This window comes from Streptococcus sp. oral taxon 431 (genome assembly GCF_023110115.1).
Lineage (GTDB): Bacteria > Bacillota > Bacilli > Lactobacillales > Streptococcaceae > Streptococcus.
Genome location: NZ_JALDVP010000005.1, coordinates 57672 through 115342, shown reverse-complemented (window position 1 = coordinate 115342; position 57671 = coordinate 57672). Strand labels below are relative to the sequence as shown.

Annotated in this window: 58 protein-coding genes, 3 pseudogenes and 1 riboswitch (2 of these 62 cut by a window edge); of the genes and pseudogenes, 45 read left to right on the top strand and 16 right to left on the bottom strand. The window is 41.1% G+C overall.

Annotated elements, in window-relative coordinates:
- The 4 genes from M1F91_RS07350 to M1F91_RS07335 all read right to left on the bottom strand — a co-directional run.
- Positions 1-683 carry the 5' portion of a DUF1189 domain-containing protein gene (locus tag M1F91_RS07350; RefSeq protein ID WP_247913178.1) on the bottom strand. Its footprint begins 118 nt before the window's first position, so 683 of the gene's 801 nt are visible here — the first part of the coding sequence; the start codon lies at positions 681-683; the stop codon falls past the left edge of the window.
- A gap of 205 nt (positions 684-888) precedes the next feature.
- On the bottom strand, positions 889-1731 hold the full coding sequence (locus M1F91_RS07345) for a sugar ABC transporter permease (protein WP_214262598.1): 843 nt from the start codon (positions 1729-1731) through the stop codon (positions 889-891).
- Between the two features lies 1 nt (position 1732).
- Positions 1733-3025, bottom strand: coding sequence for a sugar ABC transporter permease (locus M1F91_RS07340; RefSeq protein ID WP_214262599.1), 1293 nt, complete (start codon positions 3023-3025; stop codon positions 1733-1735).
- A 125-nt stretch (positions 3026-3150) separates the two neighbouring features.
- Entirely contained in the window at positions 3151-4419 is a 1269-nt protein-coding gene (locus M1F91_RS07335; RefSeq protein WP_247913177.1) for an extracellular solute-binding protein, read from the bottom strand.
- A 416-nt stretch (positions 4420-4835) separates the two neighbouring features.
- On the opposite strand from M1F91_RS07335, the gene malQ reads away from it, so the two are divergent.
- The 8 genes from malQ (at position 4836) to M1F91_RS07295 (ending at position 13075) form a co-directional block, all read left to right on the top strand.
- Positions 4836-6353 (top strand): 4-alpha-glucanotransferase, encoded by a 1518-nt coding sequence (gene malQ, locus M1F91_RS07330; protein ID WP_247913176.1) that lies wholly within the window; start codon positions 4836-4838, stop codon positions 6351-6353.
- A 23-nt stretch (positions 6354-6376) separates the two neighbouring features.
- Positions 6377-8635, top strand: a complete 2259-nt coding sequence (gene glgP, locus M1F91_RS07325; protein ID WP_247913175.1) for a glycogen/starch/alpha-glucan family phosphorylase — start codon at positions 6377-6379, stop codon at positions 8633-8635.
- A gap of 179 nt (positions 8636-8814) precedes the next feature.
- Positions 8815-9498: a hypothetical protein gene (locus tag M1F91_RS07320; protein WP_247913174.1), complete on the top strand. Its 684-nt coding sequence runs from the start codon at positions 8815-8817 to the stop codon at positions 9496-9498.
- Between the two features lie 57 nt (positions 9499-9555).
- Entirely contained in the window at positions 9556-10224 is a 669-nt protein-coding gene (locus M1F91_RS07315) for an alpha/beta hydrolase (protein WP_247913173.1), read from the top strand.
- 67 nt (positions 10225-10291) lie between these two features.
- Positions 10292-11005, top strand: coding sequence for a hypothetical protein (locus tag M1F91_RS07310; protein ID WP_247913172.1), 714 nt, complete (start codon positions 10292-10294; stop codon positions 11003-11005).
- A 2-nt stretch (positions 11006-11007) separates the two neighbouring features.
- Positions 11008-12234, top strand: coding sequence for a hypothetical protein (locus M1F91_RS07305; RefSeq protein WP_247913171.1), 1227 nt, complete (start codon positions 11008-11010; stop codon positions 12232-12234).
- The gene (locus M1F91_RS07300) at positions 12227-12631 is read left to right on the top strand and encodes a hypothetical protein (protein ID WP_247913170.1); all 405 of its coding nucleotides are present in this window, start codon (positions 12227-12229) and stop codon (positions 12629-12631) included. The genes M1F91_RS07305 and M1F91_RS07300 overlap by 8 nt, the downstream gene beginning before the upstream one ends.
- A 9-nt stretch (positions 12632-12640) precedes the next feature.
- A complete protein-coding gene (locus M1F91_RS07295) occupies positions 12641-13075 on the top strand; it encodes a hypothetical protein (protein ID WP_247913169.1) in 435 nt (144 codons plus the stop codon).
- Between the two features lie 115 nt (positions 13076-13190).
- Here M1F91_RS07295 and M1F91_RS07290 read toward each other — a convergent pair whose 3' ends face one another.
- The gene (locus M1F91_RS07290; protein ID WP_247913168.1) at positions 13191-14039 is read right to left on the bottom strand and encodes a putative RNA methyltransferase; all 849 of its coding nucleotides are present in this window, start codon (positions 14037-14039) and stop codon (positions 13191-13193) included.
- Between the two features lie 53 nt (positions 14040-14092).
- Entirely contained in the window at positions 14093-15349 is a 1257-nt protein-coding gene (tyrS, locus tag M1F91_RS07285; protein WP_247913167.1) for a tyrosine--tRNA ligase, read from the bottom strand.
- 183 nt (positions 15350-15532) lie between these two features.
- Here tyrS and mutL point away from each other — a divergent pair, with 183 nt between their 5' ends.
- The 4 genes and pseudogenes from mutL to M1F91_RS07265 all read left to right on the top strand — a co-directional run bounded on the left by mutL (position 15533) and on the right by M1F91_RS07265 (position 19444).
- Entirely contained in the window at positions 15533-17482 is a 1950-nt protein-coding gene (gene mutL, locus M1F91_RS07280; protein ID WP_247913166.1) for a DNA mismatch repair endonuclease MutL, read from the top strand.
- A gap of 120 nt (positions 17483-17602) precedes the next feature.
- Positions 17603-18196: a Holliday junction branch migration protein RuvA gene (gene ruvA / locus M1F91_RS07275; RefSeq protein ID WP_247913165.1), complete on the top strand. Its 594-nt coding sequence runs from the start codon at positions 17603-17605 to the stop codon at positions 18194-18196.
- Between the two features lie 9 nt (positions 18197-18205).
- Positions 18206-18766, top strand: a complete 561-nt coding sequence (locus M1F91_RS07270) for a DNA-3-methyladenine glycosylase I (RefSeq protein WP_247913164.1) — start codon at positions 18206-18208, stop codon at positions 18764-18766.
- Position 18767: 1 nt separating this feature from the next.
- Positions 18768-19444: pseudogene (locus tag M1F91_RS07265) on the top strand (type II CAAX endopeptidase family protein).
- Positions 19445-19626: 182 nt separating this feature from the next.
- Here the strand turns inward: M1F91_RS07265 and M1F91_RS07260 are convergent.
- From M1F91_RS07260 to M1F91_RS07245, 4 genes are all read right to left on the bottom strand, one after another.
- A complete protein-coding gene (locus M1F91_RS07260; RefSeq protein ID WP_247913163.1) occupies positions 19627-20682 on the bottom strand; it encodes a S66 peptidase family protein in 1056 nt (351 codons plus the stop codon).
- Between the two features lie 149 nt (positions 20683-20831).
- On the bottom strand, positions 20832-21095 hold the full coding sequence (locus M1F91_RS07255; protein WP_004250486.1) for a SemiSWEET family transporter: 264 nt from the start codon (positions 21093-21095) through the stop codon (positions 20832-20834).
- A gap of 201 nt (positions 21096-21296) precedes the next feature.
- Positions 21297-21971 carry a DUF1129 domain-containing protein gene (locus tag M1F91_RS07250; protein WP_006146142.1) on the bottom strand — a complete coding sequence of 225 codons (675 nt, stop codon included), beginning with the start codon at positions 21969-21971 and terminating at the stop codon, positions 21297-21299.
- A gap of 12 nt (positions 21972-21983) precedes the next feature.
- Positions 21984-22928 (bottom strand): magnesium transporter CorA family protein, encoded by a 945-nt coding sequence (locus M1F91_RS07245; RefSeq protein WP_004250490.1) that lies wholly within the window; start codon positions 22926-22928, stop codon positions 21984-21986.
- 142 nt (positions 22929-23070) lie between these two features.
- Between M1F91_RS07245 and uvrA the strand changes: the two genes are divergently transcribed.
- From uvrA to M1F91_RS07195, 10 genes are all read left to right on the top strand, one after another.
- A complete protein-coding gene (uvrA, locus tag M1F91_RS07240; RefSeq protein ID WP_247913162.1) occupies positions 23071-25902 on the top strand; it encodes an excinuclease ABC subunit UvrA in 2832 nt (943 codons plus the stop codon).
- A complete protein-coding gene (locus M1F91_RS07235) occupies positions 25895-26956 on the top strand; it encodes a Xaa-Pro peptidase family protein (protein ID WP_247913161.1) in 1062 nt (353 codons plus the stop codon). The genes uvrA and M1F91_RS07235 overlap by 8 nt, the downstream gene beginning before the upstream one ends.
- A 53-nt stretch (positions 26957-27009) precedes the next feature.
- A riboswitch (M-box (ykoK) riboswitch) is annotated at positions 27010-27163 on the top strand.
- A 298-nt stretch (positions 27164-27461) separates the two neighbouring features.
- Positions 27462-30122 (top strand): magnesium-translocating P-type ATPase, encoded by a 2661-nt coding sequence (gene mgtA / locus M1F91_RS07230; RefSeq protein WP_247913160.1) that lies wholly within the window; start codon positions 27462-27464, stop codon positions 30120-30122.
- Between the two features lie 135 nt (positions 30123-30257).
- Positions 30258-30656, top strand: coding sequence for a transcriptional regulator Spx (spx, locus tag M1F91_RS07225; RefSeq protein WP_000591164.1), 399 nt, complete (start codon positions 30258-30260; stop codon positions 30654-30656).
- Positions 30657-30716: 60 nt separating this feature from the next.
- Positions 30717-31289 (top strand): SP0191 family lipoprotein, encoded by a 573-nt coding sequence (locus M1F91_RS07220; protein ID WP_247913159.1) that lies wholly within the window; start codon positions 30717-30719, stop codon positions 31287-31289.
- Between the two features lie 97 nt (positions 31290-31386).
- On the top strand, positions 31387-31653 hold the full coding sequence (locus tag M1F91_RS07215; protein ID WP_004250500.1) for an IreB family regulatory phosphoprotein: 267 nt from the start codon (positions 31387-31389) through the stop codon (positions 31651-31653).
- A 3-nt stretch (positions 31654-31656) separates the two neighbouring features.
- Positions 31657-32076, top strand: a complete 420-nt coding sequence (gene ruvX, locus M1F91_RS07210) for a Holliday junction resolvase RuvX (RefSeq protein ID WP_006152930.1) — start codon at positions 31657-31659, stop codon at positions 32074-32076.
- Positions 32077-32091: 15 nt separating this feature from the next.
- A complete protein-coding gene (locus tag M1F91_RS07205) occupies positions 32092-32397 on the top strand; it encodes a DUF1292 domain-containing protein (RefSeq protein WP_000017624.1) in 306 nt (101 codons plus the stop codon).
- A 259-nt stretch (positions 32398-32656) separates the two neighbouring features.
- Positions 32657-33907: a folylpolyglutamate synthase/dihydrofolate synthase family protein gene (locus tag M1F91_RS07200; RefSeq protein ID WP_247913158.1), complete on the top strand. Its 1251-nt coding sequence runs from the start codon at positions 32657-32659 to the stop codon at positions 33905-33907.
- 86 nt (positions 33908-33993) lie between these two features.
- Positions 33994-34419 (top strand): SP_0198 family lipoprotein, encoded by a 426-nt coding sequence (locus M1F91_RS07195; protein ID WP_247913157.1) that lies wholly within the window; start codon positions 33994-33996, stop codon positions 34417-34419.
- 134 nt (positions 34420-34553) lie between these two features.
- Here M1F91_RS07195 and M1F91_RS07190 read toward each other — a convergent pair whose 3' ends face one another.
- A complete protein-coding gene (locus tag M1F91_RS07190) occupies positions 34554-35366 on the bottom strand; it encodes a Cof-type HAD-IIB family hydrolase (protein WP_247913156.1) in 813 nt (270 codons plus the stop codon).
- A 196-nt stretch (positions 35367-35562) separates the two neighbouring features.
- Between M1F91_RS07190 and M1F91_RS07185 the strand changes: the two genes are divergently transcribed.
- The 6 genes from M1F91_RS07185 (at position 35563) to recA (ending at position 41626) form a co-directional block, all read left to right on the top strand.
- Complete coding sequence (locus M1F91_RS07185; protein WP_006152781.1) at positions 35563-36984, top strand: NCS2 family permease; 1422 nt, start codon at positions 35563-35565, stop codon at positions 36982-36984.
- An 89-nt stretch (positions 36985-37073) separates the two neighbouring features.
- Positions 37074-37517 (top strand): tRNA (adenosine(37)-N6)-threonylcarbamoyltransferase complex ATPase subunit type 1 TsaE, encoded by a 444-nt coding sequence (gene tsaE / locus M1F91_RS07180; protein ID WP_247913155.1) that lies wholly within the window; start codon positions 37074-37076, stop codon positions 37515-37517.
- Positions 37507-38028 (top strand): GNAT family protein, encoded by a 522-nt coding sequence (locus tag M1F91_RS07175; protein WP_074324467.1) that lies wholly within the window; start codon positions 37507-37509, stop codon positions 38026-38028. Before tsaE ends, M1F91_RS07175 begins: the two co-directional genes overlap by 11 nt.
- Positions 38029-38032: 4 nt before the next feature.
- Complete coding sequence (locus M1F91_RS07170; protein WP_223334105.1) at positions 38033-39091, top strand: LCP family protein; 1059 nt, start codon at positions 38033-38035, stop codon at positions 39089-39091.
- A 76-nt stretch (positions 39092-39167) separates the two neighbouring features.
- Positions 39168-40424 (top strand): competence/damage-inducible protein A, encoded by a 1257-nt coding sequence (locus M1F91_RS07165; RefSeq protein ID WP_247913154.1) that lies wholly within the window; start codon positions 39168-39170, stop codon positions 40422-40424.
- Between the two features lie 53 nt (positions 40425-40477).
- Positions 40478-41626 (top strand): recombinase RecA, encoded by a 1149-nt coding sequence (recA, locus tag M1F91_RS07160; protein ID WP_006149228.1) that lies wholly within the window; start codon positions 40478-40480, stop codon positions 41624-41626.
- A 44-nt stretch (positions 41627-41670) separates the two neighbouring features.
- Here the strand turns inward: recA and M1F91_RS07155 are convergent, their stop codons facing one another.
- Positions 41671-42225: a GNAT family N-acetyltransferase gene (locus M1F91_RS07155; RefSeq protein ID WP_247913153.1), complete on the bottom strand. Its 555-nt coding sequence runs from the start codon at positions 42223-42225 to the stop codon at positions 41671-41673.
- Between the two features lie 108 nt (positions 42226-42333).
- Between M1F91_RS07155 and M1F91_RS07150 the strand changes: the two genes are divergently transcribed.
- Complete coding sequence (locus M1F91_RS07150) at positions 42334-43704, top strand: MATE family efflux transporter (RefSeq protein ID WP_247913152.1); 1371 nt, start codon at positions 42334-42336, stop codon at positions 43702-43704.
- Between the two features lie 97 nt (positions 43705-43801).
- Positions 43802-44518: a YebC/PmpR family DNA-binding transcriptional regulator gene (locus M1F91_RS07145; protein ID WP_074324471.1), complete on the top strand. Its 717-nt coding sequence runs from the start codon at positions 43802-43804 to the stop codon at positions 44516-44518.
- 44 nt (positions 44519-44562) lie between these two features.
- Here M1F91_RS07145 and M1F91_RS07140 read toward each other — a convergent pair whose 3' ends face one another.
- On the bottom strand, positions 44563-45234 hold the full coding sequence (locus M1F91_RS07140; protein ID WP_247913151.1) for a CD20-like domain-containing protein: 672 nt from the start codon (positions 45232-45234) through the stop codon (positions 44563-44565).
- 182 nt (positions 45235-45416) lie between these two features.
- On the opposite strand from M1F91_RS07140, the pseudogene M1F91_RS07135 reads away from it, so the two are divergent.
- From M1F91_RS07135 to M1F91_RS07065, 15 genes and pseudogenes are all read left to right on the top strand, one after another.
- Positions 45417-45601 (top strand): annotated as a pseudogene (locus M1F91_RS07135) (ABC transporter ATP-binding protein); the annotation flags it as partial.
- Positions 45594-45743, top strand: a pseudogene (locus M1F91_RS07130) (ABC transporter ATP-binding protein); the annotation flags it as partial. The pseudogenes M1F91_RS07135 and M1F91_RS07130, both read left to right, overlap by 8 nt.
- Positions 45744-45855: 112 nt before the next feature.
- Complete coding sequence (locus M1F91_RS07125; protein ID WP_247913150.1) at positions 45856-46359, top strand: phosphatase PAP2 family protein; 504 nt, start codon at positions 45856-45858, stop codon at positions 46357-46359.
- A 118-nt stretch (positions 46360-46477) separates the two neighbouring features.
- Entirely contained in the window at positions 46478-46924 is a 447-nt protein-coding gene (locus tag M1F91_RS07120) for a LytTR family DNA-binding domain-containing protein (protein ID WP_004250544.1), read from the top strand.
- Positions 46925-46928: 4 nt separating this feature from the next.
- Positions 46929-47603, top strand: coding sequence for a hypothetical protein (locus M1F91_RS07115; protein ID WP_247913149.1), 675 nt, complete (start codon positions 46929-46931; stop codon positions 47601-47603).
- 106 nt (positions 47604-47709) lie between these two features.
- Positions 47710-47898, top strand: a complete 189-nt coding sequence (gene rpmB, locus M1F91_RS07110) for a 50S ribosomal protein L28 (protein WP_001140948.1) — start codon at positions 47710-47712, stop codon at positions 47896-47898.
- A gap of 152 nt (positions 47899-48050) precedes the next feature.
- Entirely contained in the window at positions 48051-48416 is a 366-nt protein-coding gene (locus tag M1F91_RS07105) for an Asp23/Gls24 family envelope stress response protein (protein ID WP_247913148.1), read from the top strand.
- Positions 48417-48418: 2 nt separating this feature from the next.
- A complete protein-coding gene (locus tag M1F91_RS07100; protein WP_247913147.1) occupies positions 48419-50083 on the top strand; it encodes a DAK2 domain-containing protein in 1665 nt (554 codons plus the stop codon).
- A 10-nt stretch (positions 50084-50093) separates the two neighbouring features.
- A complete protein-coding gene (locus tag M1F91_RS07095) occupies positions 50094-50639 on the top strand; it encodes an SP0191 family lipoprotein (RefSeq protein ID WP_247913146.1) in 546 nt (181 codons plus the stop codon).
- A 166-nt stretch (positions 50640-50805) separates the two neighbouring features.
- Entirely contained in the window at positions 50806-50997 is a 192-nt protein-coding gene (locus tag M1F91_RS07090; RefSeq protein WP_247913145.1) for a hypothetical protein, read from the top strand.
- Positions 50994-51188: a hypothetical protein gene (locus tag M1F91_RS07085; protein ID WP_004250555.1), complete on the top strand. Its 195-nt coding sequence runs from the start codon at positions 50994-50996 to the stop codon at positions 51186-51188. Before M1F91_RS07090 ends, M1F91_RS07085 begins: the two co-directional genes overlap by 4 nt.
- Complete coding sequence (locus tag M1F91_RS07080; RefSeq protein ID WP_247913144.1) at positions 51175-52059, top strand: ABC transporter ATP-binding protein; 885 nt, start codon at positions 51175-51177, stop codon at positions 52057-52059. Before M1F91_RS07085 ends, M1F91_RS07080 begins: the two co-directional genes overlap by 14 nt.
- Position 52060: 1 nt before the next feature.
- On the top strand, positions 52061-52798 hold the full coding sequence (locus M1F91_RS07075) for an ABC transporter permease (protein WP_247913143.1): 738 nt from the start codon (positions 52061-52063) through the stop codon (positions 52796-52798).
- Positions 52798-53895, top strand: coding sequence for a sensor histidine kinase (locus M1F91_RS07070; protein WP_247913142.1), 1098 nt, complete (start codon positions 52798-52800; stop codon positions 53893-53895). Before M1F91_RS07075 ends, M1F91_RS07070 begins: the two co-directional genes overlap by 1 nt.
- The gene (locus M1F91_RS07065) at positions 53896-54495 is read left to right on the top strand and encodes a response regulator transcription factor (protein ID WP_247913141.1); all 600 of its coding nucleotides are present in this window, start codon (positions 53896-53898) and stop codon (positions 54493-54495) included.
- 60 nt (positions 54496-54555) lie between these two features.
- Here the strand turns inward: M1F91_RS07065 and M1F91_RS07060 are convergent, their stop codons facing one another.
- The 3 genes from M1F91_RS07060 to M1F91_RS07050 form a co-directional block, all read right to left on the bottom strand.
- On the bottom strand, positions 54556-56130 hold the full coding sequence (locus M1F91_RS07060) for a hypothetical protein (protein WP_247913140.1): 1575 nt from the start codon (positions 56128-56130) through the stop codon (positions 54556-54558).
- Positions 56131-56200: 70 nt separating this feature from the next.
- The gene (locus tag M1F91_RS07055; RefSeq protein WP_247913139.1) at positions 56201-57421 is read right to left on the bottom strand and encodes a DNA cytosine methyltransferase; all 1221 of its coding nucleotides are present in this window, start codon (positions 57419-57421) and stop codon (positions 56201-56203) included.
- 23 nt (positions 57422-57444) lie between these two features.
- A protein-coding gene (locus M1F91_RS07050) for a DNA cytosine methyltransferase (protein WP_247913186.1) crosses the window boundary here: on the bottom strand, positions 57445-57671 show its final stretch. The gene runs 1006 nt beyond the window's last position; only the last 227 of its 1233 coding nucleotides appear in the window; its start codon lies beyond the right edge, outside the window; the stop codon is at positions 57445-57447.

Below are 57671 nucleotides of genomic sequence, written 5' to 3'. Positions count from 1 at the left end.
AGAATCATGGTCAGTAAAGTTGGTAATCCTAAACAGTTCAAAATAAAATGATAGCACTCTTTATAGGTCTTAAATGAGAAGAGACGAGATTTTTTCGTGAAGTAGAGCAGAAGGCTAGCACCTAAAGCTACAATGAAAAAATTAAGTCCAAAGAGAAAACTAGCACCTAAGACCAGGAAGAGGCTGATATAGACGCGGTTCTGTTGATACCAGTCTTTTGAAATAGCCTGAGTCAAGCTTTCCTTGCTTTGGAAACTATCAGTTGTAATAGCGTGATAGCGAATGCTGGTTAGTTCTTTTCCTTGCTTACTGATGACGAGTTGCTCAGGTTCAAAGTTAAGAAGTAATTCTTCAGGGAAACTTGAACTAGAAGTATCTCCAATTTGAACAGAAGCTTGATGAGGAGTTGCCCCCGTATAGCTTAGTTTTCCATCTACAATCTGAGCATTGGTAGCTAGATCCTGAACGACTTCGTCCGTAAATGGAGCATAGACATCATCGATGAACGTCTCTAAAGGATAGGTTTCCTGAGAACTGTTCTGGATAGCAATAGGCACCATGGATAAGCTAATCAAGAAAATACTGGTAAAAATCAGTTGAAACCAGTTTAGACCAAAACGTTGAGAGAGGGGCTTACGAAATCCCCAAATACTATTAAAATAAGAAAATGGATATGGTAACATAAATCTCTTTCTATAGGCATTTTTCTATACGAGTATTATATAGAGAAATGTTTTTTATTTCAAGCGGGGATAGTAGGATCCTTGGTAAAAGTGAATGTTTGTTATGATTCATCCACTAACTAACAAGGTAATCTCAGCAAGCTCTTGTTTCTCACCAGACAATCGATGTACAAGTTCAAAAATGAAAAAGGGTGGCGAGGGTATATTACCCCTTGTCGCCACCGCTTGTAAGTCCTGAAACGAAGTTCTTTTGCAAGAAGAAGAAAAGTGTACAGATTGGAAGAGCGATGAGGATAGCACCTGCTGAGAAGTAGGCGATCTTCAAGTTCTTCGCATTGTTAACGAAGGTTTGTAGACCAACGGCAACTGTAAAGTATTCTTTTTCACGAAGCAAGAAACTAGAGAGGATATAGTCTCCGAAAGGTCCCATGAAGGCCCAGAGTGCTTGTACTGCAACCATTGGGCGAACAAGAGGGAGAACGATTTGCCAGAAGCGGCGGAAGTGTCCTGCACCATCAAGTTTTGCAGACTCATCAAGAGACATTGGCACGGTGTCAAAGTAACCTTTCATCAACCAAGCATTCATCGGGATACCACCACCGACGTAGAGGAAGATGAGGAACCAGCTATGGTTGAGGGCGTTCAACATGAGGGCCATAACGAAGAAGGCAGTCAAAGCGGCCATTGTTGGAACCATTTGGATGATCAAGAAGAAGACCAAACTTTGTTTACGAGCAAAGAAATTGTAACGACTGTAGGCATAACCAGCAAGGACGATAATACTTGTTTGAACGACCATAGTGATCAAAGCGATGATCAAAGTGTTGAGGTACCATGTTCCGTACAAGGTTTCAGTGAAGAGTCCTTTGAAGTTGTCAAAACTAAAGTTGACATTGCTGTCGAGTTTAAAGGCTACGACGTTACCAGACTTGAAGGCAGACATAATCGTAATTAAAAGAGGATAGATAATAACGATTGAAAGACCAATCAAGTAGAGGTAAGTAAGGCTTTGAGTCAGTCTACGTTTAAGTTTAATTGAGTTATTCATCTTAGACGTCCTCCATATCAAATGCGTGTAGTTTCTTGAATGCAATCATAGAAATAGAGATGACGATGATTGAAATAATCAATGTAACGGCAGCAGCCATAGAGTATTGAGGAGCTGTACCAGTTGTCAAACGATAAATCCATGAGATCAAGATATCGGTTGAACCAGCTCCACCACCTACACTACCAGGACCTCCGCCATTGAAGAGGTACATAATAGAGAAGTTGTTAAAGTTGAAGGTGTATTGGCTGATCAAAGTAGGTGCCGCAACGGCCAAGATCATTGGGAAAGTGATGTTGCGGAATTTTTGCCAAGCATTTGCACCGTCAATGTAAGCTGCTTCGTACAAGTCATTTGGAATAGATTGTAGGATACCGAGTGTCAAGACATAAATATAAGGGAAGCCAAGCCATCCTTGCATCATAATCAAGGCAACCTTAGTCCAAGTAGGGTTTGTTTTCCAAGGGATTAGTGCTCCATCGAGGAATGGAAGAACCTTAGCAAAGAGAGGGATTACTTGAGTATTGATAGCACCAACACTATCGTTGAACATATTTGAGAAAGTCAAGATAGTGATAAAGGCTGGTACTGCCCAAGGTAGAAGGAAGATAACACCAAAGATACGTTTACCCTTGATAAATGGTTGGTTCGCAATGATAGCAGTGAAAATACCAATAACAATCTGCAAAGTAGAAGCAGACAAAGCCCAGATAATGGTCCAAGAAAGAACGGAACCAAAGGCTGAACGGAAGGTACTCAAGCTCCAGATGTTTGTGAAGTTCGTCAATCCAACCCAGTCCAACAATTTATTTGGTGGTAAATGTTGGAAGTCATAGTTGGTAAAGGCAATCATCAAGGTTACGATAACAGGGAAGATAATCGCAAATGTCATCGCTACATATGATGGGATGATTAAGAGGTATGGGAATCCATTCTCATAAATACCTTTGATCATATCCTTGAAGGTACGAGCCACAGGAATACCGTTATTGATACGTTTTGCAATAGTGTGAGCATCTTTAATGTTGAAAATATAAAATGCTAAATAAACAATTACAAAAATAGAGTGGAAAGCACCACGAATCAGCATGAAAAGAGAGTTGTCACGGCCCGGTTTTGTACCGAGTGTGATCAAGTTACTCAATTCAGGAGCTGCAAGCGTTAGAAAATACAGAACAAATAGAACAGTCACACCAAGGAAAATAAAACCTTTAGCTTTTTGCTTGTTATAGATTTGTCCTAAACCAGGAATGATTGACAGCAAGGCTGCTTTGCGAGGCTGTTGTTTTTCCATGATTACTCCTTTCATAGGATGCGAGTTTAAACTCGGATTTATTCGTAAGATAGGTACATCAGATAAGAAGCATATCTATAAATTCAAAGGGGGGATTTTGCTTCCACCCCCCTTGAACAAATCAATTAGTTACCAAATTTTTGTTGGATTGTTTCCTTAATCAATGTTACAGCATCGTTAGCAGCTGTTTTCGCATCTTTCTTACCGCTTACAGTATCAAAGAGCATAGTTTTCGCTGGGTCCCAAACTGTTGACATTTGTGAGATGTTTGGCATTGGTTGAGCGTTCTTGAACTGTTTGATAACAGCTGTAGTCAACTCATCGTTTTTACCTTCAGCGTAAGCACGAGCTTCAGTGTTTGCTGGGATTTCGTTCGTTGCATCGTAGAATGCTTTTTGTTGTTCAGTTGAAACAAGGAAGTCTACAAATTTTTGAGCGCCTTCAAGGTTTTTAGTGCTTGATGGGATGATCCAAGCTTTACCTCCACCAAAGGCTTCGTAGTTTTTACCGTTTGGAAGAGTTGGGATAGTTGCAACACCGTAGTTTACTTTAGCATCTTTGAATGCTTGAGCTTTCCAAGGACCATCGATGATAGCAGCTGTTTTACCTTCTTGGAATTGAGTTTGGATCAAGTTTCCAGCACCTTCAGTATCTTGCATACCTTTAGGCCATTTGTCGTACCAAGTTTTAGCGTATTCGAGACCTTTGATTGCTCCGTCGTTAGCAAGACCGATATCTTTAGGATTTTTACCGTTATCACCAAATACGTAAGCTCCGTTACCAGCAAGAAGTCCGTATGCGTAGTAGAAGTTAGTCCAGTCAGCTAGGAAAGCAGTAGTTTTTCCGTCTTCTCCAGCGAAAGCGTATTTGCTATCTTTAGCAAGGTTTTCTAAGTCAGCAAATGTTTTTGGAGCTTCTTTAATCAAGTCTTTGTTGTAGTATAGAACAAGTGACTCGATAACAGCTGGAGCACCGTAAACTTTACCACCAACAGTTACAAGAGATTTAGTAGTGTCATCAGTTTTAGCACCGTCGCTCAAAGTTACTTCTGAAAGTTGTCCGTCAGTACCAAGGCTACCTACACGGTCGTATGGAGCCATCATAACGTCAGCGGCTTGACCTGATTGGTTGTCAAGTGAAAGTTTGTCAAGTCCACCAAGTTGGTCACCAGATTTGATGTTAACTTTTGTTCCTGATTCTTTTTCATAAGCAGCAGCAACTTTCTCAGCGTAAGCTTTATATTGGTCTTCAACGTAGAAAGTGATTTCTTGGCTTCCTGATGCAGAAGAATCAGCTGCTTTATCAGCAGTTTTGCTTCCGCAAGCTACCAAAAGCAAGCTAGCAAGAGTAGCAGTACCAAGTACAGCAGCGCTCTTCATGAATTTAGTTGACATAGTGTATTCCTCCTAAAGAATAACAAATTTTAATTTCGAGGAAACGCAAACGTTTTCCCTTATGACCTTAGTATAGCACAAACAGAAAACGGTTGCAAGCATTTTTTTGAAAAAATTTTAAAAAGCTTGTGACTGGCTAATTCCTAAAATTGTTTGTATAATAGAAGAGAAATAGGAAATCGTGTAAATTTCAATTCAAAAATAATTGAAGGGAAACGATTGCATAAATAGAAGACGAAACAAAGGGAGGGGGAAATTTAAAATATAGGGAATTTCCGATTTCGGAAATAAAAAGTAGGGAAAAAGTTTTTTTTACAAACGCTTGCATTTATTTTAGAAATGGGGTATACTTGACTTAGCGCAAACGTTTGCGCAAAATTGAAATAATTAATAATATAAACACTTGAGGTGCTAATATGAAAAAACGTCAAAGCGGTGTGTTGATGCACATCTCATCACTTCCAGGAGCATACGGAATCGGATCATTTGGTCAAAGCGCCTATGATTTCGTTGACTTCTTGGTTCGTACGAAGCAACGCTACTGGCAAATCCTTCCTTTAGGAACAACCAGCTATGGAGATTCTCCGTACCAATCATTCTCAGCCTTTGCTGGAAACACTCATTTTATCGACCTTGATATTTTGGTGGAGCAAGGTCTCTTGGAAGCAAGTGATCTTGAGGGAGTTGACTTCGGTAGCAATCCAACTGAAGTTGACTACGCTAAAATCTACTATGCACGTCGTCCGCTTCTAGAGAAAGCTGTCAAACGTTTCCTTGAAGCTGGAGATGTCAAAGACTTCGAAAAATTTGCTCAAGAAAATCAATCATGGCTTGAACTATTTGCAGAGTACATGGCTATCAAGGAGCATTTTGATAATCTTGCTTGGACAGAATGGCCAGATGCAGATGCTCGTGCTCGTAAAGCTTCAACTCTTGAAAGCTACCGTGAGAAATTAGCTGACAAGCTTGTTTACCACCGCGTAACCCAATACCTTTTCTTCCAACAATGGTTGAAATTGAAAGCATACGCTAACGAAAACCACATCGAGATTGTCGGAGATATGCCTATCTATGTAGCGGAAGATTCAAGCGACATGTGGGCAAATCCACATCTCTTTAAAACAGATGAAAACGGGAAAGCAACTTGCATCGCAGGTTGCCCACCAGATGAATTCTCTGCAACTGGTCAACTTTGGGGTAACCCAATCTATGACTGGGAAGCAATGGACAAAGATGGCTACAAATGGTGGATTGAACGCTTGCGTGAAAGCTTTAAAATCTACGATATCGTTCGTATCGACCACTTCCGTGGATTTGAATCTTACTGGGAAATCCCTGCTGGTTCTGAAACAGCAGCACCTGGTAAATGGGTGAAAGGACCTGACTACAAACTCTTTGCAGCGGTTAAAGAGGAACTTGGTGACTTGAACATCATCGCAGAAGACCTTGGATTCATGACTGACGAAGTTATTGAACTACGTGAACGCACTGGCTTCCCAGGAATGAAAGTCCTTCAATTTGCCTTCAACCCAGAGCACGAAAGTATCGACAGCCCACACTTGGCACCAGCCAATTCAGTTATGTACACAGGAACACACGATAACAACACTGTTCTTGGTTGGTATCGCAATGAAATCGACGATCCAACTCGTGAGTACATGGCACGTTACACAAACCGCAAGGAATATGAAACAGTAGTACATGCTATGCTTCGTACAGCCTTCTCATCAGTAAGCTTTATGACTATCGCTACTATGCAAGATTTGCTAGAGTTGGATGGTTCAGCTCGTATGAACTTCCCATCTACTCTTGGTGGAAACTGGTCATGGCGTATGACAGAGGATCAATTGACTCCTGCTGTCGAAGAAACTTTGCTTGACTTGACTACAATTTATCGCCGAATCAATGAAAATTTGGTAGAATTAAAGAAATAAGACATTATCAGGAGACACAAAAAATGTTACCATTAAAAGAATTTGTACAAAATCGTTACAATAAATCCATCGCAGAATGTAGCAATGAAGAGCTTTACCTTGCTCTTCTTAACTACAGCAAACTAGCAAGCAGCCAAAAACCAGTCAACACTGGTAAGAAAAAAGTTTACTATATCTCAGCTGAGTTCTTGATTGGTAAACTCTTGTCAAACAACTTGATTAACCTCGGTCTTTATGACGAAGTTAAAAAAGAACTTGCTGATGCAGGTAAAGAGTTGATCGAAATTGAAGAAGTAGAATTGGAACCATCACTTGGTAATGGTGGTTTGGGACGTTTGGCAGCCTGCTTTATCGACTCAATCGCTACACTTGGTTTGAACGGTGACGGTGTTGGTTTGAACTACCACTTTGGTCTTTTCCAACAAGTTCTTAAAAACAACCAACAAGAAACAATTCCTAACGCTTGGTTAACTGACCAAAACTGGTTGGTTCGCTCAAGTCGTAGCTACCAAGTGCCATTTGCACACTTTACATTGACATCTACTCTTTACGATATCGATGTACCTGGTTACAAAACAGCTACTAAAAACCGCTTGCGTTTGTTTGACTTGGATTCAGTTGACTCTTCTATCATCGAAGATGGTATCAACTTTGACAAGACAGATATCGCTCGCAACTTGACTCTTTTCCTTTACCCAGACGATAGCGACAAACAAGGTGAATTGCTCCGCATCTTCCAACAATACTTCATGGTTTCAAACGGTGCTCAATTGATCATCGATGAAGCCATCGAAAAAGGAAGCAACTTGCATGACCTTGCTGACTACGCAGTTGTACAAATCAACGATACTCACCCATCAATGGTGATTCCTGAATTGATCCGTCTTTTGACTGAACGTGGTATCGAACTTGATGAAGCAATTTCTATCGTTCGTAGCATGACTGCTTACACAAACCACACAATCCTTGCTGAAGCCCTTGAAAAATGGCCTCTTGAATTCTTGGAAGAAGTGGTTCCTCACTTGGTACCAATCATCAAAGAATTGGACCGTCGTGTTCGTGCTGAATACAAAGATCCAGCTGTTCAAATCATTGATGAAAACGATCGTGTACACATGGCCCACATGGATATCCACTATGGATACAGCGTAAACGGGGTTGCCGCTCTTCACACTGAAATCTTGAAGAACTCTGAGTTGAAAGCTTTCTACGATCTTTACCCAGAAAAATTCAACAACAAAACAAACGGTATCACTTTCCGTCGTTGGCTCATGCATGCTAACCCAAGCTTGTCTCACTACTTGGATGAGATTCTTGGACGCGAATGGCACCATGAAGCTTCTAAATTGGAAGACCTTCTTTCATACGAAGACAAGGCTGCTGTCAAAGAAAAATTGGAAAGCATCAAAGCTCACAACAAACGTAAATTGGCTCGTCACTTGAAAGAACACCAAGGTGTGGAAATCAATACTAACTCTATCTTTGATATCCAAATCAAACGTCTTCACGAGTACAAACGCCAACAAATGAACGCTTTGTACGTGATTCACAAATACTTGGACATCAAGGCTGGTAATATCCCTGCTCGTCCAATCACAGTATTCTTTGGTGGTAAAGCAGCTCCTGCCTACACAATCGCCCAAGACATCATCCACTTGATCCTTTGCTTGTCAGAAGTGATTGCTAACGACCCAGCAGTAGCTCCACACTTGCAAGTGGTAATGGTTGAAAACTACAACGTTACTGCAGCAAGCTTCCTCATCCCAGCATGTGACATCTCAGAACAAATCTCACTTGCTTCTAAAGAAGCTTCAGGTACTGGTAACATGAAATTCATGTTGAACGGAGCTTTGACTCTTGGTACTATGGACGGGGCTAACGTGGAAATCGCTGAGTTGGTTGGAGACGAAAACATCTACATTTTTGGTGAAGATTCAGAAACTGTTATCGACCTTTACGCAAAATCAGCTTACAAATCAAGTGAATTCTACGCTCGTAAAGCGATCAAACCTTTGGTTGACTTTATCGTGAGCGACGCTGTTCTTGCAGTTGGTAAGAAAGAACGCTTGGAACGTCTTTACAATGAATTGATCAACAAAGACTGGTTCATGACTCTTCTTGACTTGGAAGACTACATCAAAGTGAAAGAGCAAATGCTTGCTGATTACGAAGACCGTGATGCATGGTTGGATAAAGTCATCGTCAACATTGCGAAAGCAGGATTCTTCTCATCTGACCGTACAATCGCTCAGTATAATGAAGATATCTGGCACTTGAACTAAGATTCTTTGCATTAGATTATAAAAAACGCATCTAAAAAGATGCGTTTTTTGTTTTTAGCTATAAAAGAGTAGGGGCTTTTATAGAAATTTGCCCATCCCGTTAAAAAGCTAGCACAATATAGGAAAAACAGGTATACTATTGTTAATTAAAATGAATCATATCAAGGATAGGGAAAATTATGACAAAAAAACTAGCACTAGCAGTCGTACTTTTGGGAATGGCACTGTTGACATTGACAGGTTGTTTTATGAAAAGCAGTCGAAGATATATCGAGGGGAAGGCTGCAGAATTAAGCAAGGTCTACCCAACGGAGAATCTAGAAGACCTGTTTGAAAAGTTTCCGGATGGGTTTCAGATTACCTCAAAGGATTTATACGAATATGAAGAAAGTGGGTACAAACTCCAATCAATCAGTTTACATGGAAATTCTAAAACTAGACAGATTTCAGGCACAATATCAGAGAAACAAGTTAGTTTTGATCAAGATGAAAAGCGTAGTGAAAGTTTTGTATATGAGGGTGAAGTCATTTATCAAAATGGTAAAATTCAATTAAAAGATACAAATGCGAATTTTAAAATTAAGAATTCTGTGTTATTGCTACAAAGATTTACTATAAACAAAGATAAATTATCAGATTTGGATATAGTTCGTAAAAGTTATAATAGTGGGACTGGCAGTGCAGATATTGTATACAATATCATAGATCCGATTTTGAACACATACATGGGAGTTGAGCAGGCTAAAGAATTAAAAATGATTATTTATATCATGTATGAGACGGTTGAAAATAAGGCTTATAGCTATACTTTAGATATTAAAGATGGTCATAACTCTCATACAGAATTAATTGAAGGTTACTAAAGTTATATTTCGGCAAAAGTAATAAATTTGTGTAAAGAAGCACTGCGAGGTAAAAATATGAGTGACAATAAAGGATATACAGTTCTAGACGGGACAAATCCGACACTAGATGCTTCGGATTTGTCCTATGAATTTGAAAAAGCTAGGATAGATGGAGCAACAGATCGCGAAGTATTGGATAAGTATTCTGATACCGAAAAGAAAATCAAGCCTTGGAACTTCACATATCTATCCAGCTTTCGTGATCCTGTGACAGGGACGAGCGGGGTTGCCTTTAAAGATGAAACAAGTGGAAAAACTATCATTGCCTATACAGGGACCAACCCTGATAGTGATTCGGTTAATGATGTTGTCTTGACAGATGGCTTCAGTATTGCCTTTGGGACGGGGCATCACTATGGTTCGGCTTATCAGTTTTACGAGGATGTTCTAAAAAAGAACGGCCTAAATCCAGAAGATGTCATCCTGACAGGGCACTCCTTGGGCGGGAATGTCGCTCAGCGTGTCGCTCTCAAATACAACGCTCCGGAAACCATTGTCTACAATGCAGCGCCTCTCTATATCCCTGCTGGTGCCAATATTGGTGGCATTCTGATTAGTCCCTTGATGGGGCTTTCCTGGGCTATGAATATAGCAGCGATAGAAAGTGACAAGGCTCAGTTTACAGGAAAAATCACACGCATTACGACACAGCAAGATCCGCTGAATAATGGGCTAGTTGCATAGATTGAAACCGCGTCCAAAAACTGATATAATAGAGTAATGATTTTAAGTCCTGAGAGAGGAGCAGTTCATGTTTAAAAAAATTGCAATGCTGATGTTAGTAGGAGGCGTAGGAATAATGGTGTTAGCTGGATGTAGTCTAAAGAGTAGTCGACAATTTATCGAAGGAAAGGCCTCGGAGTTAAGTCAGGTCTATCCAACGGAAAATCTGGAAGACTTGTTTGAAAAGTTTCCGGATGGGTTTCAGATTCGTATAACAGATTCTGAAAAGAAAGATGACAACTCACCAACTATAATTTACCAAACTGTTTTAAATGGCATTTCCGAAATCAAAGAAATAAAAGGAGAAATTACCAAAGAAAGCTCACTCAAAAATTCAGATGGGAAAATTGAAAAGGAAATGTTATATAAAGGGTATGTCTATTACAAAGATGGAAACCTTCATTTATCAGAAGTAAATTCTTCGGATAATAAAGAAAAGGGTGATTTAAAATACCCACGTCTTTTAATGCAGGAATTTTCTATTTCTAGGTCTAGTTTAAAAGGACTAGAAGTTGTTCGGAAAGGCTATAGTTTCGAGACAGGTTCTGCCAGTATCACCTATAAGCTTAAAAATAAACAAGTGAATACATATTTAGGTTTAGAAAAAGATAGTCAACTTAATATGATTATTAATATCCCTGAACCAACAGTATCAGGAAAGAATTACGGTTATTCCATCATTTTTAGAAAAGATAGTCTTGCTCATTCAGAAGGTATTGTTGGAAAACTAGAAAAGGATTAGTAATGAGCGATTATAAAGAATACACTGTTTTAGATGGAACGAATCCAACACTGGATGCTTCGGATCTGTCTTATGAATTTGAAAAAGCTAGAATTAATGGTGCTACTGATGAAGATGTTGACAGTTTCTACTCTAAAGAAGAAAATAAAATCATGCCCCATAATTTCACATATCTATCCAGCTTTCGTGATCCTGTGACAGGGACGAGCGGGGTTGCTTTTAAAGATGAAACAAGTGGAAAAACTATCATTGCCTATACAGGGACCAACCCTGATAGTGACTTGGTAAACGACGCAATTAAAACCGATGGGCTTAGTATCGCTTTTGGGATGGGGCATCACTATGATTCAGCTTATCAGTTTTACGAGGATGTTCTAAAAAAGAACGGCTTAAATCCAGAAGATGTTATCTTGACAGGGCACTCCTTGGGTGGGAATGTCGCTCAGCGAGTCGCACTGAAATACAACGCTCCAGAAACCATCGTCTACAATGCTGCGCCTCTCTATATCCCTGCTGGCCTGAGCATTTTTTCTGCTAAAAATATTGCAGCGATAGAAAGTGACAAGGCTAGTTTTACAGGAAACATCACACGCATTACGACACAGCAAGATCCGCTGAATAATATATCTGATCGGGTTGGTGGAGTATATGTCGGTAAAGAGTATGTTATCCCCCGTTCAGGTGGTCACTTGATGGGAGATTTACGGGCAGTTGCTGGTGATATCAAGTATTCGATTGCGCTAGACGATATTAAAAGAAATACGGATCAAGGCTTAAAACGTGTGCAGAGCAAGAAAGATCGCTTTAAAGTCAATGACATCGGTACGGCTTCTCTAAATGGTTTGTCCAAGGCAGAACTAATCGCACTAGACTCAGAGCAAGCCCTAACGGTTGCTAGTGGCTTGTCGACGATTTCTAGTGCGACGGTCGATTTGATTGGTGCCAAAGGGACGAGCGCAGTCGATAAGGCTCTGACCGTGTATAAAAGCCTCGGAGATGTACCATTCGGTTTTCTCCTATCCTCAGATGAAGTCAGAGGAACCTACAATGAATGTAATATCAACTATGGAACTATTGTGGAATCGGTGGACAGTCATTGTCGAACTGTTAAAAAGACGGCGAAGGAAGTAGCTACTTCATTTACAGGCTTAGAGGCAAAGATTAAGTCAGGAGTTCAGCAAATCGTTGAGAAAGATACAGAATTACAAGGGTTAATTGCTCATGGATAAGTGGAGTGAGATTAGGACGAAGTTAGTAGATGCCCAAGAAGAACTCTACAAAGTAGAAGATGAATACCGACAGTCAAAGAATGACTTGGATACTAAGTGGAATTTCTTGGGAGATTTTTATAGAGGTTTAGAACAAAAATTTGATGAAAAGCATTCGATTATTTTGTCAGAGTATTCAAAAATGCCAGATGCCACTGAGGAAATGCTTGATGCCGCAGTGGAGACTATTCGCCGATATCGGATGGTAAATGAAGAGGAGTTCAAAACTCGGAAACGTGATCTAGAAAGAGCATATGATGACTTAGAGAGTAGTTATAAAAAAGAACACCGAAAACAAGAAGGTGTTGTTGAACAACTTTATAGCGAACTAAGAGCATGTCAGGCAGATGAAAAATAGGAGAAAAAGATGGGATTATATGAAGATGTCGGAACTGCAGGTTATGATTTTGCTTCGGACAACATGGCTTACTTTGGAAACGAACTTTCTGGTATCAATGATTTCGCTCAGGAGTATATTCCAGGTGTGAGAGAAGTAGAGGGTACAATGCACGGGGTTTACGACTGGGGAATGGATCAGTTACGCTCTTATGAAGCATACTGTGAAATACAAAAGAACCTAGAACGGTCGCTTATCAGAACCTTGTATGTTCCGGCTAAAAAACGGGCTACAGCTCGGATTATTGAGAAATTTGACAAAAAAGCGAAAAAAATCGGTACAAAAACCAAGAAAGAGATTGATTCTATAAACAATCAAATTGATGCGGAAATCAAAGGAGAGTTTTCCAACGCCATTCAAGATGCAGTTAGCAAAGAAAATCTCAAGTGGGAAAAATTGGTTTAAAGTGAGGTAGCAAAGGCTGGCTCGCTTTTTTGGAACTCATTTTCAGTTGCCTTTTTAAACAATGAAACCCGTATCTCATGACAGGTACGGGTTTTGTATGTTATCAAATGTAGGTTTACTTTGCCTTACCCACAAGAATCTCTGCTTCGATAGTAATCTCGGTTAACTGGCTCCAGTCAATCTTGCTTTGATCGACGTGAAAGAGTAGGGGCGTCATGCTAAGCAGGGCTTGGCGTTGCTCTGCGGTGATGGACTTGGTCAGGGAAGCTATCTGACTCGATTGGATGCTGAAATGTTCCTGGAAATGTTCCTTAATATCTTGGTTGGAATAGTCCTTCTTTGTTAGTTGCTCCTGTACCATTTGGCGGATTTCTTTAAGGTGATTTTCGGTAGGAATGACCTTGATTAAGATGCCGTCTTTTGATAATACTCTTTGAAATTCTCCGTAGTTGGCAGGCGAGAAGATATCAAGTAGCATATCCATGCTAGCGTCTTTTATAGGAAGGCGAGCCAGGTCGCCGACAAACCAGTTGACTGCCCAGTTGGTTTCGCTTTTGGCTGCGATTTGGACCGAGTCTTTTGAAATGTCAAAGGCATAGAAGGTTTTATCAGAGTTGGCTTCTTGGAGTTTACGAGAGTAAAACCCCTCGCCACAACCGATATCCAAGACAGTTTTTGCGGATAGCTTCGTTGCTAGTAAGTCCGAGATGGTTTCTAAGATAGCCTGGTAAAATCCAGCTTCTAGGATTTGCTGGCGGTTCTGAAAGTTTTCCTTGTCGTAGTTAGCAGATTGCTTGATTTGGGGTGCCAGATTGACATAGCCAAATTTTGCCAGGTCAAAAGAATGACGATTATCACACTTGAGACTGCCCTCTACCAAGGTCAGATTTTCTTGGCAGATGGGGCAGGCAAAGGCACTAGCAGAGGCAAAACGCTGGAGTTTAGGTTTGAGGTTTGTATTCATAGTTTTAGTCTAGCAAAAAAAGAACTGGATGGCAAATGCCTCCAGTTTGTTTTTTAGTATGTTAGAACGAAGTATTTCTTCTTCCCGCGGCGGATAACAGTGAGTTCGTTTTCTAACTTATCTGCGTCACTCAAGACATAGTCAAGGTCTTGGATACGGTCGCCGTTGACGTAGATAGCTCCGTTTTGGACGTCTTCACGGGCTTGGCGTTTTGAATTCACCACACCAGATGACACGAGGAGTTCCACGATATTGTGGTTTTCGTCTGCTTTTACTTGGTAGTTTGGCACTCCACGAAGTCCTTGTTTGAGTTCTTTGACAGAAAGGTTTTTGATATTTCCAGCAAAGAGTTGTTCAGTGATGTTAAGAGCTTCTTTATAAGCTTCTTCTCCGTGGACAAGTGTTACGACTTCACGAGCTAGGACTTTTTGAGCCAAACGTTCGTGTGGCGCCGCTTCAAATTGTTTGCGGATGTCTTCGATCTCGTCAAGTGACAAGAAAGTAAAGATTTTCAAGAAGCGAACAGCGTCAGCGTCCATGACATTCATCCAGAATTGGTACATTTCGTATGGAGAAGTCTTTTCAGGGTTGAGCCAAACAGCATTCCCTTCAGATTTACCAAATTTCTTACCAGTTGCGTCTGTAATGAGTGGGACAGTGATGACGTGACCAGTCTTGTCAGCTTTACGACGAAGCAATTCTGTACCAGCAGTCATATTTCCCCATTGGTCAGAACCACCGATTTGAAGGGTTACATTGTGTTCTTGGTTAAGGACAAAAAAGTCATACCCTTGCATGATTTGGTAGGCAAACTCAGTGTAAGAAATCCCTGTTTCAATACGTTTCTTCACAGACTCCTTGCTCATCATGTAGTTGACAGTGAAGTATTTTCCGATATCACGGAGGAAGTCAATGAAGCTGATGCTGCCAAACCAGTCGTAGTTGTTGACCATGACAGCTTTATTTTCACCATTTTCAAAATCAAGAAAGCGAGAAAGTTGTCCTTGGATAGACTTGACCCAGCCATCTACTGTGTCTTTTGTTTGGAGACTACGTTCAGCATCTTTGAAGGACGGATCTCCGATGAGACCTGTAGCACCGCCAACGAGCGCATAAGGTTTGTGACCTGCTAACTGCAAACGACGACTTGTCAAGATTGCGACAAGGTGACCTAGGTGAAGGCTGTCAGCAGTTGGATCGTAGCCAGTATAATAAGAAACTTGACCTTCTTCTAGGGCTTTACGCAAAGCTTCTTCATCAGTCGTTTGAAAAATCAAACCACGCTCTTTTAGCTCATCAAAAATGTGCATGTGTCTTTTCTCCTTTTTAAAATATTGTTTCTACCTATTTTACCACAAACTTGGCAAATAACCTAGTAAAATCGGGAAGAAAGTTGCTGCTTGGACTTTTTTGGAAACGAGTGAAATATGGTATAATAGCACTAGCTTATTTTCAGAGAAATAGATAAAAATCGTTAAGAAAGGGGCTGAAAGATGTCTCATATTATTGAATTGCCAGAAGTCTTGGCCAACCAGATTGCAGCAGGAGAAGTGATCGAACGTCCTGCCAGCGTGGTTAAAGAATTGATTGAAAATGCTATCGACGCTGGCTCAAGCCAGATTATCGTTGAGATTGAGGAATCTGGTCTTAAGAAAATCCAAATTACCGATAATGGTCACGGGATTGCCCACGATGAAGTCGAGTTGGCTCTCCGCCGTCATGCGACCAGTAAGATTAAGAATCAAGCGGATCTCTTTCGGATTCGGACTCTTGGTTTTCGTGGTGAAGCTTTGCCTTCTATCGCATCTGTTAGTGTGCTGACTCTTTTGACAGCGGTGGATGGCGCAAGTCATGGGACTAAGCTAGTTGCTCGTGGGGGAGAAGTTGAAGAAATCATCCCTGCGACCAGTCCTGTTGGGACCAAGGTTTGTGTGGAGGATCTCTTTTTCAACACACCAGCTCGTCTCAAGTATATGAAGAGCCAGCAGGCAGAGTTGTCTCATATCATCGATATTGTCAATCGTCTAGGCTTGGCCCATCCTGAGATTTCCTTTAGCCTGATTAGCGATGGCAAGGAAATGACACGGACAGCTGGTACGGGTCAACTGCGCCAAGCCATTGCTGGAATCTATGGTCTAGCCAGTGCTAAAAAGATGGTTGAGATTGAGAATTCTGACCTAGATTTTGAAATTTCAGGTTTTGTTTCATTGCCGGAATTAACACGTGCAAATCGCAACTATATCAGTCTTTTTATCAATGGCCGTTATATCAAAAACTTCTTGCTCAATCGAGCTATTTTAGATGGTTACGGCAGCAAGCTCATGGTGGGGCGTTTTCCGCTGGCTGTTATTCACATCCAGATCGATCCTTATCTAGCAGATGTCAATGTGCATCCAACCAAGCAAGAAGTGCGGATTTCCAAGGAAAGAGAACTGATGGCGCTGGTTTCAGAAGCTATCGCAAAGAGTCTTAAGGAACAGACTTTGATTCCAGACGCCTTGGAAAATCTTGCCAAATCTACCGTTCGCAATCGTGAAAAAGTAGAGCAAACGACTTTGCCGCTGAGAGAAAATACGCTTTACTATGAAAAAAATGAACCGACAAGACAGACACAATCTGAGGTAGCAGACCATCAGGTGAACCTAACAGAAGACAGACAGGATGTGAACCTGTTTGCCAAGGAAACCTTAGACCAGATAACCAAGCCGGCCAAACTGCATTTTGCAGAGAGAAAACCTGCTAGCCATGACCAACTGGATCATCCAGAGTTAGATTTAGCTAGTTTGGATAAGGCTTATGATAAGCTGGAGCGAGAAGAATCTTCGAGCTTCCCAGAGTTGGAATTTTTCGGGCAGATGCATGGAACCTATCTCTTTGCCCAAGGTCGAGATGGGCTCTACATCATAGATCAGCATGCGGCTCAGGAGCGGGTTAAATATGAGGAGTACCGTGAGAGTATCGGCAATGTTGACCAAAGTCAACAACAACTCCTAGTGCCTTACATCTTTGAATTCCCTGCAGATGATGCCCTTCGTCTCAAGGAAAGAATGCCTCTATTGGAGGAAGTTGGTGTCTTTCTAGCAGAGTACGGGGAGAATCAATTCATCCTTCGGGAACATCCTATTTGGATGGCAGAAGAGGAAATCGAGTCTGGTATCTATGAGATGTGTGATATGCTCCTTTTGACAAAGGAAGTTTCAATCAAGAAATACCGAGCAGAGCTAGCGATCATGATGTCCTGCAAGCGGTCTATCAAGGCCAACCACCGTATCGATGACCACTCAGCTAGACAGCTCCTCTATCAGCTCTCTCAATGTGACAACCCATATAACTGTCCGCACGGACGTCCTGTTTTGGTCCACTTTACCAAGTCAGATATGGAAAAGATGTTCCGTCGCATTCAGGAAAATCACACCAGTCTACGAGAACTAGGAAAATACTAATACTCTTCGAAAATCTCTTTAAACTGCGTCAGCCTTACCTTGCCTAACTCAAGTTATGCCTACGGTTAGCTTCCTAGTTTACTCTTTGATTTTCATTGAGTATAAATTGAAGGGAAAATTATGTACGAATATCTAAAGGGTATTATTACCAAAATTACTGCTAAATACATCGTCCTAGAAGCAAACGGCATCGGCTACATTTTGCACGTGGCTAACCCCTATGCTTACTCAGGACAAGTCAACCAAGAAGCGCAAATCTATGTGCATCAAGTCGTTCGCGAAGATGCTCACCTGCTTTACGGTTTCCGTTCGGAAGACGAGAAAAAACTCTTTCTCAGTTTGATTTCGGTGTCGGGCATTGGTCCTGTATCAGCTCTTGCCATTATTGCAGCTGATGACAATGCAGGCCTTGTCCAAGCTATCGAAAGCAAGAACATCACTTACTTGACCAAGTTTCCGAAGATCGGCAAGAAAACAGCCCAACAGATGGTTTTGGACCTAGAAGGTAAGGTGGTTGTGGCAGGTGATGACTTCCCTGCTAAGACTGCTATTCCATCTAGCAACGACAACCAAGAATTGGAAGAAGCCATGGAAGCCATGTTGGCCTTGGGCTACAAGGCGGCTGAGCTTAAGAAAATCAAGAAATTCTTTGAAGGAACGACAGATACAGCAGAAAATTACATTAAATCTGCTCTCAAGATGTTGGTGAAATAGGAGAAGTCTATGCCAAAACGCTGTGGCTGGGTTAAAATGAACAACCCTCTGTATGTAGCCTACCATGATGAAGAGTGGGGCCAACCCCTACATGATGATCAAGCATTGTTTGAGTTGTTGTGTATGGAGACCTATCAGGCAGGCCTGTCTTGGGAAACGGTGCTCAATAAACGCCAAGCCTTCCGTCAAGCTTTTCATGGTTACCAAATTCAAGCTGTTGCAGACATGACGGATGAAGAGCTGGAATCTTTGTTAGACAATCCAGCTATCATTCGTCATCGCGCCAAGATATTTGCGACGCGAGCTAATGCCCAGGCCTTTCTACAAGTTCAGAAAGAGTATGGCTCTTTTGATGCTTATCTCTGGTCTTTTGTGGATGGAAAAACCATCGTTAATGATATCCCGGACTACAGTCAAGCACCAGCCAAAACGCCTTTGTCTGAAAAAATATCCAAGGATCTCAAAAAATGTGGTTTTAAGTTCACTGGACCAGTCGCTGTCTTGTCCTATCTGCAGGCTGCAGGTCTGGTTGACGACCACGAGAATGATTGTGAATGGAAGGGAAAGTGAAATGAAGTCTAACAAAAATAAGGGAATTCTGATTTTTGCGATTCTTTATACAGTTCTCTTTGTGTTTGGTGGTGTGAAATTGCTGTCTTATTTGATGCCATCTACCATTGCAAATTATCTAGTCTATGTAGTATTAGCACTATATGGCTCTTTCTTGTGCAGGGATAGATTGATTCAACAATGGAATGAGATTAGAAAAACTAAAAGAAAATTCTTCTTTGGCGTCATAACAGGCTGGCTCTTTCTCATTCTGATGACTGTTGTCTTTGGCTTTGTATCAGAGATGTTGAGGCAGTTTTTGGGGCTGGTCGGACAAGGTCTAAACCAGTCGAATATTCAAAGCACCTTTCAAGAGCAACCACTACTGATAGCCGTTTTCGCCTGCATCATAGGGCCTATAGTGGAAGAGCTCTTTTTCCGTCAACTGTTATTGCATCACCTGCAGAAAAAACTGTCAACTTGGCTAAACATTCTTCTGGTAGGACTTGTCTTTGCTCTGACTCATATGCATAATGTAAGTTTATCAGAGTGGATTGGTGCAGTCGGATACCTAGGTGGTGGGCTTGCCTTTTCTATTATTTATGTGAAAGAAAAGGAGAATATTTACTATACCCCCTATTTGTTCACATGTTAGGGAATAGCCTCTCCTTCATCATTTTAGCTATCAGTAGTATGTGACGAAAATGCCAGTAATGATAATGAGAAAAAGAGGCTGGGACAAAAGTCCTAGCCTCTCAATTGTCTATGGATTGTCGAGCAAGACGCAGTGGTTGAGTGGGCTCTACTACGCTGCTTTCATCAGCTTTTACAGCCCTACTCAACTGTGCGGAGGTGGGATGACGAAATCGAATTCTAACGAATTACCAATTTCTGTCCCACTCTCTTTCTTTGTTATAGTCAAAGCGAATGACTTGATCCGTTGCGTCTACATACGCGTGGACTCCAAAGGGAACAATTGCTCTTGGTGTGGCATGGCCAACGTTTAGATTATAGACAATCGGGATATTGCTATCAATGGTGTCCATTAAAGCCTCCTTATAGTCGTCATAGAAGGTTTCATCCATAGGTTTTCCGACCAAGAGTCCACTGATGACTTCGAATATCCCAGTTTCTTTTAAAGCCTGCAACATTTTTTTGAAATCATCAGGTTCAGGCTTTTCTTCACTTGTTTCTAGCAATAGAATCTTTCCTTTCCAGTCGGATAAGTCAGGGAAGAGTCTGTACTTTTGGCAGAGGTCTGTGCTATCTGCGTGTAGAGAGTTGTCAAAAATATCATAGAGAGACTCAAGACAACCACCGAGGATTTCTCCCTCAAACTGAGCATTGCCTTGTAACAAGTCAAAACCTGTATTTGCATGGCTGACACGAGGTGTTCCCAAGGCTTTGGGACTAAAATCAGTCCGTTCCTCATACCAAACGTTACTAGGGCGGATTTCTGAAATTCTACCAGTCTCTATCAATTCTTTGAAGTAGTGGAGGCTATATGGCAACATTTCCTTGTCTAATTCACAAATGTCTGCTATAAATGATTGACCATAAAAAGTCTTGATTCCTAGTTTATGCAACATGAGATGGTTCATAGTTGTATCCGAGAAACCGAGAAAAATCTTTGGTTTGATAACCTTTTGTAGTTGGTCGTTTTCAAAAAGATAAGGTAGTAAGCGATAGGTATCGTTTCCACCAATGGCGCATAGGATCATGTCGATGCTATCATCAGAAAAGGCCTGAATCAAATCCTCTGCACGAGCTTCAGGATGTTCTTTGATAAAATCTAAGCCTTTTAGCGAATGAGGTAAAAAGATAGGATTGAGTCCGAGGTCCTTGAGACGTTGAATACCCAAGTCCACTTCGTGCTTGACAAAGTCTTCACCCATAGTCCCACTAGATAAACTTATAATACCAATAGTAGAAGTCATATATTATCCTCCTAAAAATAAATTGATGCTATTGTATCACAAAAGATGAGGGGAAACAACAAGAATTAGAGTCAGAAGAAGACTTTTAGATCGAGAAAATAGTAAAAAAGCAACCAATCGTGTGGTTGCTTTTTATAGTAGTTGTATTCTTATAGAGCAGTAAGGAAGGTTAGTCCGCCAAGGATAACCCCAGCCGAGTTTGGAATGATTAGAATCCAGTCTTTCTTAGGTTCTTTTGTCCATCCATAAATGACCCAGATTAAGCAAGAAACAGCTGCTGATAAAGGTTGGAATGGTTGAGCTTTGTTCCCTTGTAAATTGGCAAAAATTTGGGGGATGTAGGCTATAAATACAATAATCCCGATAAAGGCACCAATTGAACCGACAATTTGATTAATTCTCTGTTTAGTCATATATATTTCTCCTTATTACTTTATTAGTATAACAGAAAAACAACTTGGATTCAAGGACAAAACCTCGGGATTCTAAGGAAAGACTTTACATTAGAACGTTTTTAGAAAATGTAACTACTTTTCTTTGGAGAATAAAAAAAAAGCTTTGGAGCCATAATAAAAGTAGTCTGTCTGTAAAACACACTACTTTTATTGTTTATTTTAATATCTAGCAGGTCCAGCACTTGCGCTCTTGATGTTGAAACGTTTTTTGAGGTAGAAACGTAGGGCAAGGAGAGCTCCTCCAATGACCAACAAAACAAGTGGTGGGAGACTAATGTTGATGGCTTGTGGAAGGAAGTTACTCAAGAAGAGGATGAAGACCCAGGCAAACATGGTTGCTAACATAACCAAAAGTGATTTCCAGAATGGTGGGCGTTGGCTACGGTCAGTATCTGGTCCGTAGTAGCGGTAGATGAAGTGATAGAGAAGATAGAAGGCAACTCCACCAAAGGCCCCTACACTGATAAGTGTTACCAATCCGTAGGCCACAGGTTGGTTTGAGAAGAAGCTCATCAAGGCGCTAACTACTGCAAATAATCCTGTGATGAAAAGGGCTGAATCCAACATCATCAATTTTGGATCGTCGTTTTCTTTTGGATGTTCTTTTTCGTATTGCTCTTTTTCGCTGAAACTATGAGCCCAGTGAGTTGGTGCTCCGTAGATAGAACGAGCTGTCACTCCTTTTGGTTGCTCCTCAAGAATATGAGGAATGACTTCTTCAAGGATAGCCTTGATTTCAGCATCTGTTTTTCCGTCCTTGAGAAATTGCTGGGTTGCAATATGGATAAATTCCTGGTTTTTCTTTGTTAATTCTTTTAAATCAATCTGTGACATAATAACTCCTGTTTAGAACCATTTTTTATGGATGAGGTAAAGAGTGAGAGAAACACTCATAGCAAAGGCGATAAAGACGATGAGCCAGAAAGCGTGCGGTTCTCCGTTTAAAGGAATTTCATTATCCTTAAAGTTCATTCCGTAAGCTGAGAAAATCATAGTCGGGATAGACATAACGATGGTCACGAGGGCCAAGGTTTTCATGATATTGTTCTGGTTATTTGAAATGATAGAGGCAAAGGTCTCCGTCATAGAGTGAAGGACGTTTCCATAGATATCCGCCATCTCGATGGCCTGTTGCGTTTCAATCAAGGTATCTTCAAGTAAGTCTTCGTCTTCAAGGTATTTCTTAATATTGCTAGTTGCGCTGGTCAATTTTTTAATCACGCGCTCGTTTGTCTTAAGAGAGGCCTTGAAGTAGACGATGGTCTTTTCCAACTCCATGAGTTCAATCAATTCTTCATTTCGAGTAGATTTGTGAAGTTGGGTTTCGATTTGCTCACTCTTACGTTCGATTGAACGGAGGGCTGTCAGGTAGATTTCAGCGTTGCGGTAGAGGATTTGAAAGATAAAGCGCGAACGCATAAAGGTATAGAAATTTCGAAGTCTCCGATTGATAAAGACATCTAGAAGTGGCAGCGGCTCCAAGCAAGTGGTAATAATAGCCTCTTCGGTGATGATAATCCCCAAGGGGATGGTCACATAGTAGGTACGGTTATTTCTCTCTTCAGTAATGGGAACGTCCACGATGATCAGAGTGTATTCATCTTCAATCGTGATACGAGACATTTCTTCCGCATCGAGTGGTGCACGGAGGTCCGCGATATCAATATCAAAAGCAGAAGCAATTTCCATCGATTCGCTTTGGGTAGGATTGACGAGATTGATCCAAGTGCCCGGCTGGAGCGTATCGATCTCTTTAAATTCTGTTGTTGTTGAGAGAAAGACTTGTTTCATATCTCCTATCCTTTCCTAATCTATTCTGTGTTTAAGTGATTTTTAGCACCGTACTATTATACTACAAATTCGGTTTTTTTGGTAATAGAATTTCACTTTTTTTGGTATAATGGAAAGCAACAATGGACTAGAAAGAAGTAACATGCAAGATAAGATTGTCATCCATGGGGCACGCGCCCATAATTTAAAAAATATTGACGTGGAAATTCCACGTGACAAGCTAGTTGTGGTGACGGGGCTGTCGGGTTCGGGCAAATCGAGTCTTGCCTTTGACACCCTGTATGCAGAAGGGCAACGCCGCTATGTAGAGAGTCTATCAGCCTACGCTCGTCAGTTTTTGGGCAATATGGAAAAACCAGATGTGGACTCTATCGATGGCCTCAGCCCTGCCATTTCTATTGACCAGAAAACGACTAGTAAAAACCCTCGCTCAACGGTTGGGACAACGACGGAAATCAACGATTATCTACGTCTCCTCTATGCTCGTGTAGGAACACCCTACTGTATCAATGGACATGGCGCTATCAAGGCTTCGTCTGTAGAGCAGATTGTCGACAAGGTTTTGGAATTGCCAGAGCGCCAGCGTCTGCAGATTTTGGCTCCTGTTATTCGTAAGAAAAAAGGGCAACACAAGACTCTGATTGAAAAAATTCAAAAGGATGGCTATGTTCGTGTCCGTGTCGATGGGGTTGTCTATGATGTGACCGAAGTTCCTGAACTTGAAAAGAATAAACAACACAACATCGATGTGGTGGTAGACCGTATTATTATCAAGGAAGGTATCCGTAGTCGTCTCTTTGATTCCATCGAAGCAGCCCTTCGTATCGCAGAAGGTTATGTGGTTATCGATACTATGGATGATTCAGAGTTGCTCTTTTCAGAACACTATGCTTGTCCAGTTTGCGGCTTTACAGTTCCGGAACTAGAACCTCGTCTCTTCTCCTTCAATGCACCGTTTGGTTCTTGTAGTGAGTGTGATGGTTTGGGAATTAAGCTAGAGGTTGATACGGACTTAGTCGTACCAGATGCTAGCAAGACCCTTCGTGAGGGAGCCTTAGCACCTTGGAACCCTATCTCTTCTAACTATTATCCAAATATGCTGGAACAAGCCATGACAGCCTTTGGAGTGGATATGGATACGCCTTTTGAGGACTTGTCAGAGGAGGATAAGAATCTCATTTTCTATGGTTCAGATGGTAAGGAATTCCATTTCCACTATGAAAATGAATTCGGCGGAGTTCGTGATATTGACATTCCCTTTGAAGGTGTTATAGGGAATATTAAGCGACGTTACCATGAAACCAATAGCGACTACACCCGCACACAGATGCGTCTTTATATGAATGAGCTAACTTGTGGCACTTGTCACGGTTATCGCCTCAACGATCAGGCCTTATCCGTTCGTGTAGGAGGAGAGAAAGCCCCTCATATTGGAGAAATTTCAGACCTCTCCATCGCAGACCATTTGGAAGCTATTGATCAGTTGACCCTATCAAAAAATGAAGCCATTATTGCTCGTCCAATTCTTAAAGAAATCAAGGATCGCTTGACCTTCCTCAATAATGTCGGACTCAACTATCTGACCCTTTCTCGTTCTGCAGGAACCCTATCGGGTGGTGAGAGCCAACGTATTCGCTTGGCAACTCAGATTGGTTCTAATCTCTCAGGAGTTCTCTATATCCTTGATGAGCCGTCTATCGGTCTTCACCAGAGGGACAATGACCGTTTGATTGCCAGTCTGAAAAAGATGCGTGATTTAGGGAATACTCTCATTGTAGTAGAACATGATGAAGATACCATGCGTGAGGCGGATTATTTGATTGATGTTGGCCCTGGTGCAGGGGTCTTTGGTGGAGAGATTGTAGCAGCAGGAACGCCTAAGCAGGTGGCTCGCAACAGTAAGTCAATTACAGGACAGTATCTATCAGGAAAACGTGCGATTCCAGTGCCGTCAGAACGCCGTGTAGGAAATGGTCGCTTTATTGAGGTGACTGGAGCGCGTGAAAACAACCTACAAAATATCACCGCTCGCTTCCCACTCGGGAAATTCATTGCGGTGACAGGGGTCTCTGGTTCAGGGAAGTCGACACTCATTAACAGTATTCTCAAAAAAGCCATTGCTCAAAAACTCAATCGCAATTCAGATAAACCTGGAAAGTTTAAGACTATCTCAGGGATTGAGCATATCGATCGTCTGATAGACATTGACCAGAGTCCAATTGGACGAACACCGAGGTCTAATCCTGCAACCTATACAGGTGTTTTCGATGACATTCGAGACCTTTTTGCCCAAACCAATGAAGCCAAGATTCGAGGCTACAAGAAGGGGCGTTTCAGCTTCAATGTTAAGGGTGGTCGCTGTGAGGCCTGCTCAGGTGACGGGATTATCAAGATTGAGATGCACTTCTTGCCAGACGTATACGTAGCTTGTGAAGTCTGCCATGGAACTCGCTATAACAGTGAAACGCTGGAAGTTCATTATAAGGAAAAGAATATCTCGCAAGTTTTAGATATGACCGTCAACGATGCGGTAGAATTCTTCAAACACATTCCGAAAATTCAACGCAAACTCCAGACTATCAAAGATGTTGGTCTAGGCTATGTGACCTTGGGCCAACCAGCTACGACACTTTCTGGCGGAGAGGCTCAACGTATGAAGCTGGCCAGTGAACTCCATAAGCGCTCAACAGGTAAGTCATTCTATATTCTGGATGAGCCGACGACAGGACTTCATACGGAGGACATCGCTCGTTTGCTTACCGTTTTGTCTCGCTTTGTCGAGGATGGCAATACAGTTCTCGTGATTGAGCACAATCTAGATGTTATCAAAACAGCAGACCATATTATCGACCTAGGCCCTGAAGGCGGTGTTGGTGGTGGTACCATCATTGCAACAGGAACTCCAGAGGAAGTAGCTGCCAATGAAGCAAGCTATACAGGACAGTATTTGAAAGGAAAGTTACATCATGAATAAACGTGTGCAAGCATTTTTAGATAAAATGCAAGAAAAAGAACTAGATGGAATCATTATCAACAACCTTAAAAATGTCTACTATTTGACAGGATTTTGGGGTTCAAATGGAACAGTCTTTATCAGTCGTGACCGTCAAATTTTGGTGACGGATGCTCGCTATATCATCGCTGCTAAGCAAGAAGTTACTGGTTTTGAGATTTTTGCGGAACGTGACGAGTTGGCTACTATCGCAAAAATTGCTAAAGACATGGGTCTTTCTCGTATCGGGTTTGAAGATGAAATCTCGGTTTCTTATTACCACCGCATGCAAGCCGCTTTTGAAGGTTTGGAATTAATTCCTCAGACACAGTTTGTTGAAGCGCTTCGCATGATTAAGGATGAAACAGAGATTGCGACTATTCGTAAGGCTTGTTCCATTTCTGACCAAGCTTTCCACGATGCCCTTGAATTTATCAAGCCAGGTAAGACTGAAATTGAAATTGCCAACTTCCTTGATTTCCGTATGCGTGAGCTGGGAGCGGCAGGCTTGTCTTTTGATACCATTCTAGCGAGTGGCATCAACTCTTCTAAACCCCATGCTCACCCAATGCATAAGCCAGTAGAACTAGGCGAAGCAATCACTATGGATTTTGGGTGCCTTTATGACCACTATGTCAGTGATATGACACGTACCATCTACCTAGGTCATGTCAGTAATGAACAAGCAGAAATCTACAACACTGTTTTGAAGGCTAATCAAGCATTGATTGACCAAGCTAAGGCTGGCTTAGGTTTCCGTGACTTTGACAAAATCCCCCGTGATATCATTGTGGAAGCAGGCTATGGAGAATACTTTACACACGGTATCGGACACGGAATCGGACTTGATATCCACGAAGAGCCATACTTTAGCCAAACTTCCAAAGAAGTTATCAAAACTGGTATGGTCCTAACTGATGAACCAGGTATTTATATCGAAGGTAAATACGGGGTTCGTATCGAAGATGATATCCTGATCACAGATACAGGTTGCGAGTTATTAACCCTTGCTCCAAAAGAATTAATCGTAATCTAAGAAAAATGAGATAAATCGTTGACTTTTACTAGTTAATGGTTTATACTGAAAGGCGAAAACGGTAGGTGAGGCTACCATAGGGATACGGATGACTACCGCAAAGCAGTGGAGACACTACTCGTTGGTCAACAGTCCTGGTCGCGAAGGTCAAGACTAAGCTCATTACATCGCCCTATGGAGTTAAAGCTTGAACGAAAACAGATAATAAGTTTTTTAGTCCTGCCATTTTATGGCAGGATTTTCTGCTGTTTTAAAACAAAGAAAGGAGACAAACGATGCAAATTGACGATCATCCAGAACCGCACATACACACCCAATCGCTGATTTGTGTCGTTCTGTCCCTATAAAGTGATTGGTCCCTGTGTATGATACTCTTCGAAAATCAAAGTCAAACCACGTCAACGTCGCCTTGCCGTACTCAAGTACAGCCTGTGGATAGTTTCCTAGTTTGCTCTTTGATTTTCATTGAGTATGAAATCACCATTCATACAGATAGGAGAAACCAATGAAAACTACAAAAGAAAGACTAGCAGCAGCTATTCAAACTCCATTAAAAGATAGTCTAGCTTTTTACCATACAAGTCTAAAAGGCTTAGACCAAGAACAAGTCGAAGAAAACCGTGACCTATATGGTGAAAACACCATCACAAAAGGTCAAGAGGATTCCATCTTTAAAAAGATTTATGAGTCTATTATCAATCCTTTCACAATCATTTTGCTTGTGATTGCCTTTATCTCTCTCGTTACAAACGTCTGGCTTGCCAAACCTGGTCAAGAGGACCCTACGACCTCTATTATTATCGTTGTCTTGGTTTTGATTTCAGGAGGCATCCGTTTTGTCCAAGAGTTGCGGAGCGACAAGGCGACAACCAATCTTTCAAAAATGATTGTCAACACTGCAACTGTTATTCGCGATGGTCTTGAACAAGAGTTGCCAATCGATGAGTTGGTTGTGGGAGATCTCGTGAAATTGAGTGCGGGAGACATGATTCCAGCAGATGTCATCTTATTCGAATCGCGCGACTTTTTCGTTCAACAGTCAGGTTTGACTGGAGAAAGTGATGCAGTTGAAAAGCTAGCTTTAAATAAAGCCACCGATCAAAATGTAGATAGCCTACTAGAAGCAGAATCTTTGGCCTTCATGGGGACAAACGTTATCTCAGGAAGTGCGACAGCTATGGTCCTAGCAGTTGGGGATGACACCATGATGGGAGCCATCGAACAAACTCTCAACACCTATGATGAGCCAACTTCTTTTGAACGTGAAATGAACAGCATTTCTTGGCTCTTGATCCGCTTGATGCTTGTCATGGTTCCGATTGTGTTTTTTGCAAATGGTTTAACCGATGGAGATTGGCTAGAAGCGGGAGTGTTTGCCTTGAGCGTGGGTGTCGGACTGACACCAGAAATGCTGCCAATGATTATTACAGCCAGCTTAGCAAAAGGTTCCATTATCATGGCTAAGGAAAAGGTAGTCATCAAAAAACTCAATGCTATCCAGGACTTAGGAGCAATCGATATCCTATGTACGGATAAAACTGGAACTCTTACGCAAGATGAGATTGTCTTAGAATACCCATTGGATATCCATGGCGATTTGGATATGGCAGTCTTAAGAAGAGCTTATCTAAATTCACATTTTCAAACAGGTTTGAAAAACTTGATGGACCGTGCCATCATCAGTAGAACTGAAAAAGAAGCCAAGGAACACGCTATCTTACAAAATCTCGACACCAGTTTCCAAAAAATCGATGAGCTTCCATTTGACTTTGAGCGCAGACGCATGAGTGTTATCGTCAAAGATGATAGCAATGTTGTTAGTATGGTAACCAAAGGCGCCTTGGAAGAAATGTTGACCATTTCGACACATGTGGAATATCGTGGAGAAGTCATCCCTCTTACTGAAGGTATTCGCCAAGAAGTACTGGCAGAAGTTGGTCAATTAAACCGTCAAGGTTTACGTGTATTAGGTGTTGGTTACAAGTCAGGTCTACGTGAAGATTATGCCTATGCTGTGACTGATGAAAGTGACATGATCCTTACAGGTTACCTTGCCTTCTTGGATCCACCAAAACCATCTGCAGCACCCGCTATTCAAGCTCTACTTGAGCATGGTGTCAAAACAAAAATTTTAACTGGAGATAACGAGAAAGTAACCCAAGCCATCTGTGAAAAGGTTGGATTGGACGTTGAGCATATGCTCTTAGGTGCTGACATTGATCAAATGACAGACCAAGAATTGGCAGAAGTGGTTGAAAAAGTAACAGTCTTTGCTAAATTGTCACCTGACCAAAAAGCCCGCATCATTCTACAGTTAAAGAGAAATGGTCATGCCGTTGGTTATATGGGTGACGGTATTAATGATGCCCCATCTATGAAGGTGGCAGATGTTGGAATTTCCGTTGATACAGCAGTAGATATCGCAAAGGAAACAGCTGATGTTATTTTGCTGGACAAGGATCTCATGGTTCTTGAAACAGGTATCGTTGAAGGTCGGAAGGTCTACGCCAATATGACCAAATATATTAAGATGACAGTTAGTTCAAACTTTGGGAATATCTTCTCACTATTGGTTGCAAGTATCTTCTTGCCATTTTTACCAATGGCTCCTGTTCATCTCATTGTCCTAAACCTAGTTTACGATTTATCTTGTGTGGCACTGCCATTTGATAATGTGGATCAAGACTTCCTAAAACAACCCCATACATGGGAAGCAAAATCTATTACTAGATTTATGGTTTGGATGGGCCCAATCTCATCTGTCTTTGATATTTTGACCTTTATTTTCCTCTACTTTATTATTGTTCCTTTGATGACAGGCTATCATTATGTTCATGGTTCTGAATCTGCCCTTCAGTTTATTATCTTGTTCCAAACAGGATGGTTCATTGAATCTATGTGGTCTCAAACCATGGTTATCCATATGCTTCGTACGGCAAAAGTTCCTTTTGTACAAAGCAGACCAGCTTGGCTTGTGATCTTGACAACCTTGGTTGCCGCAATTTTCGTAACAAGTCTACCTTATGGACCGCTAGTAAATATCCTTCGTCTAGCACCCTTAGGACTTCCTTACTTCTTGTTCTTAATCTGTATTATTTTCTTGTATATGTTTAGCGTTACAGTTATTAAGAAATTTTACATTAAGAAGTATAAAGAATGGTTATAGTTCGGTTTTTGTCAAGAAAAAAGATAGAAAACTGGGGAAAAAGTTAAATTTTTTTAAAAATAGGTCGCAAGTCGGATGTTTTTTATGGTATAATAGAATAAACTGATAGTAACATGTAGCGAAAGGGGTAGGTACATGATCAAAATTTATACAGTCTCAAGTTGTACTAGCTGTAAAAAAGCTAAGACCTGGCTCAATGCCCACCAGTTAAGTTATAAAGAACAAAACCTCGGTAAAGAGGGGATTTCTAGAGAAGAATTATTAGATATTCTAACAAAAACAGACAATGGAATTGCGAGCATTGTATCATCAAAGAATCGCTACGCTAAAGCTCTCGGAGTTGATATCGAAGATTTGAGTGTCAATGAAGTGCTTAATTTAATCATGGAAACACCACGCATCCTAAAAAGTCCAATTCTTGTTGACGAGAAACGTTTACAAGTTGGCTATAAAGAAGATGACATTCGTGCCTTCTTGCCACGCTCTGTCCGCAATGTAGAAAATGCAGAAGCACGTTTACGTGCAGCACTATAAAACATAAAGGCTGGGAGTGACTCCTAGCCTTATTTGATAGATAAATAAGGAAAAATAAATATGAAGAAGATAGTTATCGGTACAGTTGCGCTCCTATTTTTGCTAGCTGGCTGTGGACAGAAAAAAGAGTCTGCGGAACCTTCTAAAGATACAACGACAGAAGCTCTTCAATCAACTTTGCCTGTTCTAGAAAATGCCAATAACAATACAGTTGTAACAAAGACGCTTGTTCTACCTGCTGACGAAAATGGGGTTCAACAAACCCAGACCATTACCTATAAGGGCAAACAGTTCTTGACCTTAACGATTCAGCAAAAACGACAAGTTTCAGAAGACCTCAAGAACTTTATTGCAGAGCATGGATTAGAGGAAGCAAAAAAGGCCTTGAAAGAAGGAGAAGACAAGGATGAATCGGTCCAAGAAGCACGTAAAATTCCTGGATTTAACCTTGAAACCAATCTTTTAAGTGAAACCGAGATTGAAACAAAAACAAGTTATGATTTTCAAGTTCTAGACGTTAAAAAGGCAAATGAAAGCGAATATTTAAAAAATGTGGGATTGGAAAATCTACTAAAAAACGAACCAGAAGAATATATTGAAAATCGAGTTGCAAGTGGCGCGACTGTCCAGTAAGGAAGTCACAGAAAATCAGCAAAATCAGGCTGTGTCATTTGTAGAATGGCTGTGAATGTGCTATAATAGTACTATTCTAAGGAAAGAGGGTGTTAGAATGGGATTTACTGAAGAAACCGTACGTTTTAAATTGGATGATTCCAATAAAAAAGAAATTAGTGAAACATTGACAGAAGTCTATGCTTCATTGAATGAGAAGGGGTATAACCCTATTAACCAAATTGTGGGCTATGTTCTCAGTGGAGACCCAGCCTACGTTCCTCGTTACAATAACGCAAGAAATCAAATCCGTAAATACGAACGCGATGAGATTGTTGAAGAATTGGTCCGCTACTACCTTAAGGGACAAGGAGTCGATCTATAACCAATGAGAATTATGGGGTTGGACGTTGGTTCCAAAACAGTAGGAGTAGCGATTAGCGATCCGTTAGGGTTTACAGCACAAGGGCTCGAAATCATCCAAATCAATGAAGATCAAGGAGAGTTCGGCTTTGAACGACTCAAGGAATTGGTTGACACCTATAAGGTGGAGCGCTTTGTTGTTGGTTTACCTAAAAACATGAACAATACCAGTGGACCTCGGGTGGAAGCGAGTCAAGCGTATGGAGCAAAACTGGAAGAACTCTTTGGCTTACCAGTGGAGTACCAGGATGAGCGCCTAACCACGGTTGCAGCTGAGCGCATGTTGATTGAGCAAGCAGACATTAGTCGCAATAAGCGTAAAAAAGTCATTGATAAATTAGCAGCTCAATTGATTTTGCAAAATTATTTAGATAGAAAATTTTAAGACAGAGGAGAAACTATGTCACACGATCACAACCACGATCACGAAGAACGTGAACTTATTACACTTGTAGATGAGCAAGGAAACGAAACTTTATTTGAAATCCTTTTGACTATTGACGGAAAAGAAGAATTTGGTAAAAACTATGTTCTTCTTGTACCAGTTAATGCAGAAGAAGATGAAAACGGTGAAGTTGAAATCCAAGCATACTCATTCATCGAAAATGAAGATGGAACTGAAGGTGAATTGCAACCAATCCCTGAAGATTCAGAAGATGAATGGAACATGATTGAAGAAGTCTTCAACAGCTTTATGGAGGAGTAAAAATGTTCAGTGAACATTTTTACCCTTGCGATAGAAATGAAGACCGCAAGTCAGTCCAGTGGATGTTTTTAGCCCTGCGCTAGAAAATAGAAACGCAGGTAGTCTGGGAGACTGTATCAGCCCAGTTCCTTAAAATAAGAGAGAACTGGTAAGTTCGGGGAACGTTTTTAGCCTGACGCTAAAAATAAAATTTAGCTAGTATCTAGCAAAATGAGTAAAAAGCGAAGAGGATCTTCGCTTTTTTGTTAAGGAGATAAGCATGATTGAAGTAGAAAAATGGCTTCATAGTCGGATTGGCTTGAATTTTAGATCAGGATTGGGACGGATGCAAAGAGCGGTGGATTTGCTGGGGAATCCTGAGCAAACCTATCCAATTATCCATGTGACAGGGACAAATGGCAAGGGGTCAACTATTGCTTTTATGAGGGAGCTTTTTGTTGCCCATGGGAAAACGGTTGGTACCTTTACTTCGCCCCACATTGTCAGCATCCATGACCGTATCTGTATTAATGGTGAGCCTATATCGGACGAAGATTTTATTCGTTTAGCAGATCAAGTCAAAGCAATGGAGCAAAGACTTTTAGAAACCCACGATCAGCTATCTTTTTTTGAGTTGCTGACCTTGATTGCTTTGCTTTATTTTAAAGAGCAAAAAGTAGATTTGGTCCTACTGGAAGTTGGGATAGGTGGACTTCTTGATACCACTAATGTGGTGACAGGAGAAATTGCAATCATCACATCAATCGGCCTCGATCACCAGGAGACCTTGGGCGATAGTTTAACAGCAATTGCAGAGCAGAAAGCAGGAATTTTTAAGCCCGGGAAATCAGCTGTGATTGCAAATTTAGCACCGGAAGCCCAACTCGTTTGTCAAAAAACTGCTACTAATTTGGGTGTAAGTCTCTACCAAGCTAATAAAGATTTTTCTTTCCGAAATGGGAACTTCTCTTCTTCTCTAGCTGACTTTAACAACCTAATATTGGGATTAGAGGGAGCCTATCAGGAGGAAAATGCAGCTCTTGCCTTGCAGGCTTTTCTACTATTTATGGCACAAAGAGACGAGAAAGTAGATCAAGAAGCAGTACGTGCTGCCTTGCAAGCTACCAGATGGGCTGGAAGGCTAGAAGCTGTCACTGAGCACGTCTATTTGGATGGGGCTCACAATTTACCAGCTCTAGAGCGTTTGGTTGAGTTTATCCAAGAAAAAATCCAGCAAGGGTATCAGCCTCAAATCTTATTTGGTGCCCTAAAGCGGAAAGATTATAGTGGGATGCTTACTTATTTAACAGAGCATTTATCTGATGTAGCTCTCTATGTTACGAGTTTTGACTATCAGGGTTCCTTGGAAGAGCAAGACTTTGGAGATTATACAAGCATTGCTTCCTATCGAGATTTTATAGATAATTTTGAAGCTTCTGCACAAGAGAAAGACTTGCTATTTGTGACAGGATCTCTCTATTTTATATCAGAGGTTCGTGCTTGTTTCATGGCCTCAGAGTCATTTGATTGACCCTCCTATCTTTATTTGTTATAGTAAAGGTGTGGTGGTTCGGCAGGGTTATTCTGATTTTAAGCCACTAAAAGAAAGGAGCCATCATGTCACTAAAAAAATTCACACTTTCTCTTGCTTCTTTGGCAAGTCTTAGTCTCTTAGTTGCATGTTCGCCAAAAGAGCAGGCAGCTCCTTCAACTCAAGCAAGTACTAGTACGGAAGTAACGACTGCTCAGTCAGCAGAAACGACCGTTTCTAGTTCGACGGCTAGCTCAGTAACGAACATTGATGGGACCTATAAAGGGCAAGATGAGGGAGATAGCATTACTCTCGTAGTTACTGGTAATACTGGAACATGGACAGAAGTTGAAGCTGATGGTGATCAGGAAATTAAAAAGGTCACCTTCGAACCAGAAAGTCAGAGAGTCTTTATTGGAGATGATATCAAGGTTTATGTAGCTGATGGCAATCAAATGATCATTGATGATATGGATCGCGAAATTTCTGATCGTATCGTTCTAAAAAAATAGACATCTTTTGTAAGGATTTGAATCTCGTTAACACGGATTCGGGTCCTTTTTTCTTTAATCGATTTTTGGCATAAAAAATCCATACGATTAAGGTAGCTATTTTCTACCAAAAAAGTATGGAGGGATAGTTTTTATTAAAGGAACTGCTCTTGTAAAAAGTGAGCGACTCCGTCTTCTTCGTTGGTTAGTGGTAATTGCTCATCTGCGAAAGAAAGTAGAGCGGGATTAGCATTTTTCATGGCATATCCTCTACCTGCAAAGGAGAGCATTTCTTGGTCATTGTGTTCGTCACCAAAGGCAATCAGGTTCTGTCTGTCTATATTCATGACATTGAGGAGGTATTCAAGGGCAAAGGCCTTGTGAACACCTTTTGTAGTACATTCAAGAATGTTCAAGGGACCGCCCCAAGTATTGATATTAAGCTGATGCTTGTAAAAACTAGTCATCTCTTCTGCTAGTGCATATTTATCGTCTGCCCTAGTTTGTAATAAAATACAGTTAGGCCCCTTAGTCACTAAGTTAGACTTGAATTGATTTTCAGGGCGAAAGTTTTCAACACCAAACAATTTAGGATCTGCAATTTCCTTGTCTGGTGCTGTAATGTAAAACTTTTTACGGTATTCACCTGCGATAAAGTCTGCCTCGATATCCTCTTTTCGTTTTACGATATCCAAGAGATATTTTTTGTCCACAGTAAGGCATTTTTCATGTTTCCAAGCCCTACCAGGCAGGTGAGTGAGCGAACCGTTGAAGTTAATCATAGGAGTTTCAAGTTCAAGTTGGTCATAAAAATCTTTGGCCATACGATATGGGCGACCGGTTGCGATAACCACATGGTGGCCTTTCTTAGAAATTTTTTTAATGGTTTCTTTTGTAAAGTCAGTGAGTTTGCTTTCTCCATTAAGTAAGGTACCGTCTAAGTCCACGGCAATCATTTTTTTAGTCATAAAATCCTCCCGAATTTAGTTTCAGATAAGATGTTTCCTATTATATCAAAAAGCTGAAAGAAAAGCTGACTATAAGCAAAAATAAGAAGAATCATATCCTTTAAGAATTTTTAAAAATAGGAAAAACAGCTTGAAAATGTGAATGATTGATGATATAATAGTCATATTGTTCGTAAAATGACAAAGGAGATTAAAAATGGACAAATTATTTAAACTAAAAGAGCACGGGACAGATGTCCGTACAGAGGTGCTTGCTGGTTTAACAACTTTCTTTGCAATGAGTTATATTCTCTTTGTAAACCCTCAAATGCTTTCGCAAACAGGAATGCCTGTTCAGGGTGTATTCTTGGCAACAATCATCGGTTCTGTAGTAGGAACTTTGATGATGGCTTTCTATGCTAACTTGCCATACGCACAAGCTCCTGGTATGGGACTTAATGCTTTCTTTACATTTACGGTTGTATTCGGAATGGGCTATACTTGGAAAGAAGCTCTTGGTATGGTTTTCATCTGTGGGATTATTTCACTGATTATCACATTAACCAATGTTCGTAAAATGATCATTGAGTCTATTCCTTCAACTCTTCGTTCAGCAATTTCAGCTGGTATTGGTGTTTTCCTTGCCTATGTTGGTATTAAAAATGCTGGTCTCTTGAAATTCTCAATTGACCCAGGGACTTATACTGTAGCAGGTGAAGGAGCAGATAAGGCTCAAGCAGCGATTACTGCAAATGCAGCAGCTGTTCCAGGATTGGTAGATTTCAATACTCCAGCAGTATTGGTAGCTATTGCAGGTCTTGCCATTACAATCTTCTTTGTTGTCAAAGGTATTAAAGGTGGGATCATTCTTTCTATTTTGACTACTACAGTTCTTGCGATTGCGGTTGGTCTTGTTAATTTGTCAGGAATCGATTTTGCTAGCAACAATCTTTCAGCAGCAGTTAATGACCTAGGAACTTTATTTGGTGCAGCCCTTGGTTCAGAAGGTTTGGGTTCTCTGATTTCAAATACTTCACGTTTACCTGAAACCTTGATGGCCATTCTTGCCTTCTCATTGACTGATATTTTTGATACAATTGGTACTCTTATCGGTACAGGTGAAAAAGTTGGGATCATCGCATCAAGTGGTGAGAACAATGAATCAGCTAAATTGGATAAGGCTCTATATTCTGACTTGGTGGCGACATCAGTTGGTGCCATTGCAGGTACTTCAAACGTTACAACTTATATTGAGTCAGCAGCAGGGATCGGTGCTGGTGGACGTACTGGATTGACAGCCTTAGTTGTTGCTATCTGTTTTGCTCTATCAAGCTTCTTTAGCCCACTTCTTGCCATTGTGCCTTCAGCTGCGACAGCACCAATTTTGATTATCGTCGGAATTATGATGCTCTCTAACTTGAAAAACATTCCTTGGGATGATATGTCAGAAGCTATTCCAGCCTTCTTCACATCTATCTTTATGGGATTCAGTTACTCCATTACACAAGGGATTGCTGTTGGTTTCCTAACTTACACTTTAGCGAAGATTGTTAAAGGTCAAGTTAAGGAAGTGCATGTCATGATTTGGATTTTAGACGCTCTGTTCATCTTGAACTACATTAGCATGGCTCTAAACTAAAGATAAAAACTTTAAAAAAGAAGGAGGAAACTCCTCTTTTTTTATTACTAGAAATGTCGCAAAAGAAAACTTTTTGGTATAATAATAACATGCACATAAAAAATGAAGATGAACTAATCGCTCTTGGACAAGAGTTGGGTAGTCTACTTGAAAAAAATGATGTATTGATTTTAACTGGTGAATTAGGTGCTGGAAAAACCACATTAACAAAAGGTCTAGCTAAAGGACTAGGGATTCATCAAATGATCAAAAGTCCTACTTATACCATTGTTCGAGAATATGAAGGACGCCTACCCTTATATCACTTGGATGTTTACCGCATCGAAGGAGATGCAGATTCAATCGACCTTGATGAATTTCTTTTTGGTTCTGGTGTGACGGTTATTGAGTGGGGACACCTATTAGGCGAGGCTCTCCCATCAGACTATCTGGAATTAGAAATTCTTAAAGACGGTGAGGGGCGCGAGATTGTCTTTCATGCCCACGGTCAACGAGCAGCAGAACTCTTGCAGAGGTTGACAGATGGAGTATGATTTATTAATTCGTGAAGCAGAAGTTGAGGATGCTACAGAACTTATTGCACTTTTGGATCAGATTGGTCATGAATCTAGTTTTACCAGTCTGGATGAAAATGGAATTGCAATGAGTGAATCAGAGATGCAACGTTTTATTAACAAGCAGGCCCAGTCGGATAATCAGATTACTTTACTAGCTTATTTAAATGAAGAATTGGCAGGAGTGATCAATATAACGGCTGATCAACGTCCGCGAGTTCGGCATATTGGAGATATCTTTTTGGGTATCAAAAAAGCCTATTGGGGAAATGGTCTTGGTAGTATCTTGATGGAAGAAGCTATTGAGTGGGCCCAATCGAGCGGAAGTATTCGACGCTTACAATTGACAGTTCAAAAACGAAATCTGGCAGCTGTTCATCTATATAAAAAGCTGGGCTTCATCATTGAAGGCCAGCAGGAACGCGGCGCTTGTATAGAAGGAGGAGAGTTTCTTGATGTTTACCTGATGGGTCGACTGATAGACGAATAAATATATGGCAAAAAAAATAATCGGAATGTTTTTAGGCTTTGTTCTTGTGACGGTGCTTGGTGTGGGAGCTTATGCCTATACTATCTACCAACAAAGTACACAGACTTTAGCCAAAACTTATAAACAAATCGGAGAAGAAACCAAGGTTATCGAGGCAACTGAACCATTGACAATCCTATTGATGGGGGTTGATACGGGGAATGTTGAACGTACAGATCCATGGGCAGGAAATAGTGATTCAATGATTTTGGTAACAGTGAATCCTAAAACCAAGAAAGTCGTTATGATGAGTTTGGAACGTGATATTCTGACACAAATCCAACAACCAGATGGTAGTGTTAGAGAAGCTAAACTCAACGCTGCCTATGCTGATGGTGGGGCAGAGCTTGCCATTTCGACCATTCAAAAAATGATGAATATCCATATTGACCGCTATGTGATGGTCAATATGCACGGTCTTCAAAGAATGGTTGACGCTGTCGGAGGTATCACAGTAAACAACACTCTAGGTTTCCCAATCTCTATCCAAGACCAGGAACCATTTAACACGATTTCTATCGGTGTTGGGGAACAAACCCTAAATGGTGACGAGGCGCTAGTATATTCACGCATGCGCTATCAGGATCCAGAGGGAGACTACGGTCGTCAGAAACGTCAGCGCGAAGTCATCCAAAAGATTGTTGAAAAAATTCTTAGTTTGAATAGTGTCAGCCACTATCAAGAAATTTTGAAGGCTCTTAGCGATAACATGCAGACAAATATCGAGATTACGACAACAACGATTCCTCAGTTGATGGGCTACCAAGATTCCTTTAAGAATATTGAGTCTCAGCAATTACGTGGAGAGGATGCAATGATTGACGGAATATCTTACCAAATCGTGACATCTGAGCATATGTTAGAGATGCAAAATCTTTTACGTCGTTCATTGGATAAGCCAGAAGTGACCGAATTGGAGACAAATGTAGTCTTGTATGAAAATATTTATGGGCGTTTACCACAAACAACTGGTTCTGTTGCAGATCAAGAACAACAAGGGCAACAAGGCCAACAAGAACAATAAGAAATGAAAACTAAAATCGTAGGAATTTTCCTGCGATTTTTTCAAAGAAATCCGAATAGATAGGTAGGAGGAAAAAATGAAAGCGGAAATCATAGCTGTTGGAACAGAGATTCTAACAGGTCAAATTGTCAATACCAATGCTCAGTTCTTATCTGAAAAGTTGGCTGAAATCGGTGTTGATGTCTACTTCCAAACGGCTGTAGGAGATAATGAGTCTCGTATCTTATCCTTGTTGGAGATTGCTAAGAATCGTAGCAATCTGGTTATCCTAACAGGAGGACTGGGACCGACAGAGGATGACTTGACCAAACAAACCTTGGCACAATTTCTAGGGCGTGATTTAACTTTTGATGCTCAAGCGCAGGCTAAACTAGATGACTTTTTTGCTCATCGACCGGACTATGCCCGAACTCCAAATAATGAACGCCAAGCTCAAATCGTTGAGGGTTCAATCCCGCTACCTAATGAAACAGGACTAGCAGTCGGAGGTATGATTGAGGTGGCTGGCGTGACCTATGTCGTCCTACCAGGGCCACCAAGCGAACTAAAACCCATGGTTTTAAATGAATTGCTTCCGAGATTGACAACTGGAGCTAAGTTGTACTCACGTGTGCTACGTTTCTTTGGCATTGGCGAGAGCCAGCTAGTAACGATTTTGTCGGACTTAATTGAAGAGCAGACTGATCCAACTCTAGCACCTTATGCAAAAATAGGAGAAGTGACTCTACGCTTGTCAACCAAGGCCACTAGTCAAGACGATGCTCAAAAGGCCTTAGATAATCTGGAGGAAAAGATCCTTGCACGCCAGACTTTTGAAGGTGTTGCTTTAAAGGATATCTGCTATGGTTATGGTGAGGAAGCGAGTCTAGCTAGTGTAGTTGTTGAGGAGTTGAAAAAGCAGCATAAAACCATAACGGCTGCGGAAAGTTTGACAGCAGGGCTTTTTCAAGCAACTTTGGCAGACTTTTCGGGAGTGTCAGCTATCTTTAAAGGTGGTTTTGTCACTTATAGTCTGGAAGAAAAGGCTAAGATGTTAGATATTCCACAAGTAGAGTTGGAAAAACATGGAGTTGTCTCAGCCTTTACGGCGGAAAAAATGGCAGATCAGGCACGGCTTAAAACTCAATCAGACTTTGGAGTTAGCTTGACAGGAGTGGCTGGTCCGGATAGTCTAGAAGGGCATCCTGCTGGTACAATTTTTATCGGTTTATCTCAAGCATCAGGCACAGAAGTTGTTCAGGTCAATATAGCTGGAAGAAGTCGAGCAGATGTTCGTAAAATTGCAGTCATGCATGCTTTTAACTTAGTTCGCAAAGCTTTATTAAGTGACTGACTTTTGATATAATAGAAGAAGGTTCTAAGAATTAAAAAATATAGGAGAACAAAATGGCGAAAAAACCAACAAAAAAATTAGATGAAATTGGGAAAAAATTTGGAGCTGATCGTGAAAAAGCTTTGAATGATGCCCTTAAATTGATTGAAAAAGACTTCGGTAAGGGTTCAATCATGCGCTTGGGTGAGCGAGCAGAACAAAAAGTGCAAGTGATGAGTTCAGGCTCTTTGGCACTTGATATTGCACTCGGTTCAGGTGGTTATCCTAAGGGACGTATCATCGAAATCTATGGTCCAGAATCATCAGGTAAGACAACAGTAGCCCTTCACGCTGTAGCGCAAGCACAAAAAGAAGGTGGAATTGCAGCCTTTATCGATGCGGAACACGCTCTTGACCCGGCCTATGCAGCAGCTCTTGGGGTTAACATTGACGAATTGCTCTTGTCACAACCAGACTCAGGTGAGCAAGGTCTTGAAATTGCAGGGAAATTGATCGATTCAGGTGCGGTTGACCTTGTGGTTATTGACTCAGTTGCAGCTCTTGTACCTCGTGCGGAAATCGATGGAGATATCGGAGATAGCCACGTTGGTCTTCAAGCTCGTATGATGAGCCAAGCTATGCGTAAACTCGGTGCCTCTATCAACAAGACAAAGACAATTGCTATCTTCATCAACCAGTTGCGTGAAAAAGTAGGGGTTATGTTTGGAAATCCAGAAACAACTCCTGGTGGACGCGCCCTTAAATTCTATGCTTCAGTCCGTTTGGATGTGCGTGGAAGTACACAAATCAAGGGAACTGGTGATCAAAAAGATACGAACGTTGGTAAAGAAACTAAGATTAAAGTTGTGAAAAACAAGGTAGCTCCACCGTTCAAAGAAGCTCTTGTTGAAATCATGTATGGTGAAGGGATTTCTAGAACTGGTGAACTCTTGAAGATTGCTAGTGATTTGGATATTATCCAAAAAGCAGGTGCTTGGTACTCATACAAGGGTGAAAAAATCGGACAAGGTTCTGAGAATGCTAAGAAATACTTGGCAGATCACCCAGAAATCTTTGATGAAATTGACCACCAAGTTCGTGTTCAATATGGTTTAATTGAAGAGGAAGAAGGTTCTAAAGCAAGTGCAGCAGCTGATGCAGATTCTAACCAAGAAGTAACACTTGATTTGGGCGACGCTCTTGAAATCGAAATTGAAGAATAAAAAGAAAAGTAGCAGTAAAACTGCTACTTTTTGTTTCATGATGACTAGTGGTCACTAAAGCGTCGGTATTCGATACGAAAGTCGAAGTAGTTCTCTTCTTGCAATTTTTGAAAGATGTTCCGATAGGCCTCTTCATCAAAGTGGTCGCCACGATAGAGAATTTCGAAACTCATTCCCTCGTATTCCAAGAAGGCGTTGGCAGTTTTAAAGCCATTTTGTAAGTAAAAGTCCATGCGGGCTTTTCTTTGTTCGAGATTGTCACAGTCTTCGTCTAATCGCTCCACTTCAAGAATCATGGTACGCTGGTAAAAATCAATGAGTTTTTCAATGATTTCTCTCCCGTATCCATGGCTACGGAGATGGGGCATAATGGCAAAGAAGCTAATGTAGAAAGCTTTTTGATTAGAAATGGCAAAAGCGAAGCCGACAAATTCTTCTTCGTTATAAAAGGCGAAAAAGTGGGCGTCATCTCTATCCTGGTAACTTAAAAATTCCTCCAAAGAGACGCGTTCTTCTTCAGGGAAGGCCTCCTTGTTTAATTGTTCCACTTTCTCAAGGTCTGGGAATACATCTGTAATTAACTGACTTGTTAAGCTCATACATACCCTCCTTTTCTGTCACGATTATACCAGATTGTTTACATATAGGCAACGCTTTCTTAAGGAAACTTCCTTGTTCCTCAACTTGAAAGCTGATATAATAGCCTTATGAATAAAAAATCAACGGTGGACTTGATTCATGGTCCCATTCTTCCTTCACTGATTAGTTTTGCATTACCGATTTTACTGTCCAATATCTTTCAGCAACTCTACAATACAGCTGATATTTTGATTGTTGGGCGTTTTTTGGGACAAAATTCCTTGGCGGCAGTCGGAGCTACGACAGCTATTTTTGATTTGATTATTGGCTTTGCTCTCGGAGTCGGAAATGGGATGGGAGTTGTTATTGCTCGGCTTTATGGTGCTCGTAATTTCACAAAGATTAAAGAGGCTGTCGCAGCGACTTGGATTTTAGGTGCAATCCTGAGTGCTCTTGTCATGCTGATGGGTTTCTTCGGCCTTTATCCGCTCTTACAATATCTCGAAACACCTGCAGAAATCCTCCCCCAATCCTATGAATACATCTCAATGATTGTTAGCTGCGTGGGAGTTAGCTTTGCTTATAATCTCTTTGCAGGATTACTACGCTCGATTGGTGATAGCCTTGCGGCACTTGCTTTTCTTATCTTTTCAGCCATTGTTAATGTCATTCTAGATTTATATTTTATTACACAACTGCAGTTGGGGGTTCAATCTGCAGGTCTTGCAACTATCATCTCGCAAGGTTTGTCCGCTATTCTCTGTTATTTCTATATCCGCAAGAGTGTTCCAGAGCTTCTTCCAGAACTTAAGCATTTCAAATGGAACAAGGCTCTCTATGTTGATCTCTTGGAGCAGGGGCTAGCCATGGGGCTGATGGGTTCAATCGTCTCTGTCGGAAGTGTCATCTTGCAATCCTCTGTTAATGGCTTTGGAGCAGTTATTATCAGTGCCCAAACGGCAGCACGTAGAATCATGGCCTTTGCTCTATTGCCAATGACGGCAATTTCGGCTTCTATGACGACTTTTATCTCTCAAAACTTTGGGGCAAAACGTCCAGATCGTATCGTCCAAGGTCTTCGTTTAGGGAGCTATTTGAGTATGGCTTGGGCAACCTTTGCTTGTGTGTTCCTATTTTTTGCAAGTCCTAGCCTAGTTTCTTTCTTAGCGAGTTCAACAGATGGTTACTTGATTGAAAATGGGACCTTGTACCTACGTATTAGTTCTGTTTTCTATCCGTTTTTGAGTCTTTTGTTGATTTATAGAAATAGTTTGCAGGGACTCGGTCAAAAACTCTTACCCCTCATATCTAGTTTTATCGAATTTATCGGGAAAATTGTTTTCGTCGCTTGGATTATTCCATGGGCAGGTTATACAGGTGTGATTCTATGTGAGCCGCTACTTTGGCTTGTTATGACTGCACAGCTTTATATCTCACTCTCTCAGCACCCTTGGATAAAAGAAGGCAAGAAAATCTTGGCTGTCGGCGGACAATCCTAGCTTCATTTATAAAAGAAAAATCCATTTCCTCTAGTGAAAATCGACTAGACTTGTGTTATAATAAGAAAGATTAAAATGTGAAAAAAGGAGATTCCTAATGGGACGTAAATGGGCCAATATCGTAGCCAAGAAAACGGCTAAAGATGGAGCTAACTCTAAAGTATATGCAAAATTTGGTGTAGAAATCTATGTAGCAGCTAAAAAAGGTGATCCAGATCCAGAATCAAACTCAGCTTTGAAATTCGTTATTGACCGTGCTAAACAAGCGCAAGTGCCAAAACACGTTATTGATAAGGCTCTGGATAAGGCTAAAGGAAATACAGACGAAACTTTTACAGAAGGACGTTACGAAGGCTTTGGGCCAAATGGTTCAATGCTCATCGTTGATACCTTGACTTCAAACGTTAACCGTACAGCAGCCAATGTCCGTGCTGCCTTTGGTAAAAACGGTGGTAACATGGGAGCTTCAGGTTCAGTATCTTACCTCTTTGACAACAAGGGTGTCATCGTATTTGCTGGTGACGACGCTGATGCTATCTTTGAGCTCTTGCTTGAAGCAGATGTCGATGTAGACGATGTAGAAGCAGAAGAAGGAACAATCACTGTTTACACAGCTCCAACTGACCTTCACAAAGCTATTGTGGCTTTGCGTGAATCTGGTATCGAAGAATTCCAAGTAACAGAACTTGAGATGATTCCTCAATCAGAGGTTGAGTTGTCAGGGGATGACCTTGAAACCTTTGAAAAACTTTATGGCGTTCTTGAAGATGACGAAGATGTCCAAAAAATCTATACCAATGTAGATGGATTCTAATAGAAAAGCGAACAGGCTTAATAGCTGTTCGCTTTTTTGTTATGTTAAACTTTCACCCCATCATCAGTTTTCTCTTTTCTATCCAAGCCTAGGGCAAATTTTCGGATGAGAAGAAACTGGCCGTTTTCCTGCTTTGCGAAAGTGAGTACGACTGTCTTGGTGTTTGAACCGAGGGATAGATAGGTGATTTTCTTAATGTCGTAATCACCTGAGGTTGACTCAATTTCAGAATCTGGTAATCCATGCTTGCTGATGATATCTTTGTAGTTGGAGCCACCTTTTCCTCTGTTTGCAGTGTCTCCCTCTATCAAAGCATCAAACTGTTCCTGGGTCCAAGAGAAGGTATCAGTATCTTCGATATCCTCTTCATCTGGTCTATAATCTGGTAATTTTCCAAATTCCTCATTTTCTGTTAAAGAGGTCAGACTTCTATATGGGTGACGAAAGTTTTTAGCCAAGTCAGTAAAGACACCAGAAGGTAATACTTGCGCCATTAAGACAAGAAAAATGGATAGAATACCTAGGCTTGTTCCGATAATAGCCAATATTTTACGATTTTTGAGATTAAGGCCAATACCAAAAATGCCTAGGGCTATAGCAATAATGGCAAAGAAAAAGGCTAAAATGCTAATGATTGGTAGCCAGGAACCAAGAAGGGCCAGGGTTCCAAAGATGATGGCAAAGATTCCTAAAATTTTTTCTTCTTTTTGTTTCATTTGTGAGTTTCTCATTTCTAATCAGGAAGTGTTCTTATAGGTGTGAGATAGTGTTTATTATAGATAAAATAAGAGCTGATGTCAATTTCTGCTTAGATAGTTCTCATTGAAACTTAAATGTTCTTATGAGAACTATTTTTACTTAGAAGGGAGAAAGAATGGATAAACCGATGTTGGTCTTTAAACGTTTTTCAATCCCCAGTCTATTGACTCGGACGACTAATGATATCACGCAGATTCAGATGCTCTTTACCATGGGACTCCAAGTGGTCACTCGTGGTCCTATCATGGCTATTTGGGCCATTGGTAAAATCCTTGCAAGTCAGAATACTGGCTCTGGGCAGTAGTGGTGGCAGTCATTGTCAACAATCCGCAATGCTGACTTGATTCTGGTCATGAAAGAAGGAAATATCATCGAGCAAGGAAATCATGATGAGCTGATGGCTCAGGGTGGTTTCTATGCAGACCTCTACAATAGTCAATTTACAGAAGACCAAGCAGAAGAATAAATCTCAGAAGGCTTGACGGCCTTCTTTTTCTGCACTATACTAGAGTAGGAGATGCTAGCGGACTCGTTCTGTCAGGCTTCTTGTGTAAAATCTAGAAACAATGAGAAAACAGATGAAAAACTATCAAGAGTGGTACGAGAAGAGGAAATCAAATCTTCTTCGACATCCACAATTATTGCAATTGATGCGAGTCTTTAATCGAATGATGACAGTTCTGATGCCCTTAGCTTACTTGACCTTGTTGGGGACAAGCTTTATGAGCAAGGGATTGGGGAAAGAATTTGCCACCTATATCTTAGTGCCAGCTTCTGGCTTTGTCCTATTGACGCTAGTTCGTAAGTGGATCAATCAACCGCGTCCTTATGAGGCTTGGGAAATTATCCCGCTACTGGACAAGGACAGTTCTGGCAATTCAATGCCCAGTCGCCATGTCTTTTCAGCGGCTATCATTTCCATGGCTTGTCTGCACGCAAATCTGCCTGCAGGGTTGATTTTATTGGTCTTATCAGCTCTTCTAGGTCTGGTGCGAGTCTTGGGTGGCGTTCATTATCCCAAGGATATTCTAGTTGGCTATGCCTGTGGGCTCATCTGGGGAATTCTTTTCTTTATTTTGTAAGAAGCAAAGCAAGTGGGCTTGGCCTCGTAACCACTTACGGGTCAAAAGTGACCACTTGCTTTTTTGCCCTTGTAAAGTCTTTTAGGCTTTGGTATAGTAGATGCAGAAAGGAGATAGGATGAAGTTACGAATCGAGATTGATAGTGAATTAACTGAGACAGAGATTGTCATCAAGGCTGCAGCCCTGACAGATGAGATAGCTGACTTGCAACGACTCTTGCAAGAAACCAAGGCTCCTAGGTTGATCTTTTACAAGGGGACGGGTGAGTATTACTTAGACTTGGCAGAAATCCTCTTCTTTGAGACGGAAGGTAGCAAGATTTACGCCCATACCCAGAAAGAGGCCTACGAGGTTCGGCTTAAGCTTTATGAGTTGGAGTCTATCCTGCCACGTTATTTCAGTCGGGTATCCAAGTCGACCATTGCCAATATCCGGCAAGTTTACTCGGTGGACAAGTCCTTCTCAGGGACAGGCACTATTTCCTTTTATCAAACCCACAAGGAGGTTCACGTGTCACGGCACTACCAATCCCTCCTAAAAGAAAATCTAAGAAACATGAGGTAAGAACATGAAAAAGAAAGCATTTGGTATTGTGTTGCTAGTATTGGCAGCTTTAGTATTGTTACAGGGGAATTTTGGAATTCCTTCATTTGGAGGGGAAATTTGGCCCTTGATCGGTATTGGATTTTTTGCCTATCAATCAGTTGAGGCAATCCTTCGTCGTCATTTCACTTCAGCCTCCGTTACAGCCCTAGTGGCCCTCATGATTGCGAATCATTTTTATGACATTTTACCGATTCCCAATCAATCACTGTTCTGGGCGAGTGTTCTCATCGTGCTTGGAGTAAGTATGCTGACTCATACTAACAGAACTTGGAATGGGAAAAAATGGTGGCATGATGGTGAAAAGACCATTCTGACAGACAAGGAAGTCGCTTTTGGGGCGGGTACATTTTACAAGCAGGACCAAGAATTGGTAGAAGACGAGTTTGAAGTAGGATTTGGGAATGCCAAAATCTATTATGACAATGCAGAGATGTTAGGCGATAGCGCAACCTTGAAAATAGAAGTCGGATTTGGGAATGCAGTTATCTATGTGCCCCAACACTGGAGAGTGGATCTGAAGGTGGAAACTTTCTGTGGTGCAGCCAAGGCAGATGCTCCTGTAGCCCCAACCAGCAAAACCTTGATTATCCGTGGAGACGTAGCTTTCGGGAAACTTGGTGTTGTCTACGTCAAATAAAAAAAGTCTTCCAATTCCCTTGCCAAAATGGAGAAAGTGTGATAACATAGTACGGTATGTGGTGCTAGCACATCCGCTATATTAGATCTAATAGGAGGAAAACACAATGGCTAAAGTATGTTACTTTACAGGTCGTAAGACTGTATCAGGAAACAACCGTTCACACGCGATGAACCAAACTAAACGTGCCGTAAAACCAAACCTTCAAAAAGTTACTGTTCTTATCGATGGTAAACCTAAAAAAGTTTGGGCTTCAGCTCGTGCTTTGAAATCAGGAAAAGTAGAACGCGTTTAATAAACATGAAAAGACCTACAGGGTCTTTTTCTTTTGCTCGAAAGCTGAAATCATTTGAAAAATCAAGCAAATATCCGATGATACATCATTCTGCTTTTACAGTTGGGCTGAAATATGATAAAATAGAGTATCAACTATTTGAGGTAAAAAAAATGACTGTAAAAATTAATACAAAAGATGGTCAAGTCGAACTGACAGATGATGTGATCGCTACTGTTGTAGGCGGAGCAGCAACTGAAATTTTTGGTGTAGTCGGTATGGCTAGTAAAAATGCCCTCAAAGATAATTTCCAAGCCCTTCTAGGTAAAGAAAATTATTCAAAAGGTGTAGTCGTTAAAACAGCTGAAGACGGTAGTATTGCAGTTGATGTATATACTGTATTGAGCTACGGTACAAAAATCAGTGAAGTTTCAAAAAACATCCAAGAACGTGTTCGCTTTAGCCTAGAGAACCAACTTGGAATCACTGCTCAAACTGTGAATGTCTACATTCAAAATATCAAAGTTGTAGGAGAATAATCGTGTCAAATATTACTACAAGCTTATTTCAAGAAATGGTACAGGCTGCTTCAACTCGTTTGAACAAGCAAGCCGAATATGTCAATTCATTGAACGTCTTCCCAGTTCCAGACGGAGATACAGGAACAAACATGGGAATGACAATCGAAAATGGTGCTAAAGAAGTAGCAGACAGACCAGCTTCAACTGTTGGTGAGGCTGCAAGTATCTTGGCTAAAGGTCTTTTGATGGGTGCGCGTGGGAACTCAGGAGTTATCACTTCTCAGCTTTTCCGCGGATTTTCACAAGCCATCAAGACAAAAGAAGAACTAACAGGAAAAGACCTAGCTCTTGCCTTCCAATCAGGTGTTGAGGTTGCCTACAAGGCTGTTATGAAGCCTGTTGAAGGGACAATCTTGACAGTATCACGTGGTGCTGCCATCGGTGCTAAGAAAAAAGCAGAGCAGACAGATGACGCAGTTGAGGTTATGCGTGCAGCCTTGGAAGGAGCTAAAACAGCCCTTGCTAAAACTCCAGAAATGCTTCCAGTATTGAAGGAAGTTGGAGTTGTAGACTCAGGTGGTCAAGGTTTGGTCTTCATCTATGAAGGATTCCTTTCAGCTCTTACTGGTGAATACAGTGCGTCTGAGGACTTTGTCGCTACTCCAGCCAACATGGGTGAGATGATCAATGCAGAACACCACAAATCTGTAGCCGGACATGTAGCAACTGAAGACATTACCTTTGGTTACTGTACTGAAATCATGGTTGCCCTCAAACAAGGTCCAACTTATGCTAAAGAGTTTGACTACGAAGAATTCCGTAACTACTTGAACGAACTTGGGGATTCTCTACTTGTTGTTAATGACGACGAAATCGTTAAAGTTCACGTCCATACAGAAGATCCAGGACTTGTTATGCAAGAAGGTCTCAAGTATGGTAGCTTGGTTAAGGTTAAAGTCGATAACATGCGTAACCAACACGAAGCTCAAGTGGAAAAAGAAGCTCAAGTCAGCAAGCCAGCTGAAGAAAAAGAATATGCTCTTATCGCAGTAGTGGCTGGACAAGGATTGGCAGATATCTTCCGTGCTCAAGGTGTGGACTATGTCATCGAGGGCGGACAAACCATGAACCCTTCGACAGAAGACTTTGTCAAGGCTGTTGAGAAAGTTAATGCCCGTAACATCATCTTCTTGCCAAACAACAAAAACATCTTCATGGCAGCTCAATCTGCAGCTGAAGTATTGGAACAACCAGCTGTTGTAGTAGAAGCTCGTACAATTCCTCAAGGATTGACTAGCCTTCTAGCCTTTGACCCAAGCAAATCTATCGAAGAAAACCAAGAACGCATGACTGCGGCTCTTGGGGACGTTGTCAGCGGTAGTGTAACAACAGCCGTTCGTGACACGACTATCGATGGTCTAGAAATTCATGAAAATGACAATCTTGGTATGGTGGATGGTAAGATTCTCGTATCAAATCCTGATATGCACCAAACCTTGACTGAAACATTGAAACATATGTTGGACGAAGACAGTGAAATCGTAACTTTCTATGTTGGAGAAGACGGAAGCGAAGAATTGGCAAATGAAATTGCTCAAGAAATCGCAGAAGAATTCGAAGATGTCGAAGTAGAAATTCACCAAGGTCAACAACCGGTTTATCCATATCTTTTCAGTGTGGAATAGGAGATTCAAATTGAAGAAGATTTTAGGATTAACACTTATTTCGGTAACTCTACTTGCAGGTTGCAGTAAGTTGTTACCTCACCGTTCAAGTGACAAGAGTAAAGCGAGTGATCCGTCTACAAGTCAAACGACAACCAATCAAGCAAAAGAAGAAAAAACAAAAGTTCTTAAAGGAAAAATGGATGAATTTGATGTCACCATGACCTTTGTTTATACGGATGTTGTTAAAAACTTCAAGATGGATATGCTTGGGAAAATAAATGAGGAGATTCCTGCTGGAGTTACTCCAGAAGAATTCCAAACAATCTTCCGTGAAGCTATGGAAGATAGTCCAGAGTATCTTGAAATCAAGGACGAGCCTGGTGTTAATGTAGAATATTTTATCACCGAGGACAAAAAGATGAGAGTCGTTATGGAACTCGATCTTGAAAAAGCAGACTTGAATAAAGTAAAAAATACATATTTCTTTAAACCACTTGCGGATAGTATAGAAGACTTTAAAAAGCCTAATACACTAATCGCTGCATTAAAATTACACGGATTTAAAGAAGAATAAAAAAGAAAGGTTGGGATTTCCCGACCTCTTTTTGATTTTCAGAGAATTCTATTTTCATAGCGATTAGACTTTTTGTGACATTTGTCATATTTCCTCATGACAGAAGCTTCTAGTGATTCTACCTTCAAAGAATTATACTAGATGTATCAAATGGAGGAAGAAAAAAATGAAACATAAAGTAATTGTCGCAATGAGTTTAGTAGCAGCAGGAGTCATGACTTATCTCATGTTCTCAGGATTGGATGAGGGTTTCTATCATTTTCCTTGGGAGCTATTTGCAGGTTTTGGAATCATGTCTTGGTTGATCCGAGAAGATTTGAAATTAGTCTCAGATGTGAAAAAGGAGTTTGAAAAATGAAAAAAGCGATTCTCTATCTTTTTATTGGACTATCACTAGTGGTATGGTTGGTCGAAATGTTTACAGGTTGGTTTGATCAAGCTTTCCTTCATCAAGTCATCCGTGGTGCCTGGGGATTAGGATTTATGATTTTTATCGCCTTTCCGATGGGAAAGGAGTGGCTGAAAGGAGAATATCATGAGCATGATTAAGGTAGAAAGCCTAAATAAAAACATCAAGGGCAAGGCTATTTTGAAGGATATTTCCTTTGAGGTAGCTGAAGGCGAATGCGTCGCCTTGATTGGTCCCAATGGTGCTGGGAAGACCACACTCTTGGACTGTTTGCTTGGAGATAAACTGGTCACCAGCGGTCAAGTATCCATCCAAGGCTTGCCAGTGACGAGTTCTCAGTTAGACTATATTAGAGGTTACCTGCCTCAAGAAAATGTCATCGTTCAGAAATTAAAGGTCAAAGAGTTGATTGCTTTCTTTCAAAGCATTTACCCAAATCCTTTGAGCAATCAGGAAATCGATCAACTATTGCAGTTTGACCAGCAACAAAAAGAGCAATTGGCAGAAAAATTGTCAGGTGGACAGAAGCGTCTCTTCTCTTTTGTCTTGACCTTGATTGGCCGACCAAAGCTAGTCTTTTTAGATGAGCCAACTGCTGCCATGGATACCTCAACCCGTCAACGCTTTTGGGAAATTGTCCAGGATCTAAAAGCGCAGGGAGTCACCATTCTCTATTCATCCCATTATATCGAAGAGGTAGAGCATACAGCGGACCGAATCTTGGTCTTGAATAAGGGAGAGTTGATTCGCGATACAACACCTCTAGCTATGCGTAGTGAGGAGATTGAAAAGCACTTTATACTACCTCTGGCTTACAAGAAAGTCATTGAGCAGTCTAACTTGGTTGAAAACTGGTCACAAAAACAAGATGCTCTACAAGTAGTCACACGTGAAGCGGATGCTTTTTGGCAATTGTTAGTGCAAGCAGGATGTAGGATTCAAGAAATTGAAGTCAATAATCGTAGCTTGTTGGATACAATCTTTGAAGAAACACAAAAGGGAGATGACTAAGATGAAACGATGGATCGCACTAAACAAGATAGAATTTCTATTGACCAAACGACAATTAGTCTATTATCTATTATCCGTAGGGATGCCGACGGCCTTCTATTTATTCTTTTCAGGCATGTACCAGGATACACCAAGTGGGCCGGCTAATTTTATGCGCGACTACCTCATCTCCATGACGGCCTTTTCCATGATGTCGACAGCTATCTTTTCATTCCCAGTTGTTTTACATACCGATAAAATCAACAACTGGCAGAAAACATTACGCCATACTCCAGTAAATATGGTAGAATATTATCTATCAAAGATAACAAGTATGATAGTTGATTATTTGGTTTCAATCCTGGTTGTTTTCTCAGTTGGGCACTTGGTCAGAGGTGTGGATATGCCTTTAGGAAGCTGGATTGGGGCTGCGCTCTTGTTGATAGTAGGAAGTGTTGCCTTTGTAGCACTTGGCTTAACCCTGACTCTCTTGCCGTCTAGTCAGCTGATGTCTGTCGTAGGCAATCTTCTTTACTTTGGCTTGGCTGTTTTAGGCGGACTCTGGATGCCTGTCTCTTTATTTCCAGATTGGATGCAAGCAATCGGGAAGCGCCTACCAAGCTATCAGTTGATGGAATTGATCAAGACCTTCTTAAATGAGGGTGGCATCAATCTATCAGCCACAGTTTATCTACTTGTTTTTTCAGCAGTTTTGTTTGGTTTGACCATTTACCTTCAAGGTCATAAGGAGAATGCTTAATGCTTGAAAGACTGAAAAGCATACATTATATGTTTTGGGCCAGTTTGATTTTTATGGTTTTTCCCATTGTCCCTGTAGTGACTGGGGAGCTTCCTAGCTGGCATTTATTGATTGATATTCTATTTGTGGTGGCTTACTTAGGTGTTTTAACCACAAAGAGTCAGCGTTTATCCTGGCTCTGTTGGATTATCATGCTAGCTTACGTAGCTGGGTATACCGCCTTTGTTGCTGTAAATTATATCTGGTTCTTCTTTTTCCTTTCCAATCTTTTAACTTATCATTTCGGTGTACGTAGTTTTAATTCTTTACATGTCCGAACTTTTCTCCTTACTCAAGTCCTTGTTGTGGGGCAACTTGTGATTTTTCAGAGAATCGGAGTTGAGTTTCTAGTCTTTCTACTTGGAATTATTACTTTTGTCGATTTGATGACTTTTGGTTTGGTTCGGATTCGCATTGTGGAGGATTTGAAAGAAGCTCAGGCCAAGCAAAATGCCCAGATAAATCTATTGCTTGCTGAAAATGAACGCAGTCGTATCGGTCAGGATTTGCATGATAGTCTGGGACATACCTTTGCTATGCTGAGTGTCAAGACAGATCTAGCCTTGCAGTTATTTCAGATGCAGGCTTATCCACAGGTGGAAAAGGAATTAAAAGAAATTCACCAGATCAGCAAGGATTCCATGAATGAAGTGCGGACCATTGTGGAAAATCTGAAATCACGGACCCTAGCTTCAGAGCTTGAGACTGTCAAGAAGATGCTGGAAATTGCTGGGATTGAGGTCGAGGTTGAGAATCAATTGGACAAGGCTAGCCTGACTCAGGATATAGAGTCGACAGCCGCTATGATTTTGTTAGAACTTGCGACCAATATCATCAAGCATGCCAGAGCTGAAAAAGCCTATCTAAAACTGGAACGTACAGATCAGGAATTGCTCCTGACAGTTAGAGATGACGGGAAAGGATTTGCAACTGTAAAAGGAAATGAACTTCATACAGTCCGTGACCGTGCAGCAGCCTTCTCAGGTCAAGTAGAGCTGGTCAGTTTGAAAGATCCCACAGAGGTGCGCGTGCATCTGCCTTATAAGGAGAGAAAGTAGATGAAAGTATTAGTCGCAGAAGATCAAAGTATGCTTAGAGATGCCATGTGCCAGCTCTTGAGTTTTCAACCAGATGTGGAGGCTGTCTTGCAGGCGAAAAATGGATCTGAAGCTATTGAGGTTTTGGGGAAAGAAGCAGTAGATATTGCCATCCTTGACGTCGAAATGCCAGTCAAGACAGGACTAGAAGCGCTCGAGTGGATCAAACAAGAAGTGCCTGAAACAAAGGTGGTTATCGTTACAACCTTTAAACGTCCAGGCTATTTTGAACGAGCGGTCAAAGCAGGAGTCGACGCCTATGTCTTGAAAGAGCGAAGCATCGCCGAACTCATGCAAACCCTGCATACGGTGTTAGAGGGACGCAAGGAGTATTCTCCAGAGCTGATGGAAGTCATGATGACCCATCCCAATCCCTTGACTGAGCAAGAAGTCGCTGTTCTACATGGAGTAGCCCAAGGCCTGTCCAACCAAGAAATTGCGGATAAGCTCTACCTCTCAAACGGCACTGTCCGTAATTACATGACCAATATCCTCTCCAAACTAGGCGCCAGCAACCGAACCGAAGCGGCCAAAACTGCCGAAGAAGAAGGCTGGTTGTGAGGGGAAGAAAGAAAAAATCTCTTAGAAATAGATCTAAGAGATTTTTTGTGACATTCAGGTCTATTTTGCTACCCAGCCGATAGCATCGCTTGGTGGGTTTTCGGTATCAATCCAGATGAATTCAATACCGATTTCCCCGTTTTTAAACTTGGTCAATCGAATTCCGTTGATTTCCAGTTCATTGAGTCTTTGACCTGTCAAGACTTCTCTTTCCTTCAACTGGAAAACACCACGCAAGATCCAATTTCCAAGAATTTCTTGCTTATCAGTTGACTGAATAGCCTTTCCAGCTTCTTGGTTGATATAGGCGTTGATGACATCACCAGAAGGTAAGAAGCGTAGTTTAAAGGTTCGTTCTTCTTTGGACAGGGCCAGTTTTTTAGTCCCAGATTCAAAAGTTCCAAATCCAGGACCAAAGAAGTCGGGCCTTTCGTCATGGAAGTTTTTGGAGTCAGGTAGCGGGATGTAAACTTCGCTAACTGGACGATAAACTAGCTGTTCAATTTCTTTAATGAGTTTTTCATTGCCAGTATTATGGGCAAAGTGAATTAAGTCCTCACGAATCGCCTTCATCTGAACTTTTTCTTCCTTGCTGGTCCACTTTTTCAAGAGGATTTCTTCTAGGGAGAAAGTCACAAAAGCTAGTTCTTCAGGAGCTAAATTGTCCTTGAATTTATCCTGAATCTTTAAAATCCGTGGTAGACGATCTTTTTTGGCTAGTTTTGATCCACCGTTAAAGGCATTGAAACCAGAGTTTTCTTCCACATTTCCATGTTTATCTGTGATAACCCAAGACACTGTTTCCAAAATATCGGATTGTTCCTTTTTGGCTGTCAGTAGATGAAGGTTTTCAAAGAGAGAAAAAGGATCTTCGATATAATGGACGTCCCAAGTGTCTACAACAATGTCTTTATTGTTAAAAGTCATGTGGAGCTGGCTGTCAGCTGCCGTGTACTTGTAGTGGTGTTGTCCATCCGTAAATCGAAAATTAGTAGGGTTGTTTTTGGTAGTTGATCCTTCAATGACTAGATTATCAATATCGACTGGCAAATAAGATGTTTCACCGACAAAAATCTTAGGATTTTCTCCCTTTGGTGTCGGCATCAGAACGTGGTAAACAGCTTCAACATTGACCGAGTCTGAGTTAAAGCCCTTGATTTGTGCCTTAGAAGATTCGATTCTCTGGTTTCTCAAGGTCGCAATCTTTCGTGCTAACTCTTCATAGCGTTGATAGTTTTCCTTGTCTGCAGCTTCTTTATCTGCTGAAATATCCGCATGAAACTTGATATCACCCAATAAGTCCGTCCAAGATTGAGAATCTTTTTTAAACTGAGCGATTTTTTGGTCTCCAGAATTAATCCCAAAAGACTTAATACCCACTAGGTATTTATGATTTTCATCCACAACGACGGAAGCATCATAGGAAGTATTGGCGATATCTTCCCCGACAGCATTAAAAGCCTTCTGGAAAACAGTCTCCTGGAATTTGGAGTTGACGATAGGAGCGACAGAATGTTCTGTTTGTTCCTCGTCTTCGGATTCTGCCTTTTGAGAGAAAGCTTGGCTCAAACTAGCGAAGTTGGTAATTAAGGTTTTGTATTTGTCTTTTTGTTCAGACTTTAGATGTTCCCACATAAGCGCCCTCTTTTCTATTTTCAGTATATCAAAAGAAGATTAGTTTTTCACTAATCCTCTTATATATTCGTTAATTAATACTGTAAAATTCAAGTTTGCCTTGTTTTTTTACAAGTCTCAAATACTCTTCATCTGACAGAACGGCTAAACCATCATCATAAGCCTTGATTTTTTCAATAGCTTGCTCATAGCTATCTACAAAGTCCTTGACATAGGATTGTCCTTCAAATTGACCATTCATCTTGGTGTAGATAATAGCAAATTTTCCAGAGCGGTCAAGCTGAGATTGTCCTTGGCTTTCGTTCAAAGCCTTAGCAACATTTTCCGCGATGCGTTTAATCACAGGAACAACTACGCTATTTCCTGCTTGCTTGTATAGCTGACCGTTAGAAACCCCTTCTGGGATTTTAAAGGACTTAGGATAACCTTGGACATTAAAGGTTTCTTTAGGAGTCAACTTCCGAATCTCGCCGCTGTCTGTCAAAATCAATGGAACATTGTGTCCACCTGTTCCCATATTGGCTGTAAGGGTAGGGACAACACCGTTTTTGTTTTCACGGACATACTGACGGCGCCACTGGTAAACCGTATCTTGGCTAGTTACTTCAAACTTCAACTGATCGTAGAAATTCTGCTTGCCTTCACGGTAGTAGTAGACCTCATCTAGCTTATCGCCGAAGTTAATGACGTCTTGAAGAGTCGTAGTCAGTTTGATTTCCTCTGGGAATTCAAACAAGTCGTAGGCTTCTTTAGTATCAAAACCAACGATGTAGATCCGCTCACGGTTTTGTGGGATATTTCCATAGTCTTTCCCGTTGAGAACCTTCCACTTGATGAAGTAGTTGTTCTCTGTCAAGGCTTCACGAATGACCTTGAAGGTATTGCCATGGTCATGACCGACCATGTTCTTAACATTTTCGATGAAAATAGCACGAGGTTTACGCCCCTCGATCATGCGAAGCAACTCAAAGAAAAGATCGCCTCGATCATCATCAAAGCCCTTACGGTAACCCGCAATACTAAAGGCCTGACAAGGGAAACCTCCCATAATCACATCCACGCGCTCAGCTGGAATATCCTCTGGCTGAACATTGTGAATATCACGACCATCCAAATAGGTATCTGGATGGTTTAACTGATAAGTCTGACGTGCATACTTATCAAATTCATTGGCATACACCACTCTGAACTCGTTGGTCTGTTCAAATCCCAACTCAATTCCCCCAACACCTGAGAAGAAAGCTGCAATGTTGTACTTCTCAGAGCGGTTCGAACTTACAGAATTTGTCATGTAGGTACCTGCTTTCTAAAATGTTAAAATAGTTTAGTCACCGTATCTGCAATTTTTTTGGCCAATATTGGAGGAACAGCATTCCCGATCTGTACGAAAGCTGCTGTCCTTGAGTTTTCAAAATAATAATTATCTGGAAATCCTTGGATTCTGGCTGCTTCACGAACCGTAATAGACCTAGTTTGTTCCATACTGGGATGAATATAATAATGCCCATCCTTAGAAATATGTGCAACAACTGTATGACTAT

Excerpts from the sequence above, each read along its gene's own strand:
- M1F91_RS07345 (WP_214262598.1), bottom strand. The coding sequence starts at position 1,731 with ATGAATAACTCAATTAAACTTAAACGTAGACTGACTCAAAGCCTTACT.
- M1F91_RS07340 (WP_214262599.1), bottom strand. The coding sequence starts at position 3,025 with ATGGAAAAACAACAGCCTCGCAAAGCAGCCTTGCTGTCAATCATTCCT.
- M1F91_RS07335 (WP_247913177.1), bottom strand. The coding sequence starts at position 4,419 with ATGTCAACTAAATTCATGAAGAGCGCTGCTGTACTTGGTACTGCTACT.
- malQ (WP_247913176.1), top strand. The coding sequence starts at position 4,836 with ATGAAAAAACGTCAAAGCGGTGTGTTGATGCACATCTCATCACTTCCA.
- glgP (WP_247913175.1), top strand. The coding sequence starts at position 6,377 with ATGTTACCATTAAAAGAATTTGTACAAAATCGTTACAATAAATCCATC.
- M1F91_RS07320 (WP_247913174.1), top strand. The coding sequence starts at position 8,815 with ATGACAAAAAAACTAGCACTAGCAGTCGTACTTTTGGGAATGGCACTG.
- M1F91_RS07315 (WP_247913173.1), top strand. The coding sequence starts at position 9,556 with ATGAGTGACAATAAAGGATATACAGTTCTAGACGGGACAAATCCGACA.
- M1F91_RS07310 (WP_247913172.1), top strand. The coding sequence starts at position 10,292 with ATGTTTAAAAAAATTGCAATGCTGATGTTAGTAGGAGGCGTAGGAATA.
- M1F91_RS07305 (WP_247913171.1), top strand. The coding sequence starts at position 11,008 with ATGAGCGATTATAAAGAATACACTGTTTTAGATGGAACGAATCCAACA.
- M1F91_RS07300 (WP_247913170.1), top strand. The coding sequence starts at position 12,227 with ATGGATAAGTGGAGTGAGATTAGGACGAAGTTAGTAGATGCCCAAGAA.
- M1F91_RS07295 (WP_247913169.1), top strand. The coding sequence starts at position 12,641 with ATGGGATTATATGAAGATGTCGGAACTGCAGGTTATGATTTTGCTTCG.
- M1F91_RS07290 (WP_247913168.1), bottom strand. The coding sequence starts at position 14,039 with ATGAATACAAACCTCAAACCTAAACTCCAGCGTTTTGCCTCTGCTAGT.
- tyrS (WP_247913167.1), bottom strand. The coding sequence starts at position 15,349 with ATGCACATTTTTGATGAGCTAAAAGAGCGTGGTTTGATTTTTCAAACG.
- mutL (WP_247913166.1), top strand. The coding sequence starts at position 15,533 with ATGTCTCATATTATTGAATTGCCAGAAGTCTTGGCCAACCAGATTGCA.
- ruvA (WP_247913165.1), top strand. The coding sequence starts at position 17,603 with ATGTACGAATATCTAAAGGGTATTATTACCAAAATTACTGCTAAATAC.
- M1F91_RS07270 (WP_247913164.1), top strand. The coding sequence starts at position 18,206 with ATGCCAAAACGCTGTGGCTGGGTTAAAATGAACAACCCTCTGTATGTA.
- M1F91_RS07260 (WP_247913163.1), bottom strand. The coding sequence starts at position 20,682 with ATGACTTCTACTATTGGTATTATAAGTTTATCTAGTGGGACTATGGGT.
- M1F91_RS07255 (WP_004250486.1), bottom strand. The coding sequence starts at position 21,095 with ATGACTAAACAGAGAATTAATCAAATTGTCGGTTCAATTGGTGCCTTT.
- M1F91_RS07250 (WP_006146142.1), bottom strand. The coding sequence starts at position 21,971 with ATGTCACAGATTGATTTAAAAGAATTAACAAAGAAAAACCAGGAATTT.
- M1F91_RS07245 (WP_004250490.1), bottom strand. The coding sequence starts at position 22,928 with ATGAAACAAGTCTTTCTCTCAACAACAACAGAATTTAAAGAGATCGAT.
- uvrA (WP_247913162.1), top strand. The coding sequence starts at position 23,071 with ATGCAAGATAAGATTGTCATCCATGGGGCACGCGCCCATAATTTAAAA.
- M1F91_RS07235 (WP_247913161.1), top strand. The coding sequence starts at position 25,895 with ATGAATAAACGTGTGCAAGCATTTTTAGATAAAATGCAAGAAAAAGAA.
- mgtA (WP_247913160.1), top strand. The coding sequence starts at position 27,462 with ATGAAAACTACAAAAGAAAGACTAGCAGCAGCTATTCAAACTCCATTA.
- spx (WP_000591164.1), top strand. The coding sequence starts at position 30,258 with ATGATCAAAATTTATACAGTCTCAAGTTGTACTAGCTGTAAAAAAGCT.
- M1F91_RS07220 (WP_247913159.1), top strand. The coding sequence starts at position 30,717 with ATGAAGAAGATAGTTATCGGTACAGTTGCGCTCCTATTTTTGCTAGCT.
- M1F91_RS07215 (WP_004250500.1), top strand. The coding sequence starts at position 31,387 with ATGGGATTTACTGAAGAAACCGTACGTTTTAAATTGGATGATTCCAAT.
- ruvX (WP_006152930.1), top strand. The coding sequence starts at position 31,657 with ATGAGAATTATGGGGTTGGACGTTGGTTCCAAAACAGTAGGAGTAGCG.
- M1F91_RS07205 (WP_000017624.1), top strand. The coding sequence starts at position 32,092 with ATGTCACACGATCACAACCACGATCACGAAGAACGTGAACTTATTACA.
- M1F91_RS07200 (WP_247913158.1), top strand. The coding sequence starts at position 32,657 with ATGATTGAAGTAGAAAAATGGCTTCATAGTCGGATTGGCTTGAATTTT.
- M1F91_RS07195 (WP_247913157.1), top strand. The coding sequence starts at position 33,994 with ATGTCACTAAAAAAATTCACACTTTCTCTTGCTTCTTTGGCAAGTCTT.
- M1F91_RS07190 (WP_247913156.1), bottom strand. The coding sequence starts at position 35,366 with ATGACTAAAAAAATGATTGCCGTGGACTTAGACGGTACCTTACTTAAT.
- M1F91_RS07185 (WP_006152781.1), top strand. The coding sequence starts at position 35,563 with ATGGACAAATTATTTAAACTAAAAGAGCACGGGACAGATGTCCGTACA.
- tsaE (WP_247913155.1), top strand. The coding sequence starts at position 37,074 with ATGCACATAAAAAATGAAGATGAACTAATCGCTCTTGGACAAGAGTTG.
- M1F91_RS07175 (WP_074324467.1), top strand. The coding sequence starts at position 37,507 with ATGGAGTATGATTTATTAATTCGTGAAGCAGAAGTTGAGGATGCTACA.
- M1F91_RS07170 (WP_223334105.1), top strand. The coding sequence starts at position 38,033 with ATGGCAAAAAAAATAATCGGAATGTTTTTAGGCTTTGTTCTTGTGACG.
- M1F91_RS07165 (WP_247913154.1), top strand. The coding sequence starts at position 39,168 with ATGAAAGCGGAAATCATAGCTGTTGGAACAGAGATTCTAACAGGTCAA.
- recA (WP_006149228.1), top strand. The coding sequence starts at position 40,478 with ATGGCGAAAAAACCAACAAAAAAATTAGATGAAATTGGGAAAAAATTT.
- M1F91_RS07155 (WP_247913153.1), bottom strand. The coding sequence starts at position 42,225 with ATGAGCTTAACAAGTCAGTTAATTACAGATGTATTCCCAGACCTTGAG.
- M1F91_RS07150 (WP_247913152.1), top strand. The coding sequence starts at position 42,334 with ATGAATAAAAAATCAACGGTGGACTTGATTCATGGTCCCATTCTTCCT.
- M1F91_RS07145 (WP_074324471.1), top strand. The coding sequence starts at position 43,802 with ATGGGACGTAAATGGGCCAATATCGTAGCCAAGAAAACGGCTAAAGAT.
- M1F91_RS07140 (WP_247913151.1), bottom strand. The coding sequence starts at position 45,234 with ATGAAACAAAAAGAAGAAAAAATTTTAGGAATCTTTGCCATCATCTTT.
- M1F91_RS07125 (WP_247913150.1), top strand. The coding sequence starts at position 45,856 with ATGAAAAACTATCAAGAGTGGTACGAGAAGAGGAAATCAAATCTTCTT.
- M1F91_RS07120 (WP_004250544.1), top strand. The coding sequence starts at position 46,478 with ATGAAGTTACGAATCGAGATTGATAGTGAATTAACTGAGACAGAGATT.
- M1F91_RS07115 (WP_247913149.1), top strand. The coding sequence starts at position 46,929 with ATGAAAAAGAAAGCATTTGGTATTGTGTTGCTAGTATTGGCAGCTTTA.
- rpmB (WP_001140948.1), top strand. The coding sequence starts at position 47,710 with ATGGCTAAAGTATGTTACTTTACAGGTCGTAAGACTGTATCAGGAAAC.
- M1F91_RS07105 (WP_247913148.1), top strand. The coding sequence starts at position 48,051 with ATGACTGTAAAAATTAATACAAAAGATGGTCAAGTCGAACTGACAGAT.
- M1F91_RS07090 (WP_247913145.1), top strand. The coding sequence starts at position 50,806 with ATGAAACATAAAGTAATTGTCGCAATGAGTTTAGTAGCAGCAGGAGTC.
- M1F91_RS07085 (WP_004250555.1), top strand. The coding sequence starts at position 50,994 with ATGAAAAAAGCGATTCTCTATCTTTTTATTGGACTATCACTAGTGGTA.
- M1F91_RS07080 (WP_247913144.1), top strand. The coding sequence starts at position 51,175 with ATGAGCATGATTAAGGTAGAAAGCCTAAATAAAAACATCAAGGGCAAG.
- M1F91_RS07075 (WP_247913143.1), top strand. The coding sequence starts at position 52,061 with ATGAAACGATGGATCGCACTAAACAAGATAGAATTTCTATTGACCAAA.
- M1F91_RS07070 (WP_247913142.1), top strand. The coding sequence starts at position 52,798 with ATGCTTGAAAGACTGAAAAGCATACATTATATGTTTTGGGCCAGTTTG.
- M1F91_RS07065 (WP_247913141.1), top strand. The coding sequence starts at position 53,896 with ATGAAAGTATTAGTCGCAGAAGATCAAAGTATGCTTAGAGATGCCATG.
- M1F91_RS07060 (WP_247913140.1), bottom strand. The coding sequence starts at position 56,130 with ATGTGGGAACATCTAAAGTCTGAACAAAAAGACAAATACAAAACCTTA.
- M1F91_RS07055 (WP_247913139.1), bottom strand. The coding sequence starts at position 57,421 with ATGACAAATTCTGTAAGTTCGAACCGCTCTGAGAAGTACAACATTGCA.